The organism is Anabaena sp. AL93, assembly GCF_001672085.1.
Lineage (GTDB): Bacteria > Cyanobacteriota > Cyanobacteriia > Cyanobacteriales > Nostocaceae > Dolichospermum > Dolichospermum heterosporum.
The window spans coordinates 1-56,434 of the sequence record NZ_LJOU01000006.1; the positions used below are offsets into that span (position 1 = coordinate 1).

Sequence of the window (56,434 nt, forward strand, 5' to 3'; positions counted from 1 at the left end):
ATTATACAATTTGACTCATTGATTTTATTAATGAGTTTAAGTTTTAATGCTGTTTTTAAGTTTATTTCTAGAAGGATATAAGTTATGATTAAGTCTTGATAGACTAACAATAAAATTATATTATATTTTCTGCCAGAAACCACCCTCATTCTTTATTGCTTCTTATTGAGAATGTATCTGAATCAATTTTCCTATCTAAAATTTGTTTTTTTATAGATAAATGTATTCTTTTACTCATTTTTCATCAATTTACCTCCGTAATCACCGTTTGTGACAGTCAAGGGTGCGGAATGTGGGATCTATATTTTTCTGAATAATTAAGGCTGAGACAGATTGATCGGAGAAAATACTTGGGATTTCACTTCGCCAAAATTTCAATGCCAGAAAAACCTGAGTTAAGCGACCTTTGAAATTTCGCCCTACACTGTTTCCATACTTTTGGAGTTCTTTTAACGATGCCTCGTATAAGTCTTTATTCGTTATGTCAATCACTTTTAAGCATCTCCTAGTATATTACTTTTTGACTTAATTTAAACCTTGAATAGAGACAGAAGTGTAAATTTCTTTATCGTGCAATTTTTTTAAATACTGTGCAGGTGTGATTATATTACGCATTAAGGATTGGTATTTAGTTAGTGCTGGCATTATGTAATCAAGATGTTCTCCATCCTGTCCAGCTTCTAAAGGTGGTAGATCACTGATGGCTTCATCAACTCTGACTACTGGTGAAAGACCTAGTAAACCGCTTCCATCTGAATCACATACAGGTGTGGGAGGTGGAATAGGCTGTTTTTCTTGCTGCAAACCGATCAAAATTACACGCTTGCGCCTTTGTGGAATTCCATAATTTGCTGTATCTACTTTCCAAGTTGAAAGATTATCTGTTACTGATTCAAGAGCAGTTTTTATTTGCTGAAAAACTAAACCATTTTCCATACTTAATAAACCCATAACGTTCTCAAAAACAAAACCATCTGGATTTATTGCTTCAATAATTCGTTGATAATTTTTAAATAGTGAATTACGCTCATCCTGCATTGACCTAGCATTACCAGCAGTAGAAAATCCTTGACATGGTGGACCTCCCAAAACAAACAATTTAGAATCAGGTTTACTTTGTCTTGCAGCAACAGCTAATGAAACAATTTTTGAAAAAACTTGATCATCCCTAATATCTCCAACAATTACAGAAGAATCAATATTTTTAGCATAAGTTTCCAGAGCTATGCGCTCAATATCGTTAGCGACTATAGGTTGCCAACCAGCCCATTTGAATCCTAGTGCTAACCCCCCTGCTCCTGAGAAGATATCTACAAACATTCCCGGTGATCCTAAATGCAAGGCGATTTGATATGCCAGAAGTGGTGGAACAGCATTACCTATTTGTGTATTAATCGCAGTACGAGATCCCAGGAAACAAAAATTATCTGGGAAGCTTTGAAGCCTTGCTGCTTCACGTTGGCTAATGACCCGATGCTGACCACCTGCATAGTCATAATGGAGATGACAGCCATTACCAGGACGATTAAAGTAAGTGTTGATTGTGTAAGCTGGTGCATCTGGGTGTAATCGCCCATAGTAAGTAGAGCGGCTTCCCTTACCCTGAGCATAACTTTCTCGAATTTGAACTAAACGTTGAGATGGTATGGAAGTTGGAATATTTTTCCAATTACCTCCAGGTGGAATGTGTACCACCATTGCCAAGTCAAGGTCACTGAGTTTTGCTGAGTAATGATTTGGAATCATGAGGTTCTCCACATTGGATGATCAAGCAAGTTTTGGCACTCCTCTGGAGTAAGTTTAGGGAAAGATTGCATAATTTCAGCTAACCCTTGACTATCTAAACCATAAGCTTTAGCAACAACAATCTCAATTTCTACTTCTGCTGTAACATCTCCAGCTAGTTTTCGCTCAATCATTGGAACTAATTTTGTAGTCAATTCAGAGGTAATTGGTGGTATGCGAGTCTTGCGTAACACCCCTACAGAAACATGAGAAGTTGATAGCATCGAGCGAACTTGAAACTCAAAAGGTAGTGAGGACATAATACCGAGAAGAGTGTAAAGCTTTGAAAAATTATCTGTTCGGAAATGCGCTACACCAAGAGAATTACCTGTAACCCAGTTTTTAGGAATAATTGTTGCCTGAACCCTTCGCTTTTGAGTAGTTCTGCTCACGTCTCGCCATACAATTCGTGGATATTTCACTGATGGAGGAATATTTAGTTTCTTGTCTGGATCAATAAACATCGAAGGTTGGTTAACTCTAGTTAACCTTTCAATCATTTTTCCTTTAATAAATGGATAATAACCTTTTAATGATAAATAGCTTGTATGACCTGTTTCATCTAATTCTCGACCAGTCCACAATTGCCCTTCATCATTACCTTGCAAATCTCCAAGAGTTTCTAGTTCTGAGAATTTAAGTAGATGATTAAGTTGCGATTGATTGGAATAAACAGGAATAACATAAGAATTTGATTTTAAAAAGCTTTCAGATAAATTAAGTTCTTGATGATATTCTATGCAACTTAAATCTTTGTCAAATTTGTAAGTAAAAGTTTTTTGTCCTGGATTATTTGCTTGAATTGTGATATTAACACAAGTTTGATCAACACCTTCAAAAAGTCTGGATTCAGAGGGAAAGTAATCTATATATTTAATTGCATGATTTGTCAGTAACCACTTTCGTAAAGGTTCAGAATTTTGATCGCTAAGGAAAGATATCGGTGAAACAATTCCTGTAACTCCATGATTTGTTGTCAAATGGGTGGCAACTTCCAAGCCAATACGAGCAAGATTGATACCCCAACCCGCGAACATTTTTCTCGGCATTGACAGTGGAAAATTATTTTTTAGTTTTTGTGATAACGCTCGCAACGATTCAATATACATTGACTCTGTTTGCTCATCCAATCTTTCAAGGTCACGGCGATCTGGCTTAATAACTTCCCAGGGAGGATTGGTAATTGTAATGTCGAATTGTGGTTTATTATCTGTTTGTCTTCCTCTAAATTGGGATATAAAATAAGCAAAGCTATCGTGAGAAAATGCGCTCAGAGTAAAATTAATGCCGATATAATTGGCCATTTTCTCAATAGCCTGCTTTGCTTGAATGACTGCTTGCTCATCACAGTCCCATATTTCAATTCGCCATGATCGATTTGTCAGACTAGGAAAAATTAAAACACGCTCCAAAAGCCAAACAATTAATCGCCCGTCACCGCAAAATGGATCAATAACAGATAGCTCTCCAGTATTTTCTGTACGAGATGCAACAGTCAGAACACTATCAACCAGCCGTTCACCAATGAATTTTGGAGTGTAAAACTTACCAGTTGTCTTGATTAGAAGGTTATCTCTCCCAAGTCCTACTTGAGCAGCAGGTGTAGATTGAAGTATTTCTAGGTGATTCACGGTTGACTCTCTGGTTCAAAGTTGTTAATAATTTTAATTATATTCTATTTAGAATATAAATCAAGCATCTGGTTTGTCGGATTTAGGTCCTGGTTTGGGACTCCTATCTATATAATTGCGTAGGCTAGAAGCATCAATTAACCAGATTCCACCTGCACGACGAGCTTTTATTAGTTCTTGACGAATAAGTAGCCGAATGTGCTGGGGTGTATAACCTGATTCAAGAGAAGCTTCTGAAACAGTAATCATTTCGGTGTCAGTCATCTTTCCACAAGATTTTTAGTTATGTGTTGCGTTGTCCGCATTTATTAGTTTTGATCTAGAGTTAATTTTACTCTACTAATCTCCAGCTTTTTATAAAGTTGAGTTGATCGTATTTCCGATTTTATTTTGAGGAAGGAGAGCGATCGCAACGCACTCCGCAGGAATCGCATTTCTGGTGTTGTGAGTTTTGAGAGCGATCGCTTAAAAAAAATATATAATACTTATATTCTCAAGGATAATGCTCATGGAAATCCAAGAACTTAAAGCAATAATCAAAGAAAGCATCCGCGAAGTTTTGCGAGAAGAAAGAATGTTGCTCTGTCAAGTCCTTATACCCTATGTAAGTGATGAAGAACAAGAAGAACTAGATGAAATGCTTGATTCACCATCAGACTATGAAGATAAAGAATTAGTTGATATGACAGAGTGGGTGAAAAATGGCCATAAAATTTCGTAAGAATGCTATTAAGTTTTTAGAAAAAGCAAATCTTGAAGATGCTGAGAAAATCCAGGAAAAAATATCCCAACTTCTATATTTTGTCGAAGAACAAGCCATTATTCCCTTTACAGAACTTGATATTAAAAAAATGAAAGGAGATTGGGAAGGATTTTATAGATTACGTATTGGTAAAATCAGAATTGTCTTTACAGTTAATACCCAATCTGGTGAAGTTGAAATTTTCACAATTGGTACAAAAGGAGATGTTTATAATTAAATCAAGAGGAAGAGTAATTATGAATCACCATTACAGTATTTTAATTCAGTGGTCAGATGAAGATCAAAAATATGTAGTCAGTTTTCCAGAGTTTGGTCCTTATGCCCATACTCACGGAGAAAGCTATGCAGAAGCTCTAAAAAATGGAGAAGAAGTATTAGAACTTTTAATGGAAGAATATCAGTTACAAGAAAGATCACTTCCACAGCCTTTAATGGTAGGTTCTTCTATGACAATTGGTTAGTAACTTTTAATTGCTGAATTACCCGCCATTTTGCATCATCCAAACTAACATACCCAAAATTTCTTCCACAGGAGGTAGAGAATAATCCATTAAATCAATAGTAACAAGATCATTTTCCAACTTCAGGAAACGCCATTGTGTACCACTACTAATTACACCATAAATAACACGAAGGGGATTATTTTTAGCAGCATTAAATCTTTGCGCGGCCACCATCTCTGCAATACATTGTCCAAACCCAGTTCTTAAATCAGCCTTTTTTGCTTCAACAATGACAATTACCGGGGCTTCAATTTCTAACACTTCAGGAGAACTACTTAATAGAAAATCGCAAATTCCATTAAGTCCTACGGACTCATCAACTGTAAAATCTTCACCGGAAAATAAGCTAATTTGCCGATTTAAAATCTTTCTTACTTCTAATAAAACTGGGTAAATAATTCCTTCAGAACGAGCTTTTTCACTAGCAGAAGAAGAAATTGGTATACTTTCTTCAAGATATGCCTTGAGTGTAGCAGATGGTTCAATTTTTTCAATAGCAGGAATAAAACGCCCACCTTCCTGAGTTTTTAAACCAAAAGCTTCTTTAACCTTACCAATAGATGTAAATTGACTATAAGACATATCTTGTAACATTCCTAGTTTTATAAAATTACTCTTTGCGCCTCTGCGTGAGGCTAACTCTTATCCTAACTCAATTTTTATCAAACTGTGTCCCATCTGCAACCTCAATCTTTCATTGTCAATTCTCAACCTCTCATTTTCCTGTTCCAATCTAATTACAATATCTTGTAGATCTTCAACTTTTGATTTTTTCTTAATTGCTTCCTCAATTGCCACCTTGCGATTTTCCAAACTAAACCACTTTTGATAAATAGATGTGTGCATATTCACAGAATGACCCAAATTATCAGCAGCAGCTTTAATAGGAATCCCCATCAAATGCGCTCGAATTGCCCAAGCATGGCGTAAATCGTAAGGTTGAAAGGGAATCCCCACAAATCTAAACCATCTATCTGTACCATGTCGTACAGCGTTGATTTCTCTACTGGTAATTTTATTTTGGATTTTTGCTTTTAATAGTGCGATCGCTTCCGTATCCCCTTTTAAATTAAAACTTTCCACCCAACGCGGATATAATGGTAAAGCTTCCCTTTCTCCCGTTTTACATTCTTGATTCACACGCCATGTATTCATCGTATTTTCTGATGATAACCACCAATTTAAATCAGGATTAACAAAAATTTCAATCGGTCTTAATCCATAGGTTGCTAACATCCCATAAACCCAACGCCAAAGTTGCCAATTATTTCTATCTTCCCTAGTTGTCAACTTACTAGGACGATTAATTGCATAGGTTTCAAACTTGAGATATTCTGTTTCTATCTCTGCATCAGTAGGAATATCACGCTTACGTTGAGAAATAGCTTTGATTTTTAAATTACTTAATTCTGGAACTTCTAAACCAGAGCATTTACATAAAACCCTAATTACCTTAATTAATTCATTTTTTACACTATCGGAAGATGGGCAAAATTTCACAGCATCAATAAAATTGGCATTTATTGCTAATTTATCTTTTGGCAAATGTGTTTTAGCAATGTAGAAATAACTATTAAAAGTATTGTTACTTTTGAGAGTGCGTTTCCTAGTTTGGAAATAGTTGTTTTCAAACTCAGAAACCAACTCAAACATGGTGAGGAACTTAGCTTTAAATCTTGTTTTGCCTAAATATTTATCAGTCCAAATAAATTGTTTTCTGGCAATTAATTTTCCCAACTCATTAGCTTCTTCTTCTGCCGTATTTAAACCATCAAAACTAAAGGGAATACCCAAAGAAATATCATATTGCTTTGTGCCGCTACCGTTTTTATCAATATCACCTGGTTTAATAGGTAAGGTAGTTCTCAACTGTAATGAATTGCCGGATTTTCTGACAGAAACACTCACCCTAGCGGCTCTTAGTCTAGCATTAATTGCCTTTAATTCTGTTGTCAGTTTTGCCGTTAAGTGATTTTCCTGGTTTTCTACTGCTTGCATTCTGCCTAAATATCCCCCGTCGGTAATAGCTGTTTGGTGAAAATCGGCAAATGCTTCCTGTGTTCTGTCCATACCCTAGATTTACCCTAATAAAAAAACTGTTCACTCCAGACAATGATTGCGGCAAACATAGTTGAAAATGAACATTTTCCGGCTTTTAAAATTATCTTATTACTCTTTTCCGTGAAGGTAAAGCACAAGAAATCTACATCGTTACATCAGGTGAAATGATGGCGATGTATGCTGCAAACAACATCGCTCGTGGTGTACTTAAATATGCTCACTCCGGTGGAGTTCGTTTAGGTGGTTTGATCTGTAACAGCCGTAACACAGACCGAGAAATCGAATTAATTGAAACCTTGGCTGCACGTTTGAACACTCAAATGATTCACTTCGTTCCCCGCGACAATATAGTTCAACACGCTGAACTACGTCGGATGACAGTGAACGAGTATGCACCAGAAAGCAAACAAGCTAACGAATACCGCGCACTAGCTAAGAAGATCATCAACAACACTAACCTCACCATCCCTACACCTATCGAAATGGAAGAGTTGGAAGAATTGTTGATTGAGTTCGGTATTCTTGAAAGCGAAGAAAATGCTGCAAAATTAGTTGGTAAAACAGCATAATTCACTGCTAAGAAAGAATTTTCTAGTACCAGGAAAAAGGCAGAGAGCAGCACATCAAAAGCTCTCACCTTTGACCAACATTTCCCTATCGCTACAGGGGACTTCATGTCCCCAAACACCTCATCCCTATTTCCGTTCCTTTAGGAGCAAGAGAGATTAACAATGACTTCGACCGACGACAAGAAGATTGTTGAACAAAGAAAAGAACTAGTTAAAGAAGTTCTCAAAGCTTACCCTGAAAAAGCTGCTAAGAAGCGTGAGAAGCATTTAAACGTATTTGAAGAAGGTAAGGCTGATTGTGGTGTTAAATCTAACATCAAATCCTTACCTGGTGTAATGACCGCTCGTGGTTGTGCTTACGCAGGTTCTAAAGGTGTGGTTTGGGGTCCTATCAAGGACATGATCCACATCAGTCACGGTCCCGTTGGTTGCGGTTACTGGTCTTGGTCTGGTCGTCGTAACTACTACTTAGGTACAACAGGTGTTGATACCTTTGGTACTATGCACTTCACCTCCGACTTCCAAGAACGCGACATCGTGTTTGGTGGTGACAAGAAACTGACTAAATTAATTGAAGAATTAGATGTATTATTCCCCCTAAACCGTGGGGTTTCTATTCAATCTGAATGTCCTATCGGTCTGATTGGGGATGACATCGAAGCAGTAGCTAGAAACACATCCAAAACCATCGGTAAGCCAGTTATTCCTGTTCGTTGCGAAGGTTTCCGTGGTGTGTCTCAGTCTTTAGGACACCACATCGCTAACGACATGATTCGTGACTGGGTATTCCCCAGAGCAGACAAGGCTAAGAAAGACGGTACATTGAAGTTTGAAGGCACTCCTTATGACGTAGCCATCATTGGTGACTACAACATCGGTGGTGACGCTTGGGCCAGCCGGATTTTATTAGAAGAAATGGGTTTGCGCGTTGTTGCTCAATGGTCTGGTGACGGTACAATCAACGAAATGTTGATGACACCAAATGTGAAGATGAACCTCATCCACTGTTACCGCTCGATGAACTACATCAGCCGTCACATGGAAGAAGCTTATGGTATACCCTGGTTAGAATATAATTTCTTTGGTCCTACCAAGATTGCTGCATCTTTACGTGAAATTGCTTCTAAGTTTGATGCAAAAATCCAAGCAAATGCTGAAAAAGTAATTGCTAAGTACCAACCTACCATGGATGCGATCGTTAGTCAATATCGCCCCCGTTTGGAAGGTAAGACAGTTGCAATGATGGTTGGTGGTTTACGTCCCCGTCACGTTGTTCCCGCTTTCCAAGATTTGGGAATGAAGATGATTGGTACTGGTTATGAGTTCGCTCACAGTGACGACTATAAACGTACTACTCACTACATCGAAAACGGAACTATCGTTTATGACGACGTTACCGCTTACGAATTTGAAGAATTCATCAAAGCATTGAAGCCAGACTTAGTTGCTTCCGGTGTGAAAGAGAAGTATGTCTTCCAAAAGATGGGTCTTCCTTTCCGTCAAATGCACTCTTGGGATTACTCCGAACTTAGTAATGTTGGTAGAAAGGTGCGTTAATTTGAGGTTTTTTGGTTGGGGAATTAAGAGAGTTTAATTTTTAGACTAAATGGATTTTATTATGTTCTATAATAACATTGTTTGTGGATAACTGCAAGTAATAAAGGTCTGATTTTGTCTGGGTTTGAGATGGTTGTTAATTTGTGATGTTTGGTGATTTAGTTAAATAGGATAACTTTTTGTGGGTTGGTTTTATAGACTAAATAGTATGGTGTGTTAGTCTTGAGCAGCAACAGCAGCGTTAATATAACTGAAGATATCGTCAAGTTCCCCTATTGCCTCTAGTTCTATTGCTTCCTCTGGGGTGAGGGTATCTAATTTGTTTTTATCAAGCAGTTCTTGCATCCGTTCACCTAGCTTATCGGTAAATTTGAATAGCATGAGGTTGTTGATATGCTTGATGCAAATTCCTTCAGGTAGTAATTGGGACGGTTTAACTAGTGTAGTTGTCATTGGTAAATTATCTTTAATTTTCTTGATTTTATCATTGAATATTTGGGATGTGATATCTACACAGAATATCACTAACTCAAGGAGTTATTATAACATATTCTCTAAAAACAGGAGATAAAATAAACAATGTTTTATCACTTTCTATAGTTGTAACTAAATAGCGCCTCTTTAAAGACTGTAAACCATTAATTAATTCCATAGAAGATAAAGATAAACTTTCTCTTAATTGTTCTCTATTCACAGGTTGATTAGATTTACTCATTTCTAAAACTATCTGTTGTTCTACTGTTGATAGTCTATTAAATAGTTCACTTAATTGATATTTCATATTCTCTGTCAACAGCAACCCTTCACTTAAAAAATCTGATATCTTACCTTGGAAAATATTTCTAATTAAACTAGAAATATCTTGTAAATAAGCTGGATTACCTTCATATAAATTAATCAGGGTTGACCAGCTTTTTTCAATTCCAGGTAATCCTAAAATGGAAATGAGGCGGGTATTTTGATTAATTAACCAATGAGATAGGGTTTGTAGTTCTGTTTCGCGTCCGTAAAAGTGGGTAATTTTTGGTGCAATTGTTAAATCATGGTAGAATAATTGGCTGGTTGATTTTTCTTCATGAGATTGATTTTTATCAGGTTTAGGATAATTAGGACACCAGTTAATTTTAGTATTTATTAAACCAACAAATTGGGGAGAATTTATAACTCTTTCTAACGTCCAACAAAAATTATATTTATTAATATCTTCACCTAACTGTTCTGATAAAGTTTTAAATAACTTACGACTAACATCTCCAATATAGTTTTGACTATTGTATCCCGATTCGTCTGCTATTTGATTGTAAGTTTGACCTTGCCAAAGTCCTTTGAGAATAGCTTTTTCTAAATCGTCTAGATGTTCTCCCGTTTGTTTCTGGACTACTTGATCCACAAATTGTAATAACTCTGTAACATTCATATATTCTAGGCTGGGTAAGTATTACAGCAACAATTATAACTTAATTTCAACCATGAGAATCATACTTTTTCAGTGTTTTTTGGGTTACTGAGTTTATATTTCGTTATATAAATGCGAGAAAAACAGGTTTTTTTGGTGTAGAAAGTTCAAAAGAGAACATTTAGTATAAGAACTAGCTAAAACATAAGTACGGATATAAATTTATGGCTGACAATCAGGGTGTAACCTATGCAGTGGACTTAGTAATGTGTATTGATGGCACAGGTTCAATGGGTCATTTGATTGAAGAGGTGAAATCAACCGCTCTGAAGTTTTATGAGAAGCTAGAAGCCAAAATGAAGGAAAAAACTAAGAAAATTGACCAACTTAGAGCTAAGGTAATTGTATTTCGGGATTATTGGGCAGATTCACCAGAAATTGCGATGCAATGTTCAGAATTTTTCGATTTGCGATCGCAGTCCCCAGATTTTGCTAATTTTATCTCTCGAATTGAAGCTGAAGGTGGTGGGGATGAACCCGAAAACGGCTTAGAAGGATTGGGGTTAGCACTTAAATCCGACTGGCAAAAAGGGAATTTTAGCAAGCAAAGATATGTGGTAGTTGTTTACACAGATGCCAGCGCTCATAGTTTAGAAAAAGGTGGAAAACCTAGCAACTACCCTAATAATATCCCAAAAACCTTTGATGAATTGACAGATTATTGGCACGAAATTCCAGTATCAGCCAAACGATTGCTTTTATTTGCTCCTGATGCTTCACCTTGGACGGTTATGAGTAGCTGGGAAAATACAATTCATTATGTTTCCGCAGCGGGTAATGGATTAGAAGAATTAGAAAAAGATCAGATTTTAGATGCGATCGCTAACAGTATATAAGCAATGACAGTTAACTTAATCATGAAAATATGAGTGGTTAAGTTAAGTTTCTTAATTAAAATAAAAACTTCAACAAGGACTTTAGTAATGGTTATGACAAAATTTCAGTTCGTAGTAAATTTAGAAGTAGCTGAAAATAAAGGTGAAGATGATAACCTAATCGAATATTTTGAACGAACACAAATTTATTTGATGGGAGTATTTGATGGTTTAGGAGGTCGTTCTGCTGGTTATGGTGGTCAAACTGGAGGACGGATTGCTTCAGAAATAGCATCGAAAATTAGTAAAGAATTTTTCAAACAATGGAATGGTAAGATAACTTCAGAAAATGCTATAGAATTACAAAAAAAAATTTGTCAAGCACTAAAAAAAGCCGCAGATGATAATAATATGCGAACCACTTCATCTCGGCTTAAAGGTTCTTTAGTAGAGCATAAACTTTGCACAACAATTGCCTTAGCTAGTATTCCTAAACAACAAACTCAGGATAAAATTTTTGAAGTTAATTTAGCTTGGATGGGAGATTCACGAATTTATTTTCTTAGTCCCACTAAAGGATTACAGCAATTAACTAAGGATGATTTAGTAACTTCCAAAGATGCCTTTGAGATGCTCAGACAAGATCCACCAATGTCTCAATATTTAACTGCTGATATCAATCCCAAATGGCAAATCCATTTTCAGAATTATAGATTTGAAGAAGCTGGCTGTTTTCTAGCTTGTACTGATGGTTGTTTTCAGTATTTTTCTGCTCCTTGGGAGTTTGAAAAATTGTTACTAGAAACACTTTTAAATTCAGAAGGTGATAAAATAGAAGATACTAATTGGAGAGAATTAATTGATCAAAAATATACCGAAATTAAACAAGATGATGTTTCTTTAATTATTTATGCGGCTGGTTTTAATGTAATAAAACATCTTAAAAAATCTTATCAAGAGCGATTAAAATATCTCCAAAGTAACTTTATTGCTGATACAAATAACTATGATAGCTTAAAAAAGCTATGGGAAAATTATAGAATTGATTATGAATATTATCTACAATTTATTCAAGATATTCCACCTATTTCTCATGTAACTGGTATAGAAGATAAATCTTATATACCAGTTACACCAGTTACTATAGCTATTGCAAATCCAAGTACAAATAACCTGTTTGAACAATTTAACGAATTGTCTAAACAAAAAGCAGATGAAGAAGTTAAAAAGCTTTATGATCGTGCTAACTATTGTTATGAACATTCTCAGTTTCAAGAAGCGCGAAAATTATGTAACCAGGCTTTACAAATAAGACCAGACGAAATTAATCCTAAATATCTATTAGGATTAATTTACTATGAATTAGCAGAAAAATAGTATAATTATCAAAAGAAAAATCAATTTTTAACTGATGCTGCCTTTCATATTAAAGAAGTTATTAACCGTCCACCAGAAAAGTCAATGGAAATATTTGTAGAAGCATATCAAATTTTAGGTGGAATTTACTATAAATTAAAAGATTGGAGAAAATCGGTTGAATTTTATGAGGACTTTTTTAAATGTGAAGGTTCGGAAAAATATGTAAATTCTACGGATTTTGATCAGCACTTAGAGTTTTTTGTTGCTTCTCTTATTCAATCAAGGGTTGAGCAATGTCAGCCAGCCAATACAGCAATTCAGTTCTGTCTACGTATAATTAATAGTAGTTCAATTTTACCTTATGGCAAAAAACCTTCGATTTACTATTTTATGGCAAGTTTACAAGAAATAAAAGGAGAGTTTAACGCCGCATTAAATAGTCTAGAAATACTCTTGGAATTAGATTTGTATTCAGAGTATCGAATGGAACGAAAAGCAAAGGAAAAACATCAAAATATTTTGAATAGATTAAATAATAGGAGATAGTAATCAATGTCTTATAAAACAGGTGATCTAATTGCTGATAAATATTTAGTAACCCGTGAATTTGACAGCGCTAATGGTGGGCAATGTCAATGGGGTTTTGCTGTAAATATCAATGATGGTAATGAGTATTTTGTGAAAAAATTTCTGAGTCCCGTATATCCAGGAGAAAAAGCACCAGGAGGCGAAAAAAGTAAACAAAAAAAAAAGACCTCAAATAACTGAAGTACAGCAACAGATTAAATATCTTTATAATAATGGTACTTTACCTAAAAACGATAAAAATAAAGACGTTAAGAATCAGTTAATTATGAATTTTACACGGAAATTATAAATTTTTAACTCATGAAAAAAACATACAAATGTAAAAGTTGTGGCTGTGAAGTTGTATCTCTGATGAAACCTTCTGAATGTCAAGTTTGTGGAGGACGAGAATGGACGATACTAACTACTACTAAAACCGTTAATTTAGGAGATGAACCAATGGCTATTGATAAAGACTTATTATCTTCATTCAAATTTCGATCAACAATAGAGAATTTCTGCCAAACTGTTGGCTGGGATCTTTATAGTATTAATGATACAAGAGCTATCATGAGATTTAGTATGGATTCTGGTACTACACAAACTGTATTTATTCTCAAATATGATTCGACTCTAGAATTTTCTTGTCCAAGTAGTTTAAAATTTGATGATACAGATGATATACCGCATAGTTTATCTACTTGGCTATTGATAAGTAATGCACGATATAAATTCGGTTTTTGGTGTATAGAAAAGATAGAAGATAAGCAGGTTTTTTCAATTATTCATAATGCAGAAATGAGTTTAATTGATATTAATTATTTCTGCAAAATAGTTGATAGACTAGTACAAGAATGTGATAAATTTGAACAAACAATAGCAAACATAATGAATAGTTAATGGTAATTATAGCAGGCGAGGCGATCGCTACCAATTAATGACCTTCAAACGGTTGATCTTTGCAAATTCTTGATCAGCAGTCACTAAGCTTGCTGAATTTTGGATTGTTATTGCAGCAATTACTGCATCAGGTAATTTTAACCGATATTGCTGACGAATTTCGATAATCTTGTCAACTAATACCGGATCACCTGCTGCCAAACCAACAATTTCCACTCGCTGAATAAATTGTTGAAAAAGTTGGAGATCGCTTTGAGTTAGCCCAGAAAAAACCAAAAATTCAATCTGGCTAATAATCGAAATCCCAATCCAATTAGCATTTTGAAGTAATTGAATAAGTTGGGTATTACCTTGTAACAGGGCAATGATCGCATTCGTATCTAGCACATAGCGATTACCATTCATCTCTTAATGTCCTTTGCATCACTACTGCATCTCCTTGCCAATTTAACCGTCCTACCAAATCAGAAAAATCATACTTGAGATTTTGATCTTTAGATGGGACAACTGGATTAATTACCAGCACAATACTTACTTCTCCCGGATCAAGTTGTGTGGGAATGTCAAGATGCAAATGACCTGATGAATCCACTATCGTTGTAAGTTGAAGAACTTCCATTTTGATGTTAATAATTGGATATCAATTTTATTTTAGTCCAAACTCAAGTAACAATCATCATAAATGATAAATAAAATTCTGTAAATCCTAAAATCCTGGATATCCTGATAGCGAAGCGTGGCGTTAGCCATTTCAGACAATTAATGCTACAATAAACAAATAATTACTTGGTATCATATCATGATGATTACTCAAGCACTGGAATTACAACCTAACATCTTAGAAGATATATCAGAAGATATCATTTTCCCCCCCAGTGACCTATATAGTGATGAACCTCCCGTGGAAACAGAACTGCATCTCGAACAAATAATGCTCTTAATAAAATCTCTCAAATGGTTATGGAAAGAGAGAACTGATTTTTATGCTGTTGGAAATCTGAGTATTTACTATAGTCCTCATCAAAAGAAATCAGAAGATGTGAGAGGTCCAGATTTTTTCGTAGTTTTAGGAACAGAACGGAAAACTAGAAAAAGTTGGGTAGTGTGGGAAGAAAATGGTAAATATCCTAACCTGATTGTGGAAATTCTCTCACCAACCACAGCTAAAACTGATAGAGAAACTAAAAAAGAACTTTATCAAGATACTTTCCGCACACCTGAGTATTTTTGGTTTGATCCCTATAGCTTAGAATTTGCAGGTTTTTATTTAATACATGGTAAATATCAACCTGTAGAACCCAATGAAAAGGGACATTTATGGAGTCAAGAATTAGATTTATATTTAGGAATTGTTCAGGGTTTATTAAGGTATTTTACACCAGATGGAGATTTAGTTCCCACACCGGAAGAAAGTGCAGAATTTGAAGCTCAAAGAGCAGCAATTGAAGCTCAAAGAGCAACAATTGAAGCCCAAAGAGCAGCAATGTTTGATGAAAAAGCTCAACGGTTAGCAGCAAAGTTGCGAGAATTAAATATTGATCCAGATACAATTTAATTTAGATCCCATTTAGATCCCCGACTTCTTTGAGAAGTTGGGGATCTAGGGATCGATAATTCACGAATTTCCTCACTACTATTGATAATTAGACAACTTTGATGTTTGGTTGTTGATAATAATTTAAATAGATTTCCGTATTCTTCATACCCTTGTTGATATTTACCTGATACTTGATGCTTTGAAAAAATACAGTTAACATCGTCAATGATAATCAGATAAGAGTGTTTTTCTATGGCTTTTTTAAATTGTGAAAGTTGATGAGGTGAATTATCTGGAATAACCTGATCATTAGGGTAAATTGTCTCTGTGATTAGTTGTGTTAAACTGGGTAGAGATTTTAAACTTTTATAAATAACAAACTCAAAATTTTCTTTGATATTATCAACTAATTTTAAAGCTAAAGCAGTTTTTCCAATACCTTTAATACCCAGTAAGGTTATTAAATTACATTTTCCTTGGAGGATTTTTTGTTGTAGTAATGATAATTCTACTTTGCGTCCATAAAAATCACCGATTTCAGGTGCATCTTTTAAATCTAGATGAGAGGTTATCTGTTCTTGTTTATGGATAATTTCATGATTTTCTGGTGATGGTGCAGATTCTTTAAAAAAATTACCACTATTGATTTGTATTCCTTTAAAAATATTAGTTGAAGAGAAACTACATCTACCTAAAGTTGACTTGACATTAAATTTATTAACTTTTTTTCCAACTGCTTGAGATAAGGATTTCCACAGTTTACTGGCACTATCCTTGATGTATTTTTCGCTGTGGTGGTGTTCTGTGGCGATATCTGCGTAAGATCTACCCTGTAGTGTCCCTTCCAGGATAGCTCTTTGTAAATCATTGAGATGGTGTCCTTGATGCTCAAAGACTTGGTTATCTGCAATTTCAATTATCTCTTCAATATTTAACACTACTCCCCCCCTTCAAGTCAAGACTTTTTGATATTCTATCATGCTTTTAATACATCTTCTGGGGAGACTACACAGACAAAACCCATCTGCGCTGGTTGGAAATTTGGGCGTTGCTGATTAAGGGTATGAATTTTAGTCTCACGCAAAGGCGCAAAGACGCAAAGGTAAGAGTTTTAAAGGTTCAATTTGGGAATTTCATACCTCAATTCAGCAACGCCGAAATTTGTTAGCCTGGCGAGTGGAAGTCACGGCTACACAGACAAAACCCGCCTTCGCGGGTTTGGTGTAAGAGATAAATTTTTGACTAATGGCGTTTGTGAAGATTTTTATGGGTGACAGAATATTACTTTTAGAGACTTTTTCACGTTTTTACATACTTTTGAGGTCTTGACATCCTCTTTTGGGCGTATTAAATTCAGTATGTTTGAAAACTATTGTAACTTATTGTGGGTTGGGTAGTGAATTTCATATTTATCTACATTTACTCCCAATAACAATTTGTACGTTATTTGAACGGGGGAATTGACATGAATAAGATCATATCATCTGCGATCGCTTTTATGGGTGACATAATATTACGTTTAAAGACTTTTATATCACTTATACATACCTTTGAGGGCTTTACATCCTCTTTTGGGCATATTAAATTAAGTATGTTTTAAAACTATCGTAATTTATTGTGGGTCGGGTAGTGAATTTCATATTTATCTGCATTTACTCCCAATAAGAATTTGTACGTTATTCAAACGGGGGAATTGACATGAATAAGATCATATCATCTGCGATCGCTGTTTCTGCCATTACTGTATCTACTGTCTTTGGTTTAAGTTTAGTTAATGTTAACTCTTCCAAAGCTGGACAAAATCCTTTAGCTTTTTTCGGGAAAGAAACACGGTTAAGGAAAACTGGAACTAAATTCGTGACAGGAAAAACAACAGCCCCTGTTCACATCTGCAAGAGTGTATTGAAAGGATCTGAGTGTAAATATTCAAAAACTGTAAAGTATACCCATGAACTTACTTCGACTGGGAAAGTAGATCTTCAGATGCTTAGTGCGGAATCCGGTTTTAAATCTGGGAGTGAGTATTCTGAAACGGTAGAACAAACCCTAAAACTTGAACCTAATCAAGGTGCAAAGATTTATGTAGCTCCCACAGGAAATCAAACCACATGGGAATATCAAGAAGAGAAGCAAAAAGGTCAGTGGGTTACAATAGGAAAGGCATCGGTAACAATATGGAGTGGTGTAAAGATAAATTCCATGCGATGTACTCGTTGCTAGTCAAGGTGGTTGTGGATATTGATTGATGGATCTGATGCGTGACGCATTTTGTAAGTTGTAGTGACAAGACTGCCAGGGGAAACGCATCTAAATGTTTCCCCTGGAGTACAAGCCAACTGAAAAGACCGATCTCATAAAGTATTAAACAATTGATGGTAAATAATATTATGACATCCGATCAAATTTCAATAGAAGTCAATGGTAAGGTAGATGTCTTTCAACTGTCTGCTTACGGAAATGAGCAAGATCAAGATCAGACGGATCAAGAAGGAACTGTAAAAGTTAATGGAAATGAATTAGAACTTCAGGGAAGTCTATGGCGAAAAGTCAAGATTGACCATAAAATCACCCCTAAAACAATTTTAGAATTTGAATTTCAGGGTATTAAAGAAGGAGAGATTCACAGTATAGGATTTGATAACGATAATGTGGTGTACGATAAAAACCTTCTTAATGATCAAACGACTGACGATACAACTTTTCAGATATGGGGATCACAGGAATCAATTCCTAAATGGAATCCAATCACTAACGGTATTGATAGATATGCAACGAATTTGGGGTGGCATAAATACAAAATTTTATTAGAAGATCACTTCAACGGTAGGTTTTCTTATCTAACATTTGGTAATGATCAGGATGTTACTAATCCGACTGCCACTGCTAAATTCCGTGGACTGAAGATTTATGAAAACCCGGATACTCCTGAAGATCCAAATCCCGGACTTTTTGAAAAACAGCTATCTAATACAAATATTTATGCTATAAAGACGTACGGATCTTTTATATATATTGCGGGATCTACTAGTAAAAACCTAGATGGAAAAATTAATAATGGTAACAATGATGCTTTCATCAGTAAGTACACTCTTGAAGGTAAGCTGTTACGCAGTTAAATTTAATAAACGGCATTACCTTTATTTTTAATTTTGCGCTCCCATTTAATAATAAGACCTCCTTCATTTAGCAATTTATTTAACAACTCTTCTAGCTGTGATACTGATTCAAATAATCTATGAGCTATATATTCTTTTGCGGAATGCCAAACTAATTCAATTAAATTATAATCTGGACTATACGGTGGTAAAAATTCCAAAATAATATTTGGCATTTCTGACTCAATCCGAGCTAAAATATCTTTTCTTTTATGAAAACTGGCATTATCTAGAATAATAACTATCTTGGCAGAATTATTCTGAAAACTTTCAATTTGATTTCCTTGTTCTATCCATTCTTGTCTTAGAAAATTATTCAATGATGTCAACTGTTCATAAAAAACATCTGCGTTCCCCTTTTTTATGACAAAATTAATTCTTTTTTTGTCATGATAACGCAACCCTCCCATAATATTTACTCATCAAGAGTCTTCTTTGTCCCGTTACTTTTTTTCTGTTCCCTTTCTTTCCCCATGTTTTTCTTCTTATCACTCTCAAACTAAATCCACTTTCGTCCCAAAACCATACCTGTAAACGCTCTGGCGTTTCTTTAGTTATTTTTAAATATTCTGCCAATTTTTCTTTAAATAACTTCCGTTTCTCTGGATTCTGTTTGTCTTCCAAGCTATATCTTGCCCAAAGGTAAACGTACTTTTTTTTCGCTAAGATTCTCCTTACCTGAGAACCACTTAACTTAATTCCTGTTACTGATTCTAGATATGTTGCTAATCTAGCCGCTGTCCAACGACCAAATTCATAGCCATATTCTGCCGGCTCTTTTTCTATTATTTCTAATAATAATTCTTCATATTCTTTGGTAACTTTACGGAAGTTACCTTCTCTTCTTCCATCCAAAAAACTTTCTAGGTTATCAGGATCTCCATGTACTGCCCAATATGCTACTGTTGGATATGCGATATCTAAAAAATTACTAATTTCTTGGTAAGTTTTCCCATCATTCATCAACAACAAGATCAGTATCTTCTCTCTTATGTATGGGTTTTCTTGCTCTTTTAGGTTTTTTAATAGCTTTTCTCTCTGCTCTTGTGATAGATGGTTTTTTGCTGGCATACTTCCTGGTGATTGCTTATTAACTTAATTTTCTATTATACAATCAAGCTGCACAACAGCTTAATTTCGGTTCGACAGAACTGTTAGGATCACCAGGCGATGAATCCGCCAGGGCGCTGGCAATAAATACTGATGGTTGGATATATCTTGCCGGTAGTACCATTAGTGATAATAGTGATGTCTTTGTTGCACAATTGAAAGCTGATAATCAAGTGGCTTACTTCCCGATATACGGAACTAATAAAAATGAATACCCAAATGCTATAACAACAGGATTAGATGGTTCTATATATGTTGCCGGTTCGACTGGAGGACAGCTGGACGGACAAAATAATAATGGTGGTATTGACGCTTTTATTACAAAATATACAAGTGATCGTACTAAACCTAAAGTATGGACAAAGCTCTTAGGAACTAGTAGTGATGATTCTGTCAATGCTATAACAACAGGATTAGATGGTTCTATATATGTTGCCGGTTCCACTGGAGGACAGCTGGACGAGCAAAATAATAATGGTGGCATTGACGCTTTTATTACAAAATATACAATTGATGGTACTAAAGTATGGACAAAGCTCTTAGGAACTAGTAGTGATGATTCTGTCAATGCTATAACAACAGGATTAGATGGTTCTATATATGTTGCCGGTTCCACTGGAGGACAGCTGGACGAGCAACCCAATATTGAGGGTAATGCTAGTTTTGTTCGAAATATTTCGAATGATGAGGAGGTTACTAATAATGAAGCTCCCACAGCAAATGCAATTGCAGACCAAAACGCTAAACAAGATAACGTCTTTAATTTCCAACTTCCCACCAATACTTTCACAGATATTGATGCTGATGATGTTCTTACCTATTCAGCCACATTAGAAAATGGCGATGCTTTACCAAGTTGGTTAACCTTCAATTCTACAACTCGCACCTTTAGCGGTACTCCCACTAATGATAATGTGGGTAGTTTGAATATTAAGGCGATCGCTACAAATAAAGCCGGAACATCTGCTAATGATATTTTTGCGATCGCAGTCGAAAAAATCATTGACAACCAATCTACAACTGTAGGAACTCCAGGAGATGATAAATTAATTGCTACTCCTGGTAGTCAATTCGATGGTCAAAACAATATTGTATTTACAGGTGCAGGTAAAGATGAGGTAGACCTGTCCACTGTATCTGTTTTTCCCAACTCAGGTAACAATATCGTTGATCTGGGTAGCGGTGAAGATACAATTTTTGTGAATAAAGGCGATCGCGCTTTCGGTAGTGACGGTAATGACACCTTTAATGCTAAAGATGGTCAAGGTGGCAACCGCATATCCGGTGGTCTTGGGGATGATACCTTCTACTTGGGTAGCAATGACCGCGCTTTAGGTGGTGATGGTAAAGATATCTTCAGAGTTAGTCTTGGTGGTGGTAACTTAATTTCCGGTGGTGCTGGTGCTGACCAATTCTGGATTGTCAATGCTGAATTACCCTCTTCGGCTAATACCGTGCTTGACTTCCAACTGGGTACTGATGTCATTGGTATTCAAGGTGCTGTCAGTTTAGGTATTACCACATCCACACTCAAGTTAAATCAAGTTGGTGCTGATACTGCGATTGTCTTCAACAATCAAACTTTAGCGACTCTGACTGGGATTCAAGCCAGTAGCTTGAGTTTGACAGATTCTAAACAGTTTGTCTTTGCTTAGAATATAATTCTCCCATAGGGGTTTAGCGCGATGCGTTAAGCTCCTGATCTAGGGATATAGGGACAGCGATCGCTCGAATTAACCACCGAATACCTCATCCTGGAAATCCTGAAATCCTGGAAATTCTGATTCAGACAAATTCCCACAGCGATCGCTCGAATTAACCACCGAATCCTTCATCCTGGAAATCCTGATTCAGACAATTAATTACCGTCAAATTAACAACCTTATTTTAATGCGATTAGAGTTATTTCATATCCCCGACTTCTCTAAGAAGTCGGGGGTCTATTTCATATTTATTTTGGACTATAGGGCAGAGAAGAATGGTGTACAATAATACGCAATTTTCCATCACCACCTCTAATAAACTGCCAGGTTTTATCTACTGTTGTGACTTTACCTGTTTTATCAGTTATGGAAACATTACCCATAGTGGTAGCAGTATTACCAAGAATAAAAATACCAGCGTTGCGAATTTCCACCTTTCGCCATCCTTTGAGAGCAAAACCAGTATCTTTAGGGAAGGAGGAATCACCACCCACAAAATAAGACAAAGCTCCTTTGTGTGTCGTGCGGAAGGTCTGGTCTCCAGTTGTCAAGGTTGGCTTGAACAACACCAATCCCGATTGATAAGCATATGCTTGATCTATTATATTGTCAGCCAATTTTCTAGCAGCGGCTATCCCCTTTTCATCATAGGTGGTACTGATGGAAACCAATGCTTCACCCCAGGCTTTTTGAGCAGCCAGGACTTCAGCCTCAGTAATGGATATATTAACTACTGATGTCTTAGAATTTGATGAGGTCGGCTTAGTGGTGGTACTATTAACTTGACCATGAGCCATCAATGGCGCAGTAACCAACAAGGCTATAGTAGCAGCGGTTACAGAAAAATTGACTTGTAATTGTTTAAAGGGGTTGGTATGCATACTAAGAAGAAATATCAAAGGGGAAGTTAAAAAACGTCTCCACAACATCTAACAACCTTGTGCCAAATCAGTCCAATATTTACTATAAATAGTTACCATAAGTAATCATCTATGCTATCATTTAAATCATTTAATGATCTAGGATTAGCCATTTCAATGTGTGTTAATTTTCTGCTTAACGGGTGACAAGGCGGTTGATGAGATATGGGGCTTGTTCTTAGGGAACACCAAAAAATAAATTACCCAATTTTGTGGGACGGGCAGGATGCCCATCCTTGATGGTTAGCGGGCTTTTCGTCCCGCACCACAAGAAATTTTTGGGTATTTTTTTAATTGGAAGTCCCTTAAGGTAAGTTCCTTTTGGTCGAGCAATTTTTAGATCGTGTGGATGACGGCAAAAAGCTATGGCAAATGTTTAAGAGATTTGCGATAATTCAGTGAAAGTAATTGACAATTAATGCTACAATAAACAAATAATTACTTGGTATCATACATGATGATTACTCAAGCACTGGAATTACAACCAAACGCCTTAGAAGATATATCAGAAGATATCATTTTTCCACCCAGTGACCTATATAGTGATGAACCTCCCGTGGAAACAGAACTGCATTTACGTCAAATTATTCTTCTTTTCAAATGTTTAGAATGGTTATGGAAAGACAGAACTGATTTTTATGCTGTCGGAAACCTAAGTATTTACTATAGTCCTCATCAAAAAAAATCAGAAGACGTTAGAGGTCCAGATTTTTTCGTAGTTTTAGGAACAGAACGAAAAACTAGAAAAAGTTGGGTAGTGTGGGAAGAAAATGGCAAATATCCTCATGTCATTGTCGAAATTCTTTCACCAACCACAGCTAAAACTGATAGAGAAACTAAAAAACTACTTTATCAAGATACTTTCCGTACACCTGATTATTTTTGGTTTGATCCTTATACATTGGAATTTGCAGGATTTAATTTAATCAGTGGCAAATATCAACCCTTACAACCTAATGAAAAAGGACATTTATGGAGTGAAGAATTGGGGTTATATTTAGGAATTCATGAAGGTTTATTAAGATATTTTACATCATTAGGAGTTTTAGTTCCTACACCGGAAGAAAGCGCAGAGATGGAAACAACAAGAGCAGCAATGGAAGCAGAAAAAGCGAAAATATCAAATGAAAAATCTCAAAGGTTAGCCGCAAAATTGAGAGAGTTAAATATTGATCCAGATACGATTTAAGGAAATCTAAAATCAAATTGTGTTTGTTTTAATTACCCCAACTTTGTATATTAGGAGGATAATTTTATGTCAATCATGACAATTAAAGATGTAGAACAAGTCCAAACTGCTTTTAGTGAAGCAGGGTTAGATTATGATGTTGAATTAACAAACGGGAGAATTTCTATCGTGGGTCCATCGGATATTGTATCTAGTGAAATTAGTAGTCGTTTAATTGCTTTCCTCTTTGCTTGGGTAAATCCGCGTCGTTTAGGAAGAGTATTTGATTCTGCTGGTGGTTTTATTTTACCTGATAGCAACCTCACCGCACCAGATGTTTCTTTTGTTCGGGCTGCACGTCTGCGTCAAAGTCCCCGTTATTTTGGCGAACTTGTGCCAGATTTAGTAGTAGAAATTAAATCTCAAAGTGATAGAATTAAACCTTTAGTTACTAAAATTCTCAACTTTGTAGAATTAGGTGCTGTGATGGGAATTTTAATTGATCCTGATGAAGAAACTGTTACAGTTTATCGTCATCAAGGTGAACCAACTATTTTAAATAATGGCGATATTTTAACTTTACCAGAACTTTTTCCCGGTTGGGAATTAGCCGTTTCTGAATTATGGCCTCCTATTTTTACTGAAGAAGAAATAGAAGGTTAATTTGTTTGATCGGATTGGTTTTTTGTGGAGTTCTTTGATGAGAAATCGGGAATTTTGCCCCAAGAGTGCGGAGAAACCTCCACACTCATCTTTGATTTTATTCGTGGATAGTCACTTTGATCATTTTAACTGGAGTTGTGGGGCGATCGCCTGCACCCGTGGGAGTAGTTTCAATGGCTTTCAATACATCCATCCCTTCAGTAACTCGACCGAAAACAGGGTGTTTAGATTGACCAGGTGTAAACCAATCCAGATAGTGATTGTGGACAGTGTTGATAAAAAACTGGCAACTACCACTATTAGGTCTTCCCGTATTAGCCATAGACAAAGTTCCTGGTTCGTTAGAAAGTTTCCCATCTTCAGGATGCTCATCTTGAATGCAACCATCAGGACTATTACCTGTACCCGCACGAGGAGAGCTAGGATCTTTACTGTAAGGACAACCAAACTGCACCATGAAGTTATTAATCACACGGTGGAAATGTAGACCATCATAAAACTCACTTTTAGCCAATTTGATGAAATTTCCCGCCGTTATGGGCATAACATCGGTAAATAGCTCAAGAGTAATAGTACCAAGGGAAGTTTCTAGAGTTGCGGTGGGATTTGCCATGAATATTGAATTACTAATCTTTGTAATGGGTTGTTTTGTCGCTTCTAGTTTACCTAAAATATTGAAAATAATGTTCACCAAAATCCACAATTAACCCAAATTCGTACTACCTACTGTCAAACCAACAACCTCCATTCGTCATGCAAAAACTCAAGCTGAGGTTATTTTATCGGCATTTTAAGTAGCTTGGCACAATTAAATATAAAACCTCTCTCCAAACCTCTCCCCTGGTAGGGGAGAGGCTTTGATTCCCCCTTCCCTCCCAGGGAAGGGGGTTGGGGGGTTAGGTTTATATTATATTTTTTAACGCCCACTTACTTAATCAGGAAAAGCTAAACCAGTTCTCGGATCTCTGATATATAATCCTAGTGTCAAACTCCGCATCACTTCATCCCAAATCGGTATTAATTGCTCTGCTTGATCTGCCCAATAATCAAAGGTAATTAAACATTGAATATTTGAACCCAAACCCACACAAGTCCGAGAAAAAGCTTCTCTGGGTTCAGTTTGAGTGTCAATAAATTTAATTTGACACCACATAATCCGGGCTGTTTGTCGCTTAACAGTAATTACTTCTCCTCTTTCAATCACATCACGGCTATCATCTTCCATGATTTTCTTCAAAGTGTGTTTAAGGGGAAACAGTGTCCAGTCATTCGGGGGTAAATGATTGTAAGATACCTCTAAACAACAATCATCATCAGGTGGTTTTTTATCCATGAACTTAAAAGATTTTTCTTGTGGTTCAAATACCCAATTTTGGGGAACATTGAAGCGAACCGCGCCTCTCCCAGCTACAAAAATCTTATAATCATCAGGACCTTCCCAATGATGATCTGGGCTTAATTCTAGGGTTTCTTTAATCCATTGAAGATTGCTTTTTTTCCGCTTGGCCATAGTTTTAATAAGGGATTAAATTTTAACTGACATTTATCAAACTTATGTTGGAAACATATTTTTACGTTTCTATTTCCAATCCTACACCATCATAAAGTATTTCTATGGGAAATTCAAATTCAATACTTGATAAAGTGATGATGTCTCCAGTAGTGTAGGGATAGTAAAGCCACATTCTTCCTTCTCCTCGACAGTAACGTTCAACAGATATTTTTTCGGAATCAATCAAGATGTATTCTTGTAAACTAGGCATTGTTAAATAATATCTGAATTTTTCTCCTCTATCTTTATTACTTGTACCAGGAGAAAGAACTTCAACAATCAATTTAGGGTTTTGAATAAATTTGCGGGCATTAAGGTCATCAGGGTGACAACTAACGATAAGATCAGGATAGAAGTATGGGCTTTTAGGGGTAACTTGCACTTTCACATCTGATACATTGACTCGACAACCTCTAGGACGCAGATGTGGATATAGGTTTCTGTAAAGATTGAGAGCAAGATCATTATGGGGAATTGTACCACCAGTCATGGCAAAGACTTCGCCATTGATATATTCATAGCGAATATCCTGGTCAAGTTCCCATGCAAGATATTCTTCAATGGTCATTTTTTGCGGTTGTTGAGGAATGGCTATCATATGAGGATTTTTCTAAGTTTGTTTTGATTATAGCAACTACAATTAGAGTTATTTTCAGGTAAGTTTCGATAAATTATTAAGATTCTTTTCACATTTTGCGGCGCAGATAGTGGTTTAAAATGAGTTTAGGATATTATACTTAGATAAAGTTGCCTTAAACAAAGCTGAAAAATTAAATATTTTCACTAAGTTGAATGTGACGGTTATTTGTGTAAATTAGTTAATTTAACTATCTTATGATGATGAAAAATGAAAAATGGAACACAGAAAATATTCTCAGTCAAAAAGGCAGAATAGTAATTGTCACAGGTTCAAGTAGCGGTATCGGTTATGAAACGGCGCGGGTTTTAGCTAATAAACAAGCATCGGTGATCATTGCGGTTCGTAATTTGGATAAAGGAAATAAGGCGTTGGCGAAAATTATTCAACAGAATAAAGATGCTGATGTTCGGGTAATGGAACTTGATTTGGCGAATTTAGCATCGGTTAAAAATTTCGCAGAAAACTTTCAGAAAAATTATTCACGTTTGGATTTATTGATTAATAATGCGGGTGTGATGATTCCGCCGTATTCAAAAACAAAAGATGGTTTTGAATTACAATTTGGAACTAATCATCTCGGACATTTTGCTTTGACGGGACAACTTTTAAAACTTTTGATTAGCACGCAAGGTTCACGAATTGTCAATGTTTCCAGCGGCGCACATAATTTTGGCAAACTAGATTTCGATGATTTGAATTGGGAAAAGAGAAATTATGCCCAATGGACGGCTTACGGTGATAGCAAACTTGCTAATCTTTATTTTACCTACGAACTCGACCGGAAACTAAAAGAGCAAGGGATAAACACCCTTGTAACTGCTTCACATCCGGGTTGGACTGCAACTGAATTGCAGAGAACGGCGGGTGATGTGATGAAATATCTCAATGGTATCTTTGCTCAAGATATCACAATGGGCGCATTACCAACTCTGCGGGCGGCAATTGAAGAAGGTTTGAAAGGGACGGAATATTTCGGTCCCAATGGATTTATGGAGATAAGTGGCTATCCAGTCAAGGTGGAATCAAATCAGTTATCCAAAGATCGAGCGATCGCTCAAAAACTATGGGTTGTATCAGAACAACTCACCGGCGTGAAATTTGAATTGAATAAAAAGGCATAAAACCCAGGCAAATAAGAAAATGGGCAATGTCTACCATTAACCTAAATTCGAGCCATCTTTTCCGCCATTGTGAAGCTTGCCGTGCGATGCCTACGGCGAGCGAAGCGATCGCTCTCAGGTCTATAATAGTTTTCACTCAGACACACTAACCCACTCCACTGAAAACAATGTTGCAGAATATCATCATCTAACCAATCAAATTTTTCTTGTAAAACTCGCTCGGCTAATTTAGTAGCTGTTCTGGAATCTGCACCACTTTCAACTATGACAATAAACTCAATCACTGACTTCTCCTTCTACCACGCAATCTTCACCTTCAGCATCCCAAAATTCACCTGTTGTTAAGGTTTCTTTTGCCCATTCTACATCAGGATATTCATCTAAACGTTTGGAAACTGTGAAACCTGATTTACTATTATTTAATATGTGGACTTGAGAAGGAGCAAGTGCATCAATAATATAAGGGGAATGAGTAGAAAAAATAATTTGCAGGTTGGGATTTTCGGCAATGATTTCTTTGAAAACTGTCATTAACTCACGTTGTGCTTGAGGATGAAGTCCCTGTTCCACATCATCTAATAAAACTAAATTAGGTTGATTAGGATTCATTAATACAGTTAATAATCCTAACGTTAACATTGTTCCATCGCTAATTGCATGGGCTGGAATACGTTCACCTGTATTCATATCTAGCACAATTTCTTGTTCTGTCATTTCCTGAGTTTCTTCATAGGAAATAGGTTTACCGTTAACTTCGATTAATCGCTGACGAATGACTGGAACTTTTGCTCGTTTTATGCCAACTTTGCGGACATTTGGGACAATTCGAGTCAGCTTTTCTTCTATTAATTGAAATTTATCTGGGGCTTCATCACGGAGAAAATCTAAGGTAGGTGCTAATCCTGATCCGTCAAATTCAACTCTTGGTGTGACTTCATCACTGTAAGCTGGTTTTGCAAGATTGTTGGCCACTAATTTTAGGTAAACAATAGGTGGTAAATATTCACGAAATATATGAGGGTATGTAATGTATGTTTCTTTTTCAAAACTATCTTCATTTTCACATATTTTCCATGATGTTTTTGGAATCCAACGTTTACTATTATCCTGCTTCCAGCTATAGGAGATTTCCCAAATATCTTGATTTGGATCTTTCCAAAAACCACTTGCAGTCAAAGACATATATTTTTCCCCAATTTTTGTAAGAAATTGAGGTGAATTTTCATTTATAAATGTTGTTATGAATAATTTAGAATTGACAAGTTTACTTAGATTATGCAATGCTTGTAACACACTTGTTTTACCTGCACTATTTTTTCCTACGAGTCCATGTAATCGGGAACTATCGAAATTGAGTTCTGTAGATTTATGGCTTTTGAAATTATGAAGAATTAGTTTTTCTAGCATATTTTTATAGATCACAATAACTCAGGAATATGTTCATTTTCATAGTTTTCAATTAATGCACCAATAACTTCCATAAGCGATGCAAGAGGATGGGTTTCATCTTCACCAACTTGATCAATGAGAGTATCAAGTATATTAACCAAGTATTCATATTCTGCTTCTGTGTGAGGGACAAAAACATTTTCAGCAATGGATGACCAAGCAGTGATAGTTTGATTGATGTTTAAGGTTTGCATTATTCTTTTCTTGAGGCGTTGCTGATTAAGGGTATGAATTTTAGTCTCACGCAAAGGCGCAAAGACGCACTGAGGTAAGAGTTTTAAAGGTTCAATTTGGGAATTTCATACCTCAATTCAGCAACGCCCTTTTCTTGAATGTACCTCAAAAGCCAAATCTGCACGGTAAAAACACACATCAAACTCTAAAAAGAAGTTCATACGCCCTAATAATAAAGGTACATCATCAGATAAGCACCACGCAAAAACTAAGCGAACAGGCTCAAATGATCCAATCTGGGCAGATACCAGTAAACCTCTTGCCTCTACTGGTGCTAAATTGCCAGCCAATATCACAGAAGTAGTTTGTTCCTCCCAAATTGCACCTAGCTGGATACCTACACTGTATGGCAGAACGTTAACACTTGCGCCAGTATCCAATAAACCGGAAACGTCTACTGATGAGTTACGATAAGTAAGTGTTAATGGTAACTTTGGTAGAGCATCAGGAACACCAAAGGTATCATATCCCTCTGTAAAGGAAAATCTTTGAGTTTTAGTCATTTTACTTTTGTTCGTCGGCTTCTAGTAGTTGGGCAAGTTGATGTGCGGCGGCATGGGAATTAAGCGGTGATAAAATAGAATAGGTTGCTCCCTGTTCTAATGATGGTTCTTCATCCCTAGATAATTCGGAAACTAGAAACTGCATTACTTTTAGTTTGTCGGCACGATTTAGATTTCGCAGGGTGGGAAATAGTTCTATGGCGTTCATGATTTGTAGTTTTAATTTTTCTGATCAGGGATTTATTCTAACATACTCTCTAAAAATAGGAGATAAATTAAACCATTTTACTGAAGTTTTAATAAGCTAACATCAGTTCTGCAACATCTACCTCAGAAAATCCCATTAACTTTCCCACTTGCTTAATGTACATTTTTTTCCGTTATGTGAAAATCTCCATCACGCTTTGCAAGTGCGATCAAATCAATTAATAAACCTAAAGCATCATCGGGATATTTAGCTATTAATGAATAATCTACTTCTATTCTCTGAGAGGATAATAAATTTTTGATTTCCTGAATTTCTGCCGATGTTAAATTAGCATTGGTAATAATCGTCTTGAGATATTCTTTTTCTTGAGGCTCAACACTACCATCAACTTTCATTAAATTAATCAGGGTTTTAATCTTTAATAATTCTAGTCTTTCTCCTGTTATATTATTTGCTTCTATGTCAGATGTAGGAAAAAGATTATCAGTATATTCAATGCTACATTCATTTAATGATTCAGTCTCATCTAATATCTCAATTTCTTTTTCAAATATTTGAATAGCCTTATTACCTACTTGTTTAGTTGAATAGGCTGACCATAAACCCATAGCAGTAGCACCAACTCCAGGTAAATATTTACTAACAATTGATTTCGTTGCACTGTTGACTACATTTCCTGTCAATTGATGAACTATACGTTTAAATATGGACGGGGTTAATTTTCTAGTGATAATTTTACTACCTTGAGCAATAATAACTCTATTTGCTACTGCATTGATGCCGGGGGTAATTAATCCTGTACCCAATGAAGAAATCAAGACACCAGCTAATAGTTCCTTGTTTAAATATTGCTGCTTATCATAAGCTACACCCACATCATAAATCATGGCAATTTGGTTTCGCATGACTGTGATAATTTCTGGAGCAACTGCTAATATTCCCAATGGACCTGCTGGTACTAAATTAGCTGCTACTGATATCCCTCCATTCCGTTTTGCATAACCATTAACAATTGAATTAGCTGATTCTATGGAAGGTCTTTGATCTTGATAAGGATTTTTAGTAAAATAATTACTTCTATCTTGTGCAACTATATCAAATGAAGCGATGATTTTTTCACTAACTTTGTTTTGTCGTTCTTGAATAACTTTATTACTGGTATTTTGTTGGTTGATCATGTATATAGCAATTCCCATTCAATTTGATTTAGGATAATTCTACAGTATAATTTTACTCAGTGTCAAGATTTGATAGTAGCAAATTTATAAACCTTGAATTTCCTCCCGTTCTTCAAAATGAAGCTGTTCTGGAAGTTCAAGCGGCTCACCTTCCCAACTACCTATCACTTCTTCCAAAAATCTACGAGAATATCCTAATTCTTCTGGTGTTTTACTTGCAGATTGTAATGATTTTTCTGCAATACGTTGAAATACAATTACTATTTCTAACTCTTCATTGGCAAATTCATCAGGAAGTTCAACTTTGAGAATTTTATCATTACCAATGTGTGTTTTAATTTTCATACTTTCCATAGACTGATCTCCTGGTTGATTATGTTGTCAGCAGTTTGGATAAAATTTTTGATGGTTGTTCACGAATTAATTATAGAAATTAGTTTAGAAGGTAAAGGAATTTGTTGTTTACCACTACAATAAACAGTTTCTATCCATAACTCTCGCGCTTCATTAATATTTTCTATTGCTTCTTCTAAATTGTCTCCCTGAATCATACAACCTGGTAAGTCAGGAATCATCACTGTATATCCTCCGTCCTCTTCTGGATAAATAGACATGGGATATTTTAAAGACAAATAATATTCTAAAGATAGCATTTTTTCGGCTAGGTGGTTGAGATAATTCTTCATTGACCAGTTATACCACACCTCACAAAAATAATATTCTTGGTTAATCAAACTTAACTCCGTTTATAAACCATTTCCATCCTCAACTTCTCTACCTCAATCTTCAACCGTTCATTCTCCATTTTCAACCACCTGTCATTTTGTTTTGATTATAACAACTACAATTACAACTATTTTGAGTTTATTAAAGTGTGCTTTCATGAAAATTTCGCGCTAAGATGCTCTGAAAGACTCTAATAGACATCTCTGAAAAAGAATCTGAAACTCTGAATCTGTCTAGCTGAAAACCTAATTTCTGGAGAGGTCTAATCTTTAGGTAATGGCAGTTAATTCTGAAATATCTTTATAGATATTTAATATTCCGTAGTGTTGTAGTGAATGATCAGACATAGTAAAATACTGATAAACTTAGTTTTTACAACATCTGGTCAATGAAAACAATCTTAAATTCTCAGCATCCCCTGATACTTAAGTTGGCTGCAAGTATTTTGGTATTTTTATCAGTTTTCGTAACTGGTATAAATTCTGAAAGTTTGGCCGCTGCTGAAAAAGTAACTTTTGCAGCCTATGGTGATATACCTTATTTCGCAAAGTTAGCAGATGGTAGAACTGATGAGCAAGTTTTGATCCAAGATATTGCGCCTAAATTCCGCCAACGTGAAGATATATCCTTTGTGATTCATTTGGGTGATCTTGGTCGTCCCCAGGATACTTGTTATGATACTTGGTTGGAGAAGAATAAGACATTTTGGAAAACCGATATAGTTAAACCTGTGTTTTTTACACCAGGAGATAATGATTGGACTGATTGCGATCGGGAAGGTCTAACTGTTAGAAAATCAGAGTTGGAAAGACTAGACGCAATTAGAAAGGTGTTCTTTAGTAAACCTAAAACCCTCAATCCTGAATGGCGATATGAAGAACAAGCCACTTTACCTGAAAATGAAACTTGGTGGTATAAAGGTGTCCGTTTTGTAACACAACATATCGTCAGCACTGATAATGGACGCACTGAGATACTTCTTGATGATCCTATCAAAGTTAATCAATTAGTTGATGAACGGGATAAAGAGAATGCTATTTGGCTTAATCATGCTTTTGAAATGGCAAAAGATAGCGATACATCGGCTGTAGTTGTAGCGACTCAATTAGATCCTTTTGCTCCTGATGGCAGCACGAATGATGTTTTCAGCAGATGTTTAAATAATCATGCGTATAAAGGATTCTGTGAACAATTGCAGACATTGGCGGCAAATTTAGATAAACCAGTGTTATTGGTTCACGGTGATACTAATGCTTACTGTTATGATCAACCCTTTCCTGTAGGTAAAACTCCGAAATTATGGCGCTTGAATGCACCTGGTGATTTTAAAGTGATTGATGCTTCTTTAATCTCTTTTGATCCTAGCAATTCTAGCAAACCTTTTGAAGTTACCGGACTGTTATCAGGTAAAGAACCTCCTCAAATCTGTGATTACAGTAGATAATAGGTGATTAATTGATGATGCGATATGTGTTAAAAACACAGCGATCGCACATCATATAATTATTTTTGGTGTTGCTGGTTTAGTTTCAGCAACGCCAAAAAATGAAACCACATCACACAAAAATGAGATTCTTAATTAACCAAACTTAACTCCGTTTATAAACCATTTCCATCCTCAACTTCTCCACCTCAATCTTCAACCGTTCATTCTCCATTTTCAACCCTGTATTTTCATCCTTAATCAACTCCACCTCATTCCGTTTACTCAAAGCCTGATTAATTGCCAACTTCCGCATATCTAAAGAAAACCAACGTTGATAAGTTTTCGTATGAATCTGCACACTATGACCCAAATTATCCGCCGCAGCCTTAATAGGAACTCCCAAAATATGCGCTCGAATTGCCCAACCATGACGTAAATCATAGGGTTTAAAATCTAATCCAATTTTTCTAAACCACCAACTCACCCTTTGGATTAAAGCCGTGATTTCTGCATGATTATTTTGGTCTTTTTTACTAATTGCGATCGCCAACATTTCCAAATATTTAGGATTTCTTAAATCAAATTCATCAATCCATTCTTTATATAAAGGCAAGGCTTCTCTTTCACCAGTTTTACAATTTTTATCAACCTTCCAAGTTAAATCTAGATTTTCATCACTTAACCACCAATCAATATGAGGATTAACAAAAAGTTCTCTGGGACGTAAACCAAAAACCGCCAACATTCCATAAGTCCAACGCCAAAGTTGCCAACTATCTTTCACATCTTGATTAACTTGTTTACCTCGATTATTTAGATATTCATCAAACTTGTAAAATCCCGTAACTATGTCCTTATCTGTAGGAACATTGCGGGAATTACTTTCAGGAACTTTAGAATAATTAGTTAAATTAATCTCTATTTTAAAAAGTTGGCAAAATACAGAAATAGCCCTCACCGCATTATATTTAGCCCATTCCTTATCTATCTTATCAATCGCATTAATCAAAACTTCCCCAATTGCCAAATCATCAGCATTTGTATAACGCTTAATTCGAGAAAAATAATAGAAAAAAGTATGTTCACTTTTATTCGTGCGTTTATGGGTTTTAAAATATTCCTCCTCAAACCTTGCCAATAACTCACCAATAGTTATTAACTCCTTTTTAATTGTCTCATTTCCCAAATATTTATCATTCCAAATAAAACTTTTTCTAGCAATTAACTTTCCTAATTCATAAGCTTCCTCTTCAGCAGTTTTCAGTCCATCAAAGTTAGCAGGAATATTCAAAGTGATATTGTATTGTTTTCTTCCCGTTCCCCTTGTATCCTCATCTCCCGGTTTAATGGGTAAAGTTGCCCGTAATTGCAGACATCCGTTTGATTCCCGAATTGTTACTCTGGTTTTTGCAGACTTCAAACGCAGATTTACCTGTTCCAATTCCCATAGTAGCTGTTCTTTCATAATCCTTGGCGTTGCTGATTAAGAATATGAATTTATTTCACGCAGAGACGCAGAGGCACAGAGAAATTTAATTTTTCCTTTGCGTGAGACTTATTCTGAATCTTTCAGACTATATTTAGAGTAAAAATAAATCAGTTAATTGCAAACATAGTTTATCGCTGACATTGCTCACTGCAAACATAGCGAAATTAAATAGTGACGAAACCCACCTATTCCTTCGGAACGCTACGCAAACTTGGGTTCAAAAGTCTTGATTTTTCATTACTCCACGCCAGTGGACTTTGTTTGTGTAGTAGCGATTTGGCGTTGCTGATTAAGGGTATGAATTTTAGTCTCACGCAAAGGCGCAAAGGCGCAAAGACGCAAAGGTAAGAGTTTTAAAGGTTCAATTTGGGAATTTCATACCTCAATTCAGCAACTCCCGATTTCTAATCGCCGAAAACTTTTAAAACATCCTCCTAAATAAATTGGGTAGGCATCGGCAATATAATATTAAGAATTAATAATGGAATCACAAGTATCACAAATCACTGTACCCAGGTTATGCTAAAATCTGTCTGGGGAGGGTTTTGTAGTATAAGATGCTTTAATCCTATGAATCTATCTGGTACTGAGTTAAAAAAATTAGTGAATGCCATCATTAGTGCTTATCCCACTCAAGAGGATTTAGCAATGATGGTTCAGTTTGAATTAGCAGAAAATTTAGAGGCGATCGCTGGAGGTGGCAATCTCACACAGTTAGTATTTAATCTAGTGACAAAATGGGCAATTCCTAGAGGCAAAATCTCGCGTCTAATTATAGCAGCTTATGAAACTAATCCGGGTAATCCTGAACTCAAAGAATTTTATGAGTCTATGGTTATCAAGAAAAGGTTTATTGTAGATTCTGCCATCAAGAAACCAGACTTTGGACCCGATATTAACTGGCGTGGAGAAACCGATGAAATTCAACTCCAAAGTTGGCTACAACCTCAACCAGATTATTGGGATGTGGGATTTTTAAAAGGAGCGATCGCACAATCATCTTCAGTTTGCCGTATTGAAATTACCTCTCGTGATATTATGGCAACAGGAGTTTTAATTACTGCAAATAAAGTCTTAACTAATTATCATGTTTTAAAATATAGAGATGAAGACAACTTAGAAAATAATGCTTTAAATGCTATATTAAAATTTGGCTGTTTGACCTCAGATAATGGAGTAGAAACACAAGGTAAATCTTTTCAGTTAGATAGAGAAAACCCAATTTTATGCTTTAGTAAAACAGAAGATTTAGATTATGTTCTATTACAAGTGGAGGCGAAAATTACTCAAGCAACTGATATTAAACCCGCTCGTTGGGATAGTCATAAATTACCTCTGGAAAGGATGGGAATTAGTGTATTACAACATCCTGAAGGGGACTCCATGAAATTATCAATCAGTCAAGATGGTATTATCGGAGTCTACCAAAATAGTGGTTTAGTTCAATATGTGAATAAAACCGCTGTAGGATCAAGTGGTTCACCTTGTTTCGATGAAAATTGGTATTTAGTAGCTTTACATCATGCCCAAAAAGCGAAAACTTTTGGCTCAATTAGAGAGGGTATTTTATTTGCTAGTATTTATCAAGAAATTAAAGATTTTTTAAATTAATTTAAGGAGTTAATATGGGACGGAGAATTATTACCAGTCAACTACAAGCTAAAGGCGAAGAAGCAAAATTAGACGGCTATTTTGATAAATTAATTAAATATATTCCTACTGAAATTGTCGGTGGTTGGATTGCGATGACAGGACTAATTAAAGGTGCTAGTAATATACCCACAAATACTATATTATGGATTTTATTCGTTATCTTTACTGGATTAACGGCTGTTTATATTATTCAGCAGACTTTTGAACCGAAAAAGCCTTTAGCAATTAAACAAACGAGCATTTCTACTATTGCTTTTATTGTTTGGGTATTTGCTTTAGGAGAACCTTTTAATAGCTTGAGTTTTTATAATCCTGTTTATGGATCAATTTTGTTAATTTTGTATAATTTAACTATTCCTTTGATTAATCCTGTTGAAGAGAGCAAGAAAAATAATATGAGGATTTAAAACTTGAAGATTGGAAAGAAAATTTATAAATTGAAGACAAAAAAACTATTATTATCGTGGAATTGAGTTATGATATTATCGCCTATGGTTCGTGAGGAATTACGCAAGACTATGCTTCAAGCATATCCAGATAAAACTGATTTGGAGATTCTGGTTTTACGTGCGTTTGAGAGAAACTTAAGTGAAATTGCTGAAGGTCTGAACCTTACAGAGATCACTTTTAAGCTAATTGAATGGGCAAACAGTAGGGGAAAAATTAAAAATTTATTAATGGCAATCCATAAAGATGAAGATAGACAAGAGAATTTACGATTACAAAATCTTATTAATGATCTGTTGATTTCGACTAATCATGAAATTAATATTGTTTTATTAGTTATGAATCACAGCGAAGCCAAAGAATTAGATTCAGAAACTGTTTTTCTTGATTATAACAGTGACCTACGGGAAAATTTTCGGAGATTAAGACTAACATTAAAAAATAATGAAGTTATTAATTGGGTTAATCATTATCAATCAACTTCGGAAGAATGGCAACCTTTTAATCAAGATAAAAATATTACTCAATTGATTAATGAGGTCATTGAGAAGGTTGAATCTGAATCAATAATAGTATCCAGATTTATTAATATTAGTGACCTAAATGGAAATAATCATGATAGCTTTAGACTATTAAAAAAATTACGGGATAAAGGATGTATAATTATTATGGATGTTATTTCAATGCAACATCCTAAAATGCAGCGTTTATTTAAAAGTACAGCCCTCGATGCTTCTTCTAATACATTATTGCTTATGGTTGCTCCTATTCATTCGGCATTTGACGTGGTAACAAGTATAACAGGTATTATTGAACAACGGATTGATCTAGAATTTTATCGTCGCTCACAATTGAGTGATAGTAAATGTATTGAAACTGCCCGTGAAGATCGTTTTCGGGCTTGGTTAATAGAGAAACTTTCATCAGATAAAGATAAACCTTGGAGTTATTATGGTAGAGGAGGTTGAGATTTATGATTTTTACATTTTATTCATTTAAAGGTGGAGTTGGGCGCACAATGGCATTAGCTAACGTTGCTGAGTTACTATATCAACGTGGCTTAACAGTGTTAATGGTGGATTTCGATTTAGAAGCTCCCGGTTTAGAACGCTTTTTCGATATATCAAATCAAGATGAAGAACCAAAGGTATTAAATAGTCCACATGAAGTAATTGAGAAACGAGGAGTTATTGATTTATTGCTTTCTTACAAGCAATCATACTCTTTCCATTTACCTAACCAAGAATCTGAAAATACATCAGAAGGTTCAAAAGAAGATAAAATTTCGTTTACGTTTGAACCCATTGATAACTTTATTGTTCCTCTTTATGCAGAAAATGACAAAGGAGGTAAATTATATATTATTCCTTCTGGATGTCGAGGTGAGGGGAAATTCTCAGAATATGCCAGCAAGGTTTATTCATTTGATTGGAATGATTTTTATGATCATTATAATGGTAAGCAGTTTTTTGAATGGTTCAGAAAGGAAGTCGTTGATTTTGCTGATGCAGTGTTAATTGATAGCCGTACTGGTGTCACTGAAATGGGAGGAGTTTGTACTTATCAATTAGCTGATGTTGTAGTGATGTTTGTTGCACCAAATGGACAGAATATTGATGGTAGTTTAAAAATGGCACAAAGTTTATCTAATCCTGATTTAATTGAAAAGGCAAGAGACAGGAGAGATTTATCTTTAGTTATTGTGCCCAGTCGAGTGGATAATAATGAAAAAAGATTGTTAGATAATTTCCAAGACGAATTTGATGAAAAATTTAGAAAGTATATTCCAAATAGAATGAGAATGAGGTTAGAGTCACTGCAAAAAAGTGCTTTTCTTTATTTAAAAATACCTTATGTTCCCTTTTATTCTTTCAAAGAAAAAGTTGCTGTTCGTGACGCTGATAAAGCAAGTGCTTCTGATTTAAGTGAAGCTTATAGAAATTTAGTTTCCACTCTTATAAGATTATCACCTATATTGTACGAGAAAACGCATCCTAATACCAGTCTAGTTTACTCATCATTTCTTTCAATGCTATGTAAAAGTTATTTAGATGCTTATCCTGATCCTCAACCCTATTATAGACAGAAAAGAGTTTTTAATGATAATCAAGATACACTCAGAACAAAAATTATGGAAGAATGGAATAATATAATACCTACAGCAGTAAATAATTTGATTACGGCTATCTATGAGGATAAACCTATTAATAAGGAGGTATTAGAAGAAGCTAATAATACAATTACAGACTATATAAATGAGACACTGGACTTGCCAAACTTGCCAAACGGTGATCAAGTTATTGATAATCCGTTGGAAAATGATAATATAGAAAGTGATGATACTCAACCTAGCATTGAATCTAAGGTATCAGTAGAAAAACAGAATGATTCTTTTTTTGCTTTTGTAGGGAAAATATTGTTCAGTAAAACAGAATCAACATAACCACAATTTTTAACGTTTAGCTAATGATTAAGTAGGTAAACATAATAAAAACGATATATGTTTAGTTTTGTAAAAACCGTGAAATAACCTATTTGCAAGGCATTCATTGAATTTACATTTCGTCACATACCTTTAAATTTTTCTCTTTACCTACTTAGTAGCTGAATTAATTTCCTTATAAATTTTGTCTATTTCCTTTAAATCATAAATTTCAACCCTTGCAACTTTAGTTTCCTCTGAAGGATATTCATTACCAAAGGCATAGGTTTTAACATTTTGATAACCGTTGTTGAGTAGTATATTTTCTATATACTCCGTCCTTTGAAGAGATAAACCTAGATTATATCTTGGAGATCCTACTGGACTTGCATGACCAATTAGAACAAATTCAGTATTATTATTTTGAGTTGATAACCATTTTTGTAGGTCTTCTTGATTTTCTATAGTAGTGTAACCTTCCAAAAAATTCTGAGTATATATGGGTTTGGGTTTATTGCGTTGACGAATAATTTTATAAAGGTTCTTCATGGTTTCTTGCGTATATTGTTTATGTTTTTTATCTTTTGGATTTTGATTAGCGGTAATGCCGTTTAAAGATACACTTACAAAACCCTCTGAGTTTAGAATTTTCTGCCCCAAAAAACCTGCGTCTTCCCTTATGGAATTGATTATATCTATATCTTTTAATTGCGTACTGTTAAAAACTCTATGAGTATAAAAAGATAATTCACGGTTTAGTTTATACTTGTTGTTAGTGAAATATATATCATCAAGCTTATCAGTATCCTTATTCTCGAAATAATTACTTAATAGATCAACTGGTTTTTGATTATCTATTGTTGTTAAATATTTTTTTCTATCGCTATAGGATTTATCAACTACAAAAGAATAACTTAAATACCCAATAGATGGTTTACCATCGTTACTAGTGGTTGTGACTTTATCCCACATTTCTTTATTAGTAGTAACCTTGCTGCAATTATTAAGGAATGATGCCCCTGTATCTTGAAGCTCTAATTTTTTTATAATAGTGTCGGTTGTTCCTGATTTTTCTCTACAAAATACTTGCCATTGTTCATCTTTATTGTTATCTTGTTGATTTTCCAAAATAGACTTAATCTTCTGACTATCGAAATTATGTAGGGTTTCATTCTTATTATCATTAACAATAATTGCAATAGTATCTTGTCCCAGTAATACTCGATCAAAATCATTTCTCTCTATATCAACATCTTCTGAAGCCAATGCTATATCACATTTATTTTGTTTTAGTTTTTCAATTCCATCGTTTGTTCCGCCATAATCAACAATAAATCTTACTAATCCTTGAAAAGGATTATCCTTTTTATCTTTAGTCTTTGGAAAATTGGCATCTATCGTGATATTGTTTTTATCTTTATTGTCTGATTTTTTGATTTTGTTAGCACCATGATCGGAAGCTATTGCTTCAATAAAATGAGGAGCGAACTTTTCTCCAAGTGTGACAGAACCACATAACTTAACTGTAACGTTGGGTGTCTTGATTAACCAAGCATAAAACAAATTTATATAGATGAACCAGAAAAATAACATAATACATATAATGCTATTTCGGTGCAAAAGTTTAAAAATAAAATGCTTGCTATGACTGGGTTTTTTCCAAAAAAAATACAGTCTTGCAAGCAAATATAAAACACTAAATACAAATAGCCCGAATACTATAAAAAATGGAAACAAATTATCTTCAAATCCCTGGAGCGAGAAATTGACAATAATAAAAATAACAAATATGGATATTTGTAATAGTAATAATATTACAATCTCTAACAGCAAATTTTGTTTAATTTTCTGATCTGAAGAATTGAGCATAATTATTCCTTGTTATAAAATGTTCCCCTGCTATATAGATGGCTCTTGTTCATGATCACTTATTTAGCTAAATTGTGAGCTGCACCTCTTGGGGATACATACCGGGTAAATTATACTAAACAGAGATCCCAAAAAGCAACGCACCAATTTTAACCAACTCATAATAAAAGTATAACTTTCAGAGGCGACAAAAAAGTTAAAGAAGTTACCAAGCAGGGTACGTATAAAAACTATTAAACCAGAACTATAAATACTCCGGTCCTTATCACGGTTACGACGGATTCGCAATTTTCGCTCGGGACATGGATTTGGCACTCAACAGCCCAACCTGGGGATTAATCGGCGCTCCCTGGAACAAGAAAGCTCAAGCTAAGGCTAAAGCTAAGGCTTCCGTCTAGGGGACAAAAGATAGTCTGGGGTTCTACCCCAGGAGAGTTGGGAAGTCAAGATTCAAAATTAAAAATTCAAAGTTCTGGATTTTGCATTCTGAATTTTGAGGCACATTCCCCACTCTCCACCGATCGCAAACATCATACACAGCAAGCTTGGAGATATAGAAATGCCTCAAGATCCAAAGAAGATTCAGGACCACGTTGAGCTATTCCACCAGCCAGAATACCAACAACTGTTTGAAAACAAGAAACAGTTTGAAAACGGTCACACCCCTGAAGAAGTACAACGGGTTTCCGAATGGACGAAAAGCTGGGAATACCGTGAAAAGAACTTTGAACGGACAGCTTTAACCGTTAACCCAGCTAAGGGTTGTCAACCTTTAGGCGCTATGTTTGCGGCTGTGGGTTTTGAAGGTACTCTTCCCTTCGTTCAAGGTTCTCAAGGTTGTGTAGCTTACTTCCGTACCCACTTAACCCGTCACTACAAAGAACCATTTGCTGGTGTTTCTTCTTCCATGACAGAAGACGCTGCTGTGTTCGGTGGTTTACAAAACATGATTGATGGTTTGGCTAACTCCTACAGCTTGTACAAGCCAAAAATGATCGCTGTTTGCACCACCTGTATGGCAGAAGTTATCGGTGATGACTTACAGTCATTTATCGGTAATGCTAAGGAAGCTGGTTCTGTTCCTCAAGATTTCCCAGTCCCTTTTGCTCACACACCTAGCTTCGTTGGTTCTCACATCACTGGTTACGACAACATGATGAAGGGAATTCTTTCTACCTTGACAGAAGGTAAGAAGAAAGCCAAGAGCAACGGTAAAATCAACTTCATTCCTGGTTTTGATACCTACGTAGAAAACAACCGCGAAATTAAGCGGATTGCTTCTTTAATGGGTATTGACTACACCTTGTTATCTGACAACAGTGATTATGTTGATTCACCTTGTGATGGTGAATACAATATGTATCCAGGTGGTACTAAGCTAGAAGATGCAGCAGATTCCATCAACGCTAAAGCTACCATTGCTCTTCAAGCTTACTCCACCACCAAGACCCGTGAATACATTGCTAAGGAATGGAAACAAGACGTTAGTGTTTCTCGTCCTTGGGGTATCCAGGGAACTGACGAGTTCTTGATGAAACTCAGCCAAATGACTGGTAAGGCTATTCCTGAAGAATTAGAAATTGAACGTGGTCGTGCAGTTGACGCAATGACCGACTCCCATGCTTGGTTACATGGTAAGCGTTTCGCTATCTACGGTGATCCTGACCTAGTTTATAGCGTAGTTGGTTTCATGTTAGAAATGGGCGCTGAACCAGTACATATCTTGGTTCACAACACCAACGAAGTATTCGAGAAAGAATTGCAAGCATTGTTAGATTCTAGTGCCTTCGGTAAGTCCGCTAAAATCTGGGGTGGTAAAGACTTGTGGCACTTACGCTCCTTGTTGTTCACAGAACCCGTAGACCTATTGATTGGTAACTCCTACGGTAAGTACCTGTGGCGCGATTGTGGTGTACCTTTGGTAAGAATCGGTTATCCTATCATGGACCGTCACCACTACCACCGTTATGCAACCGTTGGTTACAAAGGCATAATCAACCTGTTGAACTGGATTGTTAACACAGTATTTGAAGAAATTGACCGCACCACCAATGTTGCTGGTAAGACCGATATTTCCTACGACTTAATTCGTTAAGAAATGTCTGTAAGGATGGGGAAACCCCACCCTCGACAATAAACAAAGGGGATTGGGACTTAGGTAATTTACCTAAAATCCTATCCCCTATCTCTAATTCCTAGCATAAGCTCTTTGTTCCTTTGATCTACTTGACGGATGAATTTTCAAATAAGTTCCTGGTAATTGGTGATAAAATCCCCCTTTTCATCCTGTTCATCCTTTAATCATGGACATCATCGAACAGAATTCAGGAGTCACCGAGTCAGAATTCAGAATGAATTCTGTGCGAGTGGCGGATGAATAACTGGGTTTAAGAGACTTCCAAGAAATAAATTATCCCAAGAAACGAACCACAGAGGCACAGAGTACACAGAGAGAGAATTTTTGCATCAGTTTTGGGACATTTTTTTATTTGGAAGTCTCTAAGACCCCCACCAAATCGTAGATTTGGTGGTCTTTAATCAGTCGCAGGTTTGAATCCTCGACTGATTGATTCTGACTCCTGGCTACTGACTCCTGACTCCTTCTTCAACTCGACTATGGCTACGCCACGCAGGCTATCGCTCGATAACCACCTGATTCTGACAATTTTTCTATTTTCTCTTGCAAAACCAAATGTTATGAAAATCCCACACCTAGAAAATACAGATAAATACATATCTTTTTTGAAAGTTTATCTGTGTAAATATTAAGTTAATCAGATTTTGCAGAAAATCTAGAAATCAATCCAAACTAAGTATAAAAACTTGGTTATTTTTGGGGAATTAGAATTATTATATTTATTATGTCCTGTGGTAATCCTAAATTATTTGTGAGATATTTCTCACTTATTTTCTATTACAGCAACTTTCTATTATCTTTTCTGTAGAGACACAAACCCAGAAATAGATAATGTTGTAAATAGTTCCACAAATAATTTTTATTAATTTAAAATATTTTCGTCAAAATCATCATCTTGATGATTAACTTTAAGCAAGATTTGTCATGGTAGTAAACTCCATCTAGCACGAGAATAAAAATGAAAGTCACCCAAAGCAAAATTAACGAACTTCTGAGTGAATCAGGATGCGAACACAATCAAAAGAAACAGGGAGAAAAGAAAAATAAATCTTGTACCCAACAAGCCCAACCTGGCGCGGCTCAAGGTGGTTGTGCCTTTGATGGAGCGATGATTGCTTTAGTTCCTATTACTGATGCTGCTCACTTGGTACATGGTCCGATCGCTTGCGCTGGCAATTCCTGGGGAAGTCGTGGAAGTTTGTCTTCAGGTCCAATGCTTTATAAAACAGGTTTTACTACCGATGTGGGTGAAAATGATGTGATTTTTGGTGGTGAGAAAAAGCTTTATAAGGCGATTTTAGAAGTTAATGAAAATTACAAACCTGCGGCAGTTTTTGTTTACGCCACCTGCGTTACAGCCTTAATTGGTGATGATATTGATGCTGTTTGTAAGGTAGCAGCCGAAAAAACTGGAACTCCGGTAATTCCTGTGATTGCTCCCGGATTTATTGGCAGCAAAAACTTAGGTAATCGCTTTGGTGGTGAGGCTTTACTAGAATATGTAGTTGGTACTGCTGAACCGGAATATACTACACCCTATGATATTAATATCATCGGTGAGTACAATATTGCTGGGGAAATGTGGGGGGTTTTAAGTTTATTTGAAAAGTTAGGAATTCGGGTTTTATCGAAAATTACTGGTGATGCTCGTTATGAAGAAGTGCGTTATGCTCACCGGGCTAAATTAAATGTGATGATCTGCTCACGAGCGCTCTTAAATATGGCGCGAAAAATGGAGGAACGTTATGGAATTCCTTACATTGAAGAGTCATTTTATGGAATTAGAGATATTAATCGTTGTCTGCGAACTGTAGCTGCTAAATTAGGTGATCCTGATTTACAGGAACGCACAGAAAAACTTATTGCTGAAGAAACTGCGGCTTTGGATATTGCCCTTGCTCCCTATCGAGCCAAGTTGAAAGGAAAGCGTATTGTTCTCTATACTGGCGGTGTGAAAAGTTGGTCAATTATTTCCGCTGCGAAGGATTTGGGAATTGAAGTTGTGGCGACTAGCACGCGCAAAAGTACAGAAGAAGATAAAGCGAAAATCAAAAATTTGTTGGGTAATGATGGGATCATGTTGGAGAAAGGAAACGCTTCCGAACTCCTGAAATTAATTCAAGAAACTAACGCAGATATGCTTATTGCTGGCGGTAGAAATCAATATACTGCTTTGAAAGCGAGAATTCCCTTTTTAGATATTAACCAAGAACGTCATCATCCCTATGCTGGTTATGTGGGTATGGTGGAAATGGCGCGGGAGTTGACTGAGGCTTTATATAGTCCTGTGTGGGAGCAAATTCGTAAGCCGGCTCCTTGGGAATAATGGTCTCACGCAAAGGCGCAAAGACGCAAAGATGGGAAGTTTATAATTTATCAAAGATTAATTTATGGCGATCGCAATTGTTCCAGAAAAGTCTGTGACTGTAAACCCCCTCAAACAAAGTCAGGCTTTAGGTGCTTCTTTGGCTTTTTTGGGTTTGAAGGGAACTATGCCTTTATTTCATGGTTCTCAGGGTTGTACGGCGTTTGCAAAAGTGGTTTTGGTTCGACATTTTCGGGAAGCAATTCCTCTTGCTACTACTGCAATGACGGAAGTTACTACTATTTTGGGTGGTGAGGAAAATGTTGAGCAAGCTATTCTCACTTTGGTGGAAAAGGTACAACCGGAAATTATTGGTTTGTGTACTACGGGGTTAACAGAAACTAGAGGTGATGATATAGAAATGTTCTTGAAAGAAATTCGAGAACGTCACCCTGAACTTAATCATTTAGCCATTATTTTTGCTCCTACTCCTGATTTTAAAGGTGCATTGCAAGACGGTTTTGCAGTTGCGGTAGAAAGTATAGTTAAAGAAATTCCCAAAGCCGGGGGAATTAAACCAGAACAAATCACAATTTTAGCTGGTTCTGCGCTCACTCCCGGAGATGTGCTGGAAATTCGAGAAATTGTCACAGCTTTTGGTTTAGAACCAATCTTTGTTCCTGATTTGGGAGCTTCTTTAGATGGACATTTGGAAGATGGTTATACTCCTATAACTGCTAGTGGTACAACCCTCAAACAATTGCGTTCTTTAGGTAGTTCGGCGTTTACCTTAGCATTAGGTGAAAGTATGTTAGGGGCGGCGCAAATTTTAGAGGAACGCTTTGGAACAAGTTATCAAGTATTCAGAGATTTAACAGGATTAGAACCTGTAGATCAATTTCTGCAAAAATTATCTTTATTAAGTGGAAATCCCGTTCCTGAAAAATATCGTCGTCAACGTCGGCAATTGCAAGACGCAATGTTAGATACTCACTTTTATTTTAGTTCCAAACGAGTATCTTTAGCTTTAGAACCAGATTTGTTGTGGACTATAGTTGGATTTTTGCAATCAATGGGAGCAGAAATTCACAATGCTGTCACCACAACTCGTTCCCCTTTATTGGAAGAACTTCCTATCAATAATGTCACTATTGGTGATTTAGAGGATTTTGAAAAGTTGGCATTAGGTTCTGATTTATTAATTGGTAATTCTAACGTCAATAATATCTCTAAACGCCTTTCTATTCCGCTCTATCGTTTAGGTATTCCCATCTATGACCGATTAGGAAACGGTCTATTTACCAAAGTAGGCTATCGCGGTACTATCGAGCTTCTTTTTGGGATAGGAAACCTATTCATAGAACACGAAGAATCAACAATGATGCACCAATGGTCATCAGTAATCAACAAATAACACCTGATACCATTTTTTCTATCTCTGTGTCCTCTGTGCCTCTGTGGTTCGTTCATCTTAATTCAGAATAATTAGTATGACAACCGACCACCAACAACTGATAACTGACAACCAACAAAGGACAAATGAAAGTGAAAATTGCTTTTACGACAACTGACCGAATTCATGTTAATGCTCACTTTGGTTGGGCTAAAGAAATTGATGTTTATGAAATTTCCGACAACGGATATGAATTCATAGAAACCCTCAAATTTGAAGGTGATCTCAAAGAAGATGGTAATGAAGATAAAATTACCCCCAAACTACAAGCACTGAATGATTGCACAATTGTTTATGTTGTCGCTATTGGTGGTAGTGCAGCCGCTCGTTTAATTAAAAAGAGCGTAACTCCAGTTAAGGCTAAATCTGAAGAGGAAAAAATTGAAGATATTCTCAACAAATTAGTCAAAACTCTCAAGGGTAATCCTCCACCTTGGTTACGGAAAGCTTTAGTCCAGAAAAAACTTAGTTTTGCTGAAGAACTTGAAAACGAAGCAACATTATGAGCATAAATGATGTGAATGGAACTGGTAACAATTCAGAGGTGGTTTTAACTCCTTTCCATAAATCATTAGTTCAACAAATCCGGGCGCAAGATAGTTATGGGTTTTACCGGAGTTGGACTGATGAATTAATCCTCAAACCCTATATTGTTACTAAACAAAAGAAACGGGAAATTTCTGTAGAAGGTGAAATTGATCCCGCAACTCTTTCCCGAATAAATGCTTTTTTTCGAGCGATAGCATCCAGTATTGAAAAGGAAACCGGACTCATTTCTAATGTGGTTGTGGAATTAGGACATGAGGGTTTTGGCTGGGCTTTAATATTTTCCGGACGCTTATTATTAACTGTAAAAACCTTACGTGATGCCCATCGTTTTGGTTTTGATTCCTTCGATAAATTAGACGAAGAAGGCGCAAAGTTTGTGGAAAAAGGCATTGATTTAGCCAAGCGTTTCCCCGAAGTTGGCAATCTTTAATTAGTCAGTGGTCAGTAGTCAGTTGTCAGTGGTATTTGAACAACGAACAACTGACAAAGGACAACTGACAAAGGACAAAAAATATGACAATTGAGGAAATCACCAACAAGATTAAAAAGCTAAATAGCAAAGCAGGTCAAATGAAAATGGATCTGCATGATTTAGCGGAAGGATTGCCCACAGACTACCACAAACTGATGGATGTTGCTGCGGAAACTTATGAAATTTACTGTCAGTTAGATGGACTCAAGCAACAACTCAAAAAAATGGAGAATTCTAAATGAGTACCAATATTGATGAATTTAAAAAGCTCGTAGATGCAGAAGAGTTTTTTATCTTTTTTAATCTGTCCTACGACCAAAAATTTGTGAACGTAAATCGTTTACATATTTTGAAAAAGTTTTCTCAGTTCATGAGTCAAATTGATGATACTTATCCCCAGATAAGTGATGAAGAAAGATTAGAGAAATATTGCACAGCTTTACAGCAAGCTTATCAGGTGTTTATAGAATCCACACCCCATGAACAAAAGCTGTTCAAGGTATTTAATGATAAGCGGAAAAATGTAGTTACCCTGACAGAAATCACCTCAGATTAGGAGTTAAAAAGTGATCAACCTAACGCCTACCGAATTGGAACGCTATAGTCGCCAAATGATGCTTCCTAATTTTGGCGAATTAGCTCAAAAGCGCCTGAAGTCAGCGACTGTTTTGGTGTCAGGTGTGGGTGGATTAGGCGGTACGGCGGCGCTTTACCTAGCAGTAGCGGGCGTTGGGCGGCTAATCCTAGTCCGGGGTGGTGATTTGCGGCTGGATGATATGAATCGTCAGGTTTTGATGACTGATGACTGGGTGGGTAAACCTAGAGTATTTAAAGCCCAAGAAACACTCAAAGCCATCAATCCTGATGTCCAAGTGGATGTAATTCACGATTACATTACCGCTGAAAATGTGGATGAGTTGGTGCAGTCGGCGGATATGGCTTTGGATTGCGCTCATAATTTCACGGAACGCAATTTGTTAAATGAAGCCTGTGTGCGCTGGCGTAAGCCAATGGTAGAGGCGGCTATGGATGGAATGGAGGCTTATCTCACCACGATTATTCCTGGTGTTACGCCTTGTTTATCCTGTCTGTTTCCAGAAAAGCCGGATTGGGATCGGCGCGGGTTTTCTGTGCTGGGGGCGGTTTCTGGGACTTTAGCTTGTTTGACGGCTTTGGAAGCGGTCAAACTCATTACTGGTTTTAGTCAACCGCTGTTGTCAGAGTTGCTGACGATTGACTTGAACAGAATGGAATTTGCTAAACGTCGTTCTCACCGCGATCGCAATTGTCCAGTCTGCGGTAATACTGCCCCTTGGAGATATTCCCAATCTCAAACTGCAACAGTGTAAAGTACCACTTTTTCAAAATCCACATTCCAAATCAGAATATTCGCTACAGAATAGGAAACAAAATGACTGTTACTTTAACAGAAAAGGCTGAATTTCGTCTGCGGGCATTTTTAAAAGGTTCTGCAACCGAAGACGCTAAAAAGGGTGTCCGCATCTGGGTTAAAGACGGTGGTTGCAGCGGCTACGAGTATGGCATCGAAATTACCAGTAAGCCCCAACCTGATGATGTCGTATCTCAACAAGGAAATGTGTTGATTTACGTTGATGCTAAAAGTGCGCCGTTATTAGCAGGTGTGGTAGTTGATTTTGTTGAGGGAGTCATGGATAGCGGTTTCAAGTTTTCCAATCCCAATGCAACTGATACCTGCGGTTGTGGCAAGTCTTTTAAAACCAATGATGGTACTCCCACAGGTGTACCTTGTGGACAATAGCTCTATAGCAGGTGACAGGGAACAGGTGACAGGTGACAGTGCTAAAAGTCTTTTATTTATTATTAGTTAATGTCCTCACCTCCTTGTCCGTTGCTGTAACTCAAAAGCTCACTTCATTAATCTTTGAGGAGAATTGGAAAATGGCAAGTTATCAAGTAAGATTGATCAACAAAAAAGAAGATTTAGACACTACAGTTGAAATTGACGAAGACACCACAATTCTAGAAGGAGCAGAAGAAGCTGGTATTGAATTACCTTTTTCCTGTCACTCCGGTTCTTGCTCTAGTTGTGTAGGTAAGATTGTTGAAGGTGAAGTCAATCAAGACGATCAAGTCTTCCTAGATGATGAGCAAATGGGCAAAGGATTCGCTTTATTGTGTGTTACCTATCCTCGTTCTAACTGCACAATCAAAACCCACCAAGAACCTTACCTTGCTTAATACAATATTTGTAGGGGTTTAGCATTGCTAAACCCTTTCATTTTTAACAATGATGGAGAATGTTCATCTCGTTCATCTCGTTCATCTCGTTCCCAGTCTCTGACTGGAAACGCATTTTAGAAGGCTCTGCCTTCAATGATATTAGAGGCAGAGCCTCATCAACTGCATTCCTAGTCAGAGACTAGGAACGAGATGTGGTAGGGATTTGAGATTAAGTTGACACCATTAAGCTTTTGCTTTACCCTTTCATTTTTAACAATGATGGAGGATGTTTATCATCTTTCATCATTTCAATTTTCGCTTTTTATTTTGATAATACAATGTTTACTCCTTTTACTATTATGGGTTGTTCTTTAGAATTGCTGAAATCAGGAGATTGTGGCATTGTTACTGTTTGCCAAAGTCAAGATGAGACAATTAGAAAAAAGCTGATATTAATGGGCATTAAAACAGGGAATACGATTACTGTAGAACAGCAATTTCCGACTTTTGTGATTAAATGTGGTGGTTTATCTATGACTATAGATCGGGAAATAGCACGGGCTATTTATGTGCGGGTAATTGATGGGTGAAAAATAGAGATTATTAACTTTTGTTTAAATTGTGATTTAAAAGACATAAAACCTGTATTATTAGGTCAATGTAACAATTTAAATTAATACTCATTGATAATTGTATGAAATTACAAGAAATATTAGACTGTAGAAATAAAATTCTTCTGGGTGACAATCTATCTGTTCTCAAACAAATAGAGAATGATAGTTTTGATTTAATTATTACTTCACCACCATATTTTCAACAACGTGATTATGGAAATGGTGATTTGGGTATAGGTAATGAAGCAACTGAAGGAGAATATTTAAAAAATATACTAACAGTTTTTTGGGAATGTGTGCGCGTCTTGAAAAAAACTGGAGCAATAGTTTTTAATTTGGGAGATAAATATATTAATGGCAGTTTATCTCTAATTCCTTATAAATTTGCAATTCAAGCCACCCAAAATCAAAGTATTTTTCTTATTAATCAAATTACATGGTCAAAACTAAATCCTACACCACGTCAAGATAAAAGGAAATTAATACAAGCTACAGAACCTTTCTTCATATTTGCTAAATCAAAGGATTATTACTTTAATTTAGATAGTTATTTACAACACTTAGACACTTTTCATAAAAGCATAAAAAGTAAACCATCTGATAAATTAGGTAAAAAATATCTGGAATTAATCAAAAATTCAGATTTAAGCGAAGAACAAAAAATAAATGCTACTAAAGCATTAAATCAAGCTATTTTGGCAGTACATAATGGAGAAATTGAAGGATTTAGAATGAAAATTCATGGAATACATAAATTAGCCTATGGTGGACAAGATGGAGGCAGAAATAACCAAATTAAGAATAATGGTTTTACTATTATTAGAATTTTAGGAAACACGATGAAAAAAGACATCATCGAAAGTCCGGTAGAAATTACTAAAAATAATCATCATCCAGCAGTTTATCCTATATATATTATTCAAGAACTTATTAAATTGTTAACTCAAGAAGGTGATTTTGTCCTTGATCCTTTTTGTGGTAGTGGGACTAGTTGTGTAGCAGCTAGAAATTTAAATAGAAACTATTTAGGAATTGAAATTAATCCTGAGTATGTAAATTTAGCTAATAACCGTATGGAAGAACCTGATTCTAAACAACAGGAATTATTTATATGAAATATAATTATAATCAAGACATAGAAATATTAGAAAAATTTTATCAGCAAGCAATTGAATTAATTGAAAATCAAGCATTATCAGAAATTCAGGAAGAAATAAAAGTAAGCCTAGATATTTTTATTCAGAAAATAGAAACTGATAAATCTTTAATTCAGGTAATTATTACAACTTTACTTAAGAAAATAATTAAACCTGAGCAAGATATTAGGTTACACATGGCTAAATTTCCAAATGGATATTCTGCTAGAGTCCTTGATACTAAGGTAACTACACCATTTTTTAAAATAAATTTTCCACGATACGCTAATAAGGAAACTGCATTTTTAACAAAAGCAACACGCGCAGAAATTATCTGGAATTTTGAGGAAGGAATAAAATTACCATTGAGAAGCAAAAGTTTAGTTGAACCTTTTTTAACACTAATTGATAAAATTGAAAATCAAAAAATTGATATTGAACAATGCATAATTTATATTTTATCGCAGTTGCATCTTCTGTCCCAATATCATGAAGTGGTTTTTTTAGAAACTTTAGAAGTTGCTAATTCTGTAAATATTATCAATATTAATAGAGTGATGAAAATGGTAGAAAGACATTTTCAAGAACCTTTAAGTTCTAGGCTACCAGTTATCGTAATTTTTGCTATTTACAAACAGTTATTTAAAACTATCCGCAGATTTGAAAATAAAATATTACTACCTTTAAATGTTCATACTTCTGCTGATAAACATGGTTATGGTGATATAGAAATAAGAGATAACCATAATAATCCATTTGAAATATTAGAAATAAAACATAATGTTCCTATTGATAGAAATATGATATTAGATATAGTGAAAAAATCTGCCAATACAACAATAGAAAGGTATTATATTCTGACGACATATAAAGACTGTTTTATTAATCAAGATGAAGAAGAATATATTAATGAATTAATTTTGAATATTAAAAGAGAAAGTGGTTTAGAGATTATTGCTAATGGTATTGTGAATACTTTAAAATATTACTTGCGTTTTATAGAAGATTATCGTGAATTTATTAACACATATACCGAAGAATTAGTAAAAGATGCTAGAAATTCAACAGAAATTAAAGAATCTCATATTCAAGCTTGGCGGATAATTTTACAAGAATATCTATTCTAACTCAATTAAAAACCCAATCAGAAGAAAAGTGAGAATAAACAATGAGGAAAACTCTAAAGAAAAAAGGTTCTTCGGTTATTTTTATGGAAAACCTGGTTCAAAATCATTGAAAGCCCTATTGTGTAGGCATTTCATTGAAAATATGGAAATAATTGTTTATAACCCTTGTCCCGTAAGGGTTTTGTTATCATCAATCCTCAATCACCATAAAAGGGACGCAAGAGCCAGAAAAAACTAGAACAGTTACCACTAGAAAGACAGCAAAAAATTTCTGAAGAATCTAACTTTCTCATTGCTGAAGAAATGACACGACAACAATTGAGACTAGCACTCAAACTCACTCAAGAGCAAATGTCAAAACTTCTTCAAATTGATCAAGGAAATATTTCTCAAATGGAACAAAATACTGATTTAATGCTTTCAATTCTGCGAAAGTATATTGCTGATTTAGGTGGTGATTTAAAGCTTGTTGTTGAATTTCCTAACCGTCCACAAGTTACTTTATCAGGAATTTCTGAGATTGATATCTGAGTAGCCAACCATATCTTGAACCTGTAGAAAGCAAATTTTCCTTTTAGGTAAAATTTTGATCCAACCTACAGCATCAAATAATATAATAAATGTAACTGCTATGTTCTTTACCACTTGAGAATATATGATAGAACGAGAAATACTGAATCGTATTACTACAAATCCCAAAGTAATGGCTGGAAAACCGACAATTAAGGGTACACGCTTAACCGTCGAGTATATTCTTAATCTCCTTGCACATGGTGCAACAGTCGCAGAAATTCTGGAAGAATATGAAGGTTTAGTAGAAGCAGATATTCGCGCTTGTTTATTATTTGCATCTCGCTCTCTAGAAAGTACCAGTTTCATGCCTTTAATTGCGGAGATTGCTTAGATGCGATTTTTAGTAGATGAAAATACAGGTGTGACTGTCGCTCGCTGGTTACGTGAACAAGATTATGAAGTTTTCTCAGTTTATGAACAAGGACGGGGAATAGATGGGAATAGATGATGACACAATTATTCAAAAGGCCTTTGATGAAAATTGGATTTTGATTACTAGTGACAAAGATTTTGGCGAGAAAGTTTATCGAGATAAATACCCTCACCGGGGTGTGATTCTTCTGCGTTTGGAAAATGAACGCTCTGCAAATAAAATCTATATTTTACAACAGGTATTAGAGCAGCATAAGGAACAGTTAGTAGATAGTTTTGTGGTAGTCACTGAAACTCAGATTAGATTTGCCAGGATAGGATAATTACTGATTCAAAAGAAAAATGAGAATGAAAAATGGGGAAAATTGATAACATAAGTTCATTTTTTATAAATATCTTTACGGTGTTGACAATGAAGAACTATAACAGTAAGAGTTTCATCATTAATTTCATAACGTACTCGATAATCTCCTATTCTAATTCTATATTCATTATCAAAACCACTGAGTTTTTTAACTCCAAATGGACGAGGATCTTCAACTAGAGATAAAATTTTCTCTAAAACTCGCTCATTTATGGTTGGTGGTAAATTTTTCAGTTGTTTCTGCACTGGTTTTGGGATAATAACTTCATAGCTCATGAGATTTGAGGATTTTGATTAGCAATATATTCTTGAATTGTTTGATAGTCGCCATTTTGATAAGCTTTGCGAGATTCTGCAACTTCCGACATAATTTGGGGATTTTGTTCTATTAAATCTTCTTCATCTTCTAAAAGTTGTTCTTCTAGAAATTCCAAAAGTTGATGCTTTTCTTGTAAATTGAGAGATGAAATTGCCGCAATTAATGATTCAAAGGAAATTTGTAAGTTAACTACTGTCATTATTAATAATCCTTTTGAGGTTAATTATATTTTCAATTATGTCATATTTTCAGTTAATGTACTACCAGAGAGAGAAGTTATAACTATAGCGTAGGTTAGCAACAGTACAAAAAAGGTGCGTTATGCGATCGCTAACACACCCTACAAAACTGGTGGTAATGCGATAGCGAAGTGCTCCGTAGGAATCGCTATCCGACCATTATTAGCCCGATATTGGTAATCTTGGTGTATTACAAAATGAAGTGCGGAATGTGGGCTACAATCCCCAATCTACAACTAGCAACCGCGGATCAAACTCTCGCAATAAACGTACCAGTTCTTTTAAATCATTAATAGAACTTACACAGACGCAACCCGCACTACCAGGACTGTGTCCCTCTTTAATCCAGTTCCAATCAGCATGAAATCCAAATGCGTCACGGTCATCTGATTGCTTACCAACGAACGGAACCCATACAGGACCAAGTCCGTTGTTTAAGTGTGGATGGGATGCGTTATAATTATCTTTACCTCCTGCCCAGTCAATATCGCCGATAATATAGCTACCTTGAGGAATTGGCTGTAGACTACCTGGAAAACTGTCAGGATCGCTAAATAGTAAGAAACGCTGCGCTCCTGGTGCGCCAGATACTACCTCTAGGGATTCAACCACACCTCGTGTGGGATGTACAAACTCCAATTTACACAATTTCAAGCCTTCATACGCATCTTTACTGGTGCGTGTAAGGCGACAGTAAACGCCTCTATCCGGCGTAGGAGCAGGAACAAGTCCCCGCGCTCGTCTTAGAGCATTTTCGAGCGCTCTTTTGGTTTCTTGTCCGACCTTACCATCAATTTTGCTTAAAGCCTCACGTCTTTGCAGCAGTTCAACAGCACTTTTGGTAATATCATTAAACTCATTTGGCTGCGAAGTCATCCGCAGGAATCCCAATCCTGCAAGAGCGCAATTGAGGATATAGCAATCATCTCCGACATCACCCTTGACAATTAATGCACTGGTAAATGGTAGAGGTACAGGAGCAGGGTGATAGGGACGTTCTTCTACTGATGAAGTAGTAGGGGTTGTAGTTGGGACTGAAGTGGAACTTGCAGAATTTCCCACCGAAGGATTTAACCCATCTCTTCGGAACAAAGCTTCTTCGTCATTACGACGATTGACTAATCCTGGCAAAACTGTTCTAGTACCATTGTCTGTACCATGTACCCAACGGTCAAATTCGCGGGCTGCACCTTCGTAATCTACGTCATTATTCAGTTTTCGTAATAGTGTTGACTCACCAAATGCTCCAATGCCAATGTTATAAACAAAGGAAACTAAGGCATCAAACATACCTTGTGTTAAAGCTGCTCGACAAAGCTGATCAACATCTTCTGCTGCTTGTTCAACTTCCATCTTCAACCAGCGTTCTGCTGTTGTTAGATTGATAACATCACCGGGCTGAATGGGTCTGTTCAAATCCAAGTGTTCTATAG

At 35.9% G+C, this 56,434-nt stretch carries 65 protein-coding genes and 3 pseudogenes (1 of these 68 cut by a window edge); 40 read left to right on the forward strand and 28 right to left on the reverse strand.

All coding sequences use genetic code 11. From position 1 onward, the window contains the following. Positions 1–525 precede the first annotated feature (525 nt). From dcm to AN486_RS02530, 3 genes are read right to left on the reverse strand one after another with little or no spacing between them, the layout of a single operon-like run. Entirely contained in the window at positions 526–1,746 is a 1,221-nt protein-coding gene (gene dcm / locus AN486_RS02515; RefSeq protein WP_053540137.1) for a DNA (cytosine-5-)-methyltransferase, read from the reverse strand. After that, positions 1,743–3,416: an Alw26I/Eco31I/Esp3I family type II restriction adenine-specific DNA-methyltransferase gene (locus AN486_RS02525; protein WP_290599094.1), complete on the reverse strand. Its 1,674-nt coding sequence runs from the start codon at positions 3,414–3,416 to the stop codon at positions 1,743–1,745. The genes dcm and AN486_RS02525 overlap by 4 nt, the downstream gene beginning before the upstream one ends. A 60-nt stretch (positions 3,417–3,476) precedes the next feature. Continuing rightward, positions 3,477–3,680, reverse strand: a complete 204-nt coding sequence (locus tag AN486_RS02530; RefSeq protein WP_053540135.1) for a helix-turn-helix domain-containing protein — start codon at positions 3,678–3,680, stop codon at positions 3,477–3,479. A gap of 244 nt (positions 3,681–3,924) precedes the next feature. On the opposite strand from AN486_RS02530, the gene AN486_RS02535 reads away from it, so the two are divergent. Genes AN486_RS02535 through AN486_RS02545 form a run of 3 tightly spaced genes read left to right on the forward strand, consistent with a single transcriptional unit; the run spans position 3,925 to position 4,640 of the window. After that, entirely contained in the window at positions 3,925–4,137 is a 213-nt protein-coding gene (locus tag AN486_RS02535) for a hypothetical protein (protein WP_053540134.1), read from the forward strand. Further along, positions 4,118–4,396, forward strand: coding sequence for a type II toxin-antitoxin system RelE/ParE family toxin (locus tag AN486_RS02540; RefSeq protein ID WP_053540133.1), 279 nt, complete (start codon positions 4,118–4,120; stop codon positions 4,394–4,396). Before AN486_RS02535 ends, AN486_RS02540 begins: the two co-directional genes overlap by 20 nt. 19 nt (positions 4,397–4,415) lie before the next feature. Next, positions 4,416–4,640, forward strand: a complete 225-nt coding sequence (locus AN486_RS02545) for a type II toxin-antitoxin system HicB family antitoxin (RefSeq protein ID WP_053541341.1) — start codon at positions 4,416–4,418, stop codon at positions 4,638–4,640. Between the two features lie 18 nt (positions 4,641–4,658). Here AN486_RS02545 and AN486_RS02550 read toward each other — a convergent pair whose 3' ends face one another. Together AN486_RS02550 and AN486_RS02555 are read right to left on the reverse strand one after the other, a co-directional pair. After that, positions 4,659–5,264 (reverse strand): hypothetical protein, encoded by a 606-nt coding sequence (locus AN486_RS02550; protein WP_053541340.1) that lies wholly within the window; start codon positions 5,262–5,264, stop codon positions 4,659–4,661. Between the two features lie 60 nt (positions 5,265–5,324). After that, entirely contained in the window at positions 5,325–6,752 is a 1,428-nt protein-coding gene (locus tag AN486_RS02555; RefSeq protein ID WP_290599101.1) for an integrase, read from the reverse strand. A gap of 110 nt (positions 6,753–6,862) precedes the next feature. On the opposite strand from AN486_RS02555, the pseudogene nifH reads away from it, so the two are divergent. Both nifH and nifD read left to right on the forward strand, forming a co-directional pair. After that, positions 6,863–7,312: pseudogene (nifH, locus tag AN486_RS02560) on the forward strand (nitrogenase reductase); the annotation flags it as partial. A gap of 162 nt (positions 7,313–7,474) precedes the next feature. Continuing rightward, positions 7,475–8,869 (forward strand): nitrogenase molybdenum-iron protein alpha chain, encoded by a 1,395-nt coding sequence (nifD, locus tag AN486_RS02565; RefSeq protein ID WP_053540131.1) that lies wholly within the window; start codon positions 7,475–7,477, stop codon positions 8,867–8,869. A gap of 216 nt (positions 8,870–9,085) precedes the next feature. On the opposite strand, the gene AN486_RS02570 is transcribed toward nifD, so the two are convergent. Further along, a complete protein-coding gene (locus AN486_RS02570; protein ID WP_053541339.1) occupies positions 9,086–9,322 on the reverse strand; it encodes a hypothetical protein in 237 nt (78 codons plus the stop codon). 76 nt (positions 9,323–9,398) lie between these two features. Beyond that, positions 9,399–10,286, reverse strand: a complete 888-nt coding sequence (locus AN486_RS02575) for a hypothetical protein (RefSeq protein WP_053540130.1) — start codon at positions 10,284–10,286, stop codon at positions 9,399–9,401. Positions 10,287–10,489: 203 nt separating this feature from the next. Between AN486_RS02575 and AN486_RS02580 the strand changes: the two genes are divergently transcribed. The 5 genes from AN486_RS02580 (at position 10,490) to AN486_RS02600 (ending at position 13,966) form a co-directional block, all read left to right on the forward strand. After that, positions 10,490–11,161 (forward strand): vWA domain-containing protein, encoded by a 672-nt coding sequence (locus tag AN486_RS02580; RefSeq protein ID WP_053540129.1) that lies wholly within the window; start codon positions 10,490–10,492, stop codon positions 11,159–11,161. Between the two features lie 93 nt (positions 11,162–11,254). Then, positions 11,255–12,517, forward strand: coding sequence for a protein phosphatase 2C domain-containing protein (locus AN486_RS02585; protein WP_199924293.1), 1,263 nt, complete (start codon positions 11,255–11,257; stop codon positions 12,515–12,517). An 84-nt stretch (positions 12,518–12,601) separates the two neighbouring features. Then, a complete protein-coding gene (locus AN486_RS02590; RefSeq protein ID WP_199924292.1) occupies positions 12,602–13,045 on the forward strand; it encodes a hypothetical protein in 444 nt (147 codons plus the stop codon). Between the two features lie 6 nt (positions 13,046–13,051). After that, positions 13,052–13,267: a hypothetical protein gene (locus AN486_RS02595; RefSeq protein WP_053540128.1), complete on the forward strand. Its 216-nt coding sequence runs from the start codon at positions 13,052–13,054 to the stop codon at positions 13,265–13,267. Between the two features lie 120 nt (positions 13,268–13,387). Then, on the forward strand, positions 13,388–13,966 hold the full coding sequence (locus AN486_RS02600) for a hypothetical protein (RefSeq protein ID WP_199924291.1): 579 nt from the start codon (positions 13,388–13,390) through the stop codon (positions 13,964–13,966). A 27-nt stretch (positions 13,967–13,993) separates the two neighbouring features. Here the strand turns inward: AN486_RS02600 and AN486_RS02605 are convergent, their stop codons facing one another. After that, positions 13,994–14,371, reverse strand: coding sequence for a type II toxin-antitoxin system VapC family toxin (locus AN486_RS02605; RefSeq protein WP_053540127.1), 378 nt, complete (start codon positions 14,369–14,371; stop codon positions 13,994–13,996). Continuing rightward, complete coding sequence (locus AN486_RS02610; RefSeq protein ID WP_015081312.1) at positions 14,361–14,585, reverse strand: hypothetical protein; 225 nt, start codon at positions 14,583–14,585, stop codon at positions 14,361–14,363. The genes AN486_RS02605 and AN486_RS02610 overlap by 11 nt, the downstream gene beginning before the upstream one ends. A 180-nt stretch (positions 14,586–14,765) precedes the next feature. Between AN486_RS02610 and AN486_RS02615 the strand changes: the two genes are divergently transcribed. After that, complete coding sequence (locus tag AN486_RS02615) at positions 14,766–15,521, forward strand: Uma2 family endonuclease (RefSeq protein ID WP_053540126.1); 756 nt, start codon at positions 14,766–14,768, stop codon at positions 15,519–15,521. Here AN486_RS02615 and AN486_RS02620 read toward each other — a convergent pair. Beyond that, positions 15,518–16,441, reverse strand: coding sequence for an NB-ARC domain-containing protein (locus AN486_RS02620; protein ID WP_234413223.1), 924 nt, complete (start codon positions 16,439–16,441; stop codon positions 15,518–15,520). The genes AN486_RS02615 and AN486_RS02620 overlap by 4 nt on opposite strands. 760 nt (positions 16,442–17,201) lie before the next feature. Between AN486_RS02620 and AN486_RS02625 the strand changes: the two genes are divergently transcribed. Next, positions 17,202–17,723 (forward strand): hypothetical protein, encoded by a 522-nt coding sequence (locus AN486_RS02625; RefSeq protein WP_053540125.1) that lies wholly within the window; start codon positions 17,202–17,204, stop codon positions 17,721–17,723. 167 nt (positions 17,724–17,890) lie between these two features. Further along, positions 17,891–18,619 (forward strand): hypothetical protein, encoded by a 729-nt coding sequence (locus AN486_RS02630; protein ID WP_199924290.1) that lies wholly within the window; start codon positions 17,891–17,893, stop codon positions 18,617–18,619. A gap of 2 nt (positions 18,620–18,621) precedes the next feature. Here AN486_RS02630 and AN486_RS02635 read toward each other — a convergent pair. After that, positions 18,622–19,729 (reverse strand): annotated as a pseudogene (locus AN486_RS02635) (IS630 family transposase). A 194-nt stretch (positions 19,730–19,923) separates the two neighbouring features. On the opposite strand from AN486_RS02635, the gene AN486_RS02640 reads away from it, so the two are divergent. Further along, positions 19,924–21,423, forward strand: coding sequence for a putative Ig domain-containing protein (locus AN486_RS02640; protein ID WP_290599111.1), 1,500 nt, complete (start codon positions 19,924–19,926; stop codon positions 21,421–21,423). Positions 21,424–21,719: 296 nt separating this feature from the next. Here the strand turns inward: AN486_RS02640 and AN486_RS02645 are convergent, their stop codons facing one another. Further along, a complete protein-coding gene (locus AN486_RS02645) occupies positions 21,720–22,352 on the reverse strand; it encodes a hypothetical protein (protein ID WP_290599113.1) in 633 nt (210 codons plus the stop codon). Between the two features lie 493 nt (positions 22,353–22,845). Here AN486_RS02645 and AN486_RS02650 point away from each other — a divergent pair, with 493 nt between their 5' ends. Continuing rightward, positions 22,846–23,580 (forward strand): Uma2 family endonuclease, encoded by a 735-nt coding sequence (locus AN486_RS02650; protein ID WP_290599115.1) that lies wholly within the window; start codon positions 22,846–22,848, stop codon positions 23,578–23,580. Between the two features lie 66 nt (positions 23,581–23,646). Continuing rightward, the gene (locus AN486_RS02655; protein ID WP_168636829.1) at positions 23,647–24,222 is read left to right on the forward strand and encodes a Uma2 family endonuclease; all 576 of its coding nucleotides are present in this window, start codon (positions 23,647–23,649) and stop codon (positions 24,220–24,222) included. Positions 24,223–24,319: 97 nt separating this feature from the next. Here AN486_RS02655 and AN486_RS02660 read toward each other — a convergent pair whose 3' ends face one another. From AN486_RS02660 to AN486_RS02670, 3 genes are all read right to left on the reverse strand, one after another. Next, entirely contained in the window at positions 24,320–24,913 is a 594-nt protein-coding gene (locus AN486_RS02660) for a peptidylprolyl isomerase (protein WP_290599176.1), read from the reverse strand. A 240-nt stretch (positions 24,914–25,153) separates the two neighbouring features. After that, positions 25,154–25,732, reverse strand: a complete 579-nt coding sequence (locus AN486_RS02665; protein WP_148762513.1) for a hypothetical protein — start codon at positions 25,730–25,732, stop codon at positions 25,154–25,156. Between the two features lie 61 nt (positions 25,733–25,793). Then, on the reverse strand, positions 25,794–26,372 hold the full coding sequence (locus AN486_RS02670; RefSeq protein WP_053540119.1) for a Uma2 family endonuclease: 579 nt from the start codon (positions 26,370–26,372) through the stop codon (positions 25,794–25,796). 242 nt (positions 26,373–26,614) lie between these two features. On the opposite strand from AN486_RS02670, the gene AN486_RS02675 reads away from it, so the two are divergent. Then, the gene (locus tag AN486_RS02675) at positions 26,615–27,535 is read left to right on the forward strand and encodes an SDR family NAD(P)-dependent oxidoreductase (protein WP_053540118.1); all 921 of its coding nucleotides are present in this window, start codon (positions 26,615–26,617) and stop codon (positions 27,533–27,535) included. A 41-nt stretch (positions 27,536–27,576) separates the two neighbouring features. Here the strand turns inward: AN486_RS02675 and AN486_RS02680 are convergent, their stop codons facing one another. The 8 genes from AN486_RS02680 to AN486_RS02715 all read right to left on the reverse strand — a co-directional run bounded on the left by AN486_RS02680 (position 27,577) and on the right by AN486_RS02715 (position 31,841). Further along, entirely contained in the window at positions 27,577–27,819 is a 243-nt protein-coding gene (locus AN486_RS02680) for a hypothetical protein (protein ID WP_290599121.1), read from the reverse strand. After that, entirely contained in the window at positions 27,812–28,942 is a 1,131-nt protein-coding gene (locus tag AN486_RS02685; RefSeq protein WP_053540116.1) for an AAA family ATPase, read from the reverse strand. The genes AN486_RS02680 and AN486_RS02685 overlap by 8 nt, the downstream gene beginning before the upstream one ends. Before the next feature lie 11 nt (positions 28,943–28,953). Beyond that, positions 28,954–29,178 (reverse strand): hypothetical protein, encoded by a 225-nt coding sequence (locus AN486_RS02690; protein WP_053540115.1) that lies wholly within the window; start codon positions 29,176–29,178, stop codon positions 28,954–28,956. Positions 29,179–29,295: 117 nt separating this feature from the next. Then, the gene (locus AN486_RS02695; protein WP_053540114.1) at positions 29,296–29,721 is read right to left on the reverse strand and encodes a hypothetical protein; all 426 of its coding nucleotides are present in this window, start codon (positions 29,719–29,721) and stop codon (positions 29,296–29,298) included. Between the two features lies 1 nt (position 29,722). Further along, entirely contained in the window at positions 29,723–29,929 is a 207-nt protein-coding gene (locus tag AN486_RS02700; RefSeq protein WP_053540113.1) for a hypothetical protein, read from the reverse strand. Between the two features lie 152 nt (positions 29,930–30,081). Next, entirely contained in the window at positions 30,082–31,107 is a 1,026-nt protein-coding gene (locus AN486_RS02705) for a hypothetical protein (protein WP_290599125.1), read from the reverse strand. 84 nt (positions 31,108–31,191) lie between these two features. Then, entirely contained in the window at positions 31,192–31,461 is a 270-nt protein-coding gene (locus AN486_RS02710) for a hypothetical protein (RefSeq protein ID WP_053540111.1), read from the reverse strand. Between the two features lie 59 nt (positions 31,462–31,520). Next, positions 31,521–31,841, reverse strand: coding sequence for a type II toxin-antitoxin system HicB family antitoxin (locus AN486_RS02715; protein WP_233455564.1), 321 nt, complete (start codon positions 31,839–31,841; stop codon positions 31,521–31,523). A gap of 380 nt (positions 31,842–32,221) precedes the next feature. Between AN486_RS02715 and AN486_RS02720 the strand changes: the two genes are divergently transcribed. Beyond that, entirely contained in the window at positions 32,222–33,277 is a 1,056-nt protein-coding gene (locus AN486_RS02720; RefSeq protein ID WP_053540110.1) for a metallophosphoesterase, read from the forward strand. A 145-nt stretch (positions 33,278–33,422) separates the two neighbouring features. Here AN486_RS02720 and AN486_RS02725 read toward each other — a convergent pair whose 3' ends face one another. After that, positions 33,423–34,724, reverse strand: coding sequence for a site-specific integrase (locus AN486_RS02725; protein WP_053540109.1), 1,302 nt, complete (start codon positions 34,722–34,724; stop codon positions 33,423–33,425). Between the two features lie 594 nt (positions 34,725–35,318). On the opposite strand from AN486_RS02725, the gene AN486_RS02730 reads away from it, so the two are divergent. From AN486_RS02730 to AN486_RS02745, 4 genes are all read left to right on the forward strand, one after another. After that, positions 35,319–36,359, forward strand: a complete 1,041-nt coding sequence (locus AN486_RS02730; protein WP_290599130.1) for an effector-associated domain EAD1-containing protein — start codon at positions 35,319–35,321, stop codon at positions 36,357–36,359. Positions 36,360–36,373: 14 nt separating this feature from the next. Next, complete coding sequence (locus AN486_RS02735) at positions 36,374–36,808, forward strand: hypothetical protein (RefSeq protein WP_290599132.1); 435 nt, start codon at positions 36,374–36,376, stop codon at positions 36,806–36,808. A gap of 69 nt (positions 36,809–36,877) precedes the next feature. Beyond that, positions 36,878–37,816, forward strand: a complete 939-nt coding sequence (locus AN486_RS02740) for an effector-associated domain EAD1-containing protein (protein ID WP_290599134.1) — start codon at positions 36,878–36,880, stop codon at positions 37,814–37,816. A gap of 5 nt (positions 37,817–37,821) precedes the next feature. Further along, positions 37,822–39,291 (forward strand): hypothetical protein, encoded by a 1,470-nt coding sequence (locus tag AN486_RS02745; RefSeq protein WP_290599136.1) that lies wholly within the window; start codon positions 37,822–37,824, stop codon positions 39,289–39,291. Between the two features lie 150 nt (positions 39,292–39,441). Here AN486_RS02745 and AN486_RS02750 read toward each other — a convergent pair whose 3' ends face one another. Continuing rightward, the gene (locus tag AN486_RS02750) at positions 39,442–40,833 is read right to left on the reverse strand and encodes a substrate-binding domain-containing protein (RefSeq protein ID WP_290599139.1); all 1,392 of its coding nucleotides are present in this window, start codon (positions 40,831–40,833) and stop codon (positions 39,442–39,444) included. A gap of 548 nt (positions 40,834–41,381) precedes the next feature. Here AN486_RS02750 and AN486_RS26590 point away from each other — a divergent pair. The 18 genes and pseudogenes from AN486_RS26590 to AN486_RS02835 all read left to right on the forward strand — a co-directional run. Beyond that, a pseudogene (locus AN486_RS26590) lies at positions 41,382–41,537 on the forward strand (nitrogenase molybdenum-iron protein alpha chain); the annotation flags it as partial. 161 nt (positions 41,538–41,698) lie between these two features. Next, the gene (gene nifK, locus AN486_RS02755) at positions 41,699–43,234 is read left to right on the forward strand and encodes a nitrogenase molybdenum-iron protein subunit beta (RefSeq protein WP_039201005.1); all 1,536 of its coding nucleotides are present in this window, start codon (positions 41,699–41,701) and stop codon (positions 43,232–43,234) included. 1,000 nt (positions 43,235–44,234) lie between these two features. Beyond that, positions 44,235–45,602, forward strand: a complete 1,368-nt coding sequence (gene nifE, locus AN486_RS02760; RefSeq protein WP_039201003.1) for a nitrogenase iron-molybdenum cofactor biosynthesis protein NifE — start codon at positions 44,235–44,237, stop codon at positions 45,600–45,602. Positions 45,603–45,666: 64 nt separating this feature from the next. Beyond that, the gene (gene nifN, locus AN486_RS02765) at positions 45,667–46,995 is read left to right on the forward strand and encodes a nitrogenase iron-molybdenum cofactor biosynthesis protein NifN (protein ID WP_290599143.1); all 1,329 of its coding nucleotides are present in this window, start codon (positions 45,667–45,669) and stop codon (positions 46,993–46,995) included. Positions 46,996–47,120: 125 nt separating this feature from the next. Then, positions 47,121–47,540, forward strand: coding sequence for a nitrogen fixation protein NifX (gene nifX, locus AN486_RS02770; protein ID WP_027404272.1), 420 nt, complete (start codon positions 47,121–47,123; stop codon positions 47,538–47,540). After that, positions 47,534–48,013 (forward strand): NifX-associated nitrogen fixation protein, encoded by a 480-nt coding sequence (locus AN486_RS02775; RefSeq protein WP_053540101.1) that lies wholly within the window; start codon positions 47,534–47,536, stop codon positions 48,011–48,013. The genes nifX and AN486_RS02775 overlap by 7 nt, the downstream gene beginning before the upstream one ends. Before the next feature lie 83 nt (positions 48,014–48,096). Next, positions 48,097–48,297, forward strand: coding sequence for a CCE_0567 family metalloprotein (locus tag AN486_RS02780; protein WP_053540100.1), 201 nt, complete (start codon positions 48,097–48,099; stop codon positions 48,295–48,297). Then, entirely contained in the window at positions 48,294–48,611 is a 318-nt protein-coding gene (nifW, locus tag AN486_RS02785; RefSeq protein ID WP_053540099.1) for a nitrogenase-stabilizing/protective protein NifW, read from the forward strand. The genes AN486_RS02780 and nifW overlap by 4 nt, the downstream gene beginning before the upstream one ends. Before the next feature lie 10 nt (positions 48,612–48,621). Continuing rightward, positions 48,622–49,404 (forward strand): HesA/MoeB/ThiF family protein, encoded by a 783-nt coding sequence (locus tag AN486_RS02790; RefSeq protein ID WP_039200998.1) that lies wholly within the window; start codon positions 48,622–48,624, stop codon positions 49,402–49,404. Positions 49,405–49,466: 62 nt separating this feature from the next. Next, complete coding sequence (locus tag AN486_RS02795; RefSeq protein WP_039200997.1) at positions 49,467–49,835, forward strand: iron-sulfur cluster assembly accessory protein; 369 nt, start codon at positions 49,467–49,469, stop codon at positions 49,833–49,835. A 140-nt stretch (positions 49,836–49,975) separates the two neighbouring features. Further along, a complete protein-coding gene (locus AN486_RS02800) occupies positions 49,976–50,275 on the forward strand; it encodes a 2Fe-2S iron-sulfur cluster-binding protein (protein WP_039201032.1) in 300 nt (99 codons plus the stop codon). Between the two features lie 320 nt (positions 50,276–50,595). Next, on the forward strand, positions 50,596–50,847 hold the full coding sequence (locus tag AN486_RS02805) for a FeoA family protein (protein ID WP_039200995.1): 252 nt from the start codon (positions 50,596–50,598) through the stop codon (positions 50,845–50,847). 104 nt (positions 50,848–50,951) lie between these two features. Then, complete coding sequence (locus AN486_RS02810) at positions 50,952–51,986, forward strand: site-specific DNA-methyltransferase (protein WP_039200993.1); 1,035 nt, start codon at positions 50,952–50,954, stop codon at positions 51,984–51,986. Continuing rightward, positions 51,983–53,134: a DNA methyltransferase gene (locus AN486_RS02815; RefSeq protein WP_290599151.1), complete on the forward strand. Its 1,152-nt coding sequence runs from the start codon at positions 51,983–51,985 to the stop codon at positions 53,132–53,134. Before AN486_RS02810 ends, AN486_RS02815 begins: the two co-directional genes overlap by 4 nt. 303 nt (positions 53,135–53,437) lie before the next feature. Then, complete coding sequence (locus tag AN486_RS02820) at positions 53,438–53,665, forward strand: helix-turn-helix transcriptional regulator (RefSeq protein WP_081981380.1); 228 nt, start codon at positions 53,438–53,440, stop codon at positions 53,663–53,665. A gap of 124 nt (positions 53,666–53,789) precedes the next feature. After that, entirely contained in the window at positions 53,790–54,038 is a 249-nt protein-coding gene (locus AN486_RS02825; protein ID WP_168636820.1) for a DUF433 domain-containing protein, read from the forward strand. Continuing rightward, complete coding sequence (locus tag AN486_RS02830) at positions 54,039–54,155, forward strand: DUF5615 family PIN-like protein (protein ID WP_267902203.1); 117 nt, start codon at positions 54,039–54,041, stop codon at positions 54,153–54,155. Next, positions 54,142–54,402: a DUF5615 family PIN-like protein gene (locus AN486_RS02835; protein ID WP_267902202.1), complete on the forward strand. Its 261-nt coding sequence runs from the start codon at positions 54,142–54,144 to the stop codon at positions 54,400–54,402. Before AN486_RS02830 ends, AN486_RS02835 begins: the two co-directional genes overlap by 14 nt. Positions 54,403–54,458: 56 nt before the next feature. Here the strand turns inward: AN486_RS02835 and AN486_RS02840 are convergent, their stop codons facing one another. The 3 genes from AN486_RS02840 to AN486_RS02850 all read right to left on the reverse strand — a co-directional run. Beyond that, the gene (locus AN486_RS02840; RefSeq protein WP_168636819.1) at positions 54,459–54,719 is read right to left on the reverse strand and encodes a type II toxin-antitoxin system RelE/ParE family toxin; all 261 of its coding nucleotides are present in this window, start codon (positions 54,717–54,719) and stop codon (positions 54,459–54,461) included. Beyond that, positions 54,716–54,961, reverse strand: coding sequence for a hypothetical protein (locus AN486_RS02845; protein ID WP_168636818.1), 246 nt, complete (start codon positions 54,959–54,961; stop codon positions 54,716–54,718). The genes AN486_RS02840 and AN486_RS02845 overlap by 4 nt, the downstream gene beginning before the upstream one ends. A gap of 256 nt (positions 54,962–55,217) precedes the next feature. Continuing rightward, a protein-coding gene (locus AN486_RS02850) for a glycoside hydrolase family protein (RefSeq protein WP_168636816.1) crosses the window boundary here: on the reverse strand, positions 55,218–56,434 show its 3' portion. 124 nt of this gene lie beyond the right edge of the window; only the last 1,217 of its 1,341 coding nucleotides appear in the window; the start codon falls outside the window, past its right edge — the gene reads right to left on this strand; it ends in the stop codon at positions 55,218–55,220.

What these genes read in the sequence shown, in the direction of transcription:
- dcm (WP_053540137.1), bottom strand. Translation starts at nt 1,746, where the DNA reads ATGATTCCAAATCATTACTCAGCAAAACTCAGTGACCTTGACTTGGCA.
- AN486_RS02530 (WP_053540135.1), bottom strand. Translation starts at nt 3,680, where the DNA reads ATGACTGACACCGAAATGATTACTGTTTCAGAAGCTTCTCTTGAATCA.
- AN486_RS02535 (WP_053540134.1), top strand. Translation starts at nt 3,925, where the DNA reads ATGGAAATCCAAGAACTTAAAGCAATAATCAAAGAAAGCATCCGCGAA.
- AN486_RS02540 (WP_053540133.1), top strand. Translation starts at nt 4,118, where the DNA reads ATGGCCATAAAATTTCGTAAGAATGCTATTAAGTTTTTAGAAAAAGCA.
- AN486_RS02545 (WP_053541341.1), top strand. Translation starts at nt 4,416, where the DNA reads ATGAATCACCATTACAGTATTTTAATTCAGTGGTCAGATGAAGATCAA.
- AN486_RS02550 (WP_053541340.1), bottom strand. Translation starts at nt 5,264, where the DNA reads ATGTCTTATAGTCAATTTACATCTATTGGTAAGGTTAAAGAAGCTTTT.
- AN486_RS02555 (WP_290599101.1), bottom strand. Translation starts at nt 6,752, where the DNA reads ATGGACAGAACACAGGAAGCATTTGCCGATTTTCACCAAACAGCTATT.
- nifD (WP_053540131.1), top strand. Translation starts at nt 7,475, where the DNA reads ATGACTTCGACCGACGACAAGAAGATTGTTGAACAAAGAAAAGAACTA.
- AN486_RS02570 (WP_053541339.1), bottom strand. Translation starts at nt 9,322, where the DNA reads ATGACAACTACACTAGTTAAACCGTCCCAATTACTACCTGAAGGAATT.
- AN486_RS02575 (WP_053540130.1), bottom strand. Translation starts at nt 10,286, where the DNA reads ATGAATGTTACAGAGTTATTACAATTTGTGGATCAAGTAGTCCAGAAA.
- AN486_RS02580 (WP_053540129.1), top strand. Translation starts at nt 10,490, where the DNA reads ATGGCTGACAATCAGGGTGTAACCTATGCAGTGGACTTAGTAATGTGT.
- AN486_RS02585 (WP_199924293.1), top strand. Translation starts at nt 11,255, where the DNA reads ATGACAAAATTTCAGTTCGTAGTAAATTTAGAAGTAGCTGAAAATAAA.
- AN486_RS02590 (WP_199924292.1), top strand. Translation starts at nt 12,602, where the DNA reads ATGGAAATATTTGTAGAAGCATATCAAATTTTAGGTGGAATTTACTAT.
- AN486_RS02595 (WP_053540128.1), top strand. Translation starts at nt 13,052, where the DNA reads ATGTCTTATAAAACAGGTGATCTAATTGCTGATAAATATTTAGTAACC.
- AN486_RS02600 (WP_199924291.1), top strand. Translation starts at nt 13,388, where the DNA reads ATGAAAAAAACATACAAATGTAAAAGTTGTGGCTGTGAAGTTGTATCT.
- AN486_RS02605 (WP_053540127.1), bottom strand. Translation starts at nt 14,371, where the DNA reads ATGAATGGTAATCGCTATGTGCTAGATACGAATGCGATCATTGCCCTG.
- AN486_RS02610 (WP_015081312.1), bottom strand. Translation starts at nt 14,585, where the DNA reads ATGGAAGTTCTTCAACTTACAACGATAGTGGATTCATCAGGTCATTTG.
- AN486_RS02615 (WP_053540126.1), top strand. Translation starts at nt 14,766, where the DNA reads ATGATGATTACTCAAGCACTGGAATTACAACCTAACATCTTAGAAGAT.
- AN486_RS02625 (WP_053540125.1), top strand. Translation starts at nt 17,202, where the DNA reads ATGAATAAGATCATATCATCTGCGATCGCTGTTTCTGCCATTACTGTA.
- AN486_RS02630 (WP_199924290.1), top strand. Translation starts at nt 17,891, where the DNA reads ATGACATCCGATCAAATTTCAATAGAAGTCAATGGTAAGGTAGATGTC.
- AN486_RS02645 (WP_290599113.1), bottom strand. Translation starts at nt 22,352, where the DNA reads ATGCATACCAACCCCTTTAAACAATTACAAGTCAATTTTTCTGTAACC.
- AN486_RS02650 (WP_290599115.1), top strand. Translation starts at nt 22,846, where the DNA reads ATGATGATTACTCAAGCACTGGAATTACAACCAAACGCCTTAGAAGAT.
- AN486_RS02655 (WP_168636829.1), top strand. Translation starts at nt 23,647, where the DNA reads ATGTCAATCATGACAATTAAAGATGTAGAACAAGTCCAAACTGCTTTT.
- AN486_RS02665 (WP_148762513.1), bottom strand. Translation starts at nt 25,732, where the DNA reads ATGGCCAAGCGGAAAAAAAGCAATCTTCAATGGATTAAAGAAACCCTA.
- AN486_RS02670 (WP_053540119.1), bottom strand. Translation starts at nt 26,372, where the DNA reads ATGATAGCCATTCCTCAACAACCGCAAAAAATGACCATTGAAGAATAT.
- AN486_RS02675 (WP_053540118.1), top strand. Translation starts at nt 26,615, where the DNA reads ATGAAAAATGAAAAATGGAACACAGAAAATATTCTCAGTCAAAAAGGC.
- AN486_RS02685 (WP_053540116.1), bottom strand. Translation starts at nt 28,942, where the DNA reads ATGCTAGAAAAACTAATTCTTCATAATTTCAAAAGCCATAAATCTACA.
- AN486_RS02690 (WP_053540115.1), bottom strand. Translation starts at nt 29,178, where the DNA reads ATGCAAACCTTAAACATCAATCAAACTATCACTGCTTGGTCATCCATT.
- AN486_RS02695 (WP_053540114.1), bottom strand. Translation starts at nt 29,721, where the DNA reads ATGACTAAAACTCAAAGATTTTCCTTTACAGAGGGATATGATACCTTT.
- AN486_RS02700 (WP_053540113.1), bottom strand. Translation starts at nt 29,929, where the DNA reads ATGAACGCCATAGAACTATTTCCCACCCTGCGAAATCTAAATCGTGCC.
- AN486_RS02705 (WP_290599125.1), bottom strand. Translation starts at nt 31,107, where the DNA reads ATGATCAACCAACAAAATACCAGTAATAAAGTTATTCAAGAACGACAA.
- AN486_RS02710 (WP_053540111.1), bottom strand. Translation starts at nt 31,461, where the DNA reads ATGGAAAGTATGAAAATTAAAACACACATTGGTAATGATAAAATTCTC.
- AN486_RS02720 (WP_053540110.1), top strand. Translation starts at nt 32,222, where the DNA reads ATGAAAACAATCTTAAATTCTCAGCATCCCCTGATACTTAAGTTGGCT.
- AN486_RS02725 (WP_053540109.1), bottom strand. Translation starts at nt 34,724, where the DNA reads ATGAAAGAACAGCTACTATGGGAATTGGAACAGGTAAATCTGCGTTTG.
- AN486_RS02730 (WP_290599130.1), top strand. Translation starts at nt 35,319, where the DNA reads ATGAATCTATCTGGTACTGAGTTAAAAAAATTAGTGAATGCCATCATT.
- AN486_RS02735 (WP_290599132.1), top strand. Translation starts at nt 36,374, where the DNA reads ATGGGACGGAGAATTATTACCAGTCAACTACAAGCTAAAGGCGAAGAA.
- AN486_RS02740 (WP_290599134.1), top strand. Translation starts at nt 36,878, where the DNA reads ATGATATTATCGCCTATGGTTCGTGAGGAATTACGCAAGACTATGCTT.
- AN486_RS02745 (WP_290599136.1), top strand. Translation starts at nt 37,822, where the DNA reads ATGATTTTTACATTTTATTCATTTAAAGGTGGAGTTGGGCGCACAATG.
- nifK (WP_039201005.1), top strand. Translation starts at nt 41,699, where the DNA reads ATGCCTCAAGATCCAAAGAAGATTCAGGACCACGTTGAGCTATTCCAC.
- nifE (WP_039201003.1), top strand. Translation starts at nt 44,235, where the DNA reads ATGAAAGTCACCCAAAGCAAAATTAACGAACTTCTGAGTGAATCAGGA.
- nifN (WP_290599143.1), top strand. Translation starts at nt 45,667, where the DNA reads ATGGCGATCGCAATTGTTCCAGAAAAGTCTGTGACTGTAAACCCCCTC.
- nifX (WP_027404272.1), top strand. Translation starts at nt 47,121, where the DNA reads ATGAAAGTGAAAATTGCTTTTACGACAACTGACCGAATTCATGTTAAT.
- AN486_RS02780 (WP_053540100.1), top strand. Translation starts at nt 48,097, where the DNA reads ATGACAATTGAGGAAATCACCAACAAGATTAAAAAGCTAAATAGCAAA.
- nifW (WP_053540099.1), top strand. Translation starts at nt 48,294, where the DNA reads ATGAGTACCAATATTGATGAATTTAAAAAGCTCGTAGATGCAGAAGAG.
- AN486_RS02795 (WP_039200997.1), top strand. Translation starts at nt 49,467, where the DNA reads ATGACTGTTACTTTAACAGAAAAGGCTGAATTTCGTCTGCGGGCATTT.
- AN486_RS02800 (WP_039201032.1), top strand. Translation starts at nt 49,976, where the DNA reads ATGGCAAGTTATCAAGTAAGATTGATCAACAAAAAAGAAGATTTAGAC.
- AN486_RS02805 (WP_039200995.1), top strand. Translation starts at nt 50,596, where the DNA reads ATGTTTACTCCTTTTACTATTATGGGTTGTTCTTTAGAATTGCTGAAA.
- AN486_RS02810 (WP_039200993.1), top strand. Translation starts at nt 50,952, where the DNA reads ATGAAATTACAAGAAATATTAGACTGTAGAAATAAAATTCTTCTGGGT.
- AN486_RS02815 (WP_290599151.1), top strand. Translation starts at nt 51,983, where the DNA reads ATGAAATATAATTATAATCAAGACATAGAAATATTAGAAAAATTTTAT.
- AN486_RS02820 (WP_081981380.1), top strand. Translation starts at nt 53,438, where the DNA reads ATGACACGACAACAATTGAGACTAGCACTCAAACTCACTCAAGAGCAA.
- AN486_RS02825 (WP_168636820.1), top strand. Translation starts at nt 53,790, where the DNA reads ATGATAGAACGAGAAATACTGAATCGTATTACTACAAATCCCAAAGTA.
- AN486_RS02830 (WP_267902203.1), top strand. Translation starts at nt 54,039, where the DNA reads ATGCGATTTTTAGTAGATGAAAATACAGGTGTGACTGTCGCTCGCTGG.
- AN486_RS02835 (WP_267902202.1), top strand. Translation starts at nt 54,142, where the DNA reads ATGGGAATAGATGATGACACAATTATTCAAAAGGCCTTTGATGAAAAT.
- AN486_RS02840 (WP_168636819.1), bottom strand. Translation starts at nt 54,719, where the DNA reads ATGAGCTATGAAGTTATTATCCCAAAACCAGTGCAGAAACAACTGAAA.
- AN486_RS02845 (WP_168636818.1), bottom strand. Translation starts at nt 54,961, where the DNA reads ATGACAGTAGTTAACTTACAAATTTCCTTTGAATCATTAATTGCGGCA.